Origin of the sequence: Chromohalobacter canadensis (assembly GCF_029544075.1) — a bacterium.
Classification (GTDB): Bacteria; Pseudomonadota; Gammaproteobacteria; order Pseudomonadales; family Halomonadaceae; genus Chromohalobacter; species Chromohalobacter canadensis_A.
The window spans coordinates 1-56,675 of the sequence record NZ_JAJQJH010000006.1; the positions used below are offsets into that span (position 1 = coordinate 1).

Annotated in this window: 54 protein-coding genes and 7 tRNA genes (1 of these 61 running past the window's edge); 38 read left to right on the forward strand and 23 right to left on the reverse strand. The window is 60.6% G+C overall.

The features are described 5' to 3' along the window. The 4 genes from LUN51_RS09375 to LUN51_RS09390 all read left to right on the forward strand — a co-directional run bounded on the left by LUN51_RS09375 (position 1) and on the right by LUN51_RS09390 (position 453). Positions 1-77: transfer RNA gene (locus LUN51_RS09375), tRNA-Asp, on the forward strand. Between the two features lie 47 nt (positions 78-124). After that, positions 125-201 (forward strand) — tRNA-Asp (locus LUN51_RS09380). Between the two features lie 74 nt (positions 202-275). After that, positions 276-352: transfer RNA gene (locus LUN51_RS09385), tRNA-Val, on the forward strand. A gap of 24 nt (positions 353-376) precedes the next feature. Beyond that, positions 377-453 (forward strand) — tRNA-Asp (locus LUN51_RS09390). Positions 454-545: 92 nt separating this feature from the next. Here the strand turns inward: LUN51_RS09390 and LUN51_RS09395 are convergent. Then, positions 546-1,478 (reverse strand): alpha/beta fold hydrolase, encoded by a 933-nt coding sequence (locus LUN51_RS09395; protein ID WP_277811053.1) that lies wholly within the window; start codon positions 1,476-1,478, stop codon positions 546-548. 145 nt (positions 1,479-1,623) lie between these two features. Between LUN51_RS09395 and LUN51_RS09400 the strand changes: the two genes are divergently transcribed. The 7 genes from LUN51_RS09400 to LUN51_RS09430 all read left to right on the forward strand — a co-directional run bounded on the left by LUN51_RS09400 (position 1,624) and on the right by LUN51_RS09430 (position 11,283). Further along, a complete protein-coding gene (locus LUN51_RS09400; RefSeq protein WP_277811054.1) occupies positions 1,624-3,636 on the forward strand; it encodes an NADPH-dependent 2,4-dienoyl-CoA reductase in 2,013 nt (670 codons plus the stop codon). Positions 3,637-3,807: 171 nt separating this feature from the next. After that, a complete protein-coding gene (locus tag LUN51_RS09405) occupies positions 3,808-4,857 on the forward strand; it encodes a threonine aldolase family protein (protein WP_277811055.1) in 1,050 nt (349 codons plus the stop codon). A gap of 221 nt (positions 4,858-5,078) precedes the next feature. Further along, positions 5,079-7,001: a PrkA family serine protein kinase gene (locus LUN51_RS09410; protein ID WP_277811056.1), complete on the forward strand. Its 1,923-nt coding sequence runs from the start codon at positions 5,079-5,081 to the stop codon at positions 6,999-7,001. A gap of 77 nt (positions 7,002-7,078) precedes the next feature. Continuing rightward, the gene (locus LUN51_RS09415; protein ID WP_277811057.1) at positions 7,079-8,359 is read left to right on the forward strand and encodes a YeaH/YhbH family protein; all 1,281 of its coding nucleotides are present in this window, start codon (positions 7,079-7,081) and stop codon (positions 8,357-8,359) included. A gap of 22 nt (positions 8,360-8,381) precedes the next feature. Then, positions 8,382-9,941, forward strand: coding sequence for a SpoVR family protein (locus LUN51_RS09420; RefSeq protein WP_277811058.1), 1,560 nt, complete (start codon positions 8,382-8,384; stop codon positions 9,939-9,941). 141 nt (positions 9,942-10,082) lie between these two features. Beyond that, entirely contained in the window at positions 10,083-10,358 is a 276-nt protein-coding gene (locus LUN51_RS09425; RefSeq protein WP_277811059.1) for an Lrp/AsnC family transcriptional regulator, read from the forward strand. A gap of 73 nt (positions 10,359-10,431) precedes the next feature. Continuing rightward, positions 10,432-11,283, forward strand: a complete 852-nt coding sequence (locus tag LUN51_RS09430) for a DNA/RNA non-specific endonuclease (protein ID WP_277811060.1) — start codon at positions 10,432-10,434, stop codon at positions 11,281-11,283. Between the two features lie 61 nt (positions 11,284-11,344). Here the strand turns inward: LUN51_RS09430 and LUN51_RS09435 are convergent. The 3 genes from LUN51_RS09435 to LUN51_RS09445 all read right to left on the reverse strand — a co-directional run bounded on the left by LUN51_RS09435 (position 11,345) and on the right by LUN51_RS09445 (position 11,682). Beyond that, positions 11,345-11,431 (reverse strand) — tRNA-Leu (locus LUN51_RS09435). Between the two features lie 46 nt (positions 11,432-11,477). Next, positions 11,478-11,564, reverse strand: a tRNA-Leu gene (locus LUN51_RS09440). A 31-nt stretch (positions 11,565-11,595) separates the two neighbouring features. Then, positions 11,596-11,682: transfer RNA gene (locus LUN51_RS09445), tRNA-Leu, on the reverse strand. A 203-nt stretch (positions 11,683-11,885) separates the two neighbouring features. Between LUN51_RS09445 and rnr the strand changes: the two genes are divergently transcribed. The 11 genes from rnr to hemH all read left to right on the forward strand — a co-directional run bounded on the left by rnr (position 11,886) and on the right by hemH (position 22,903). Further along, positions 11,886-14,297 (forward strand): ribonuclease R, encoded by a 2,412-nt coding sequence (rnr, locus tag LUN51_RS09450; RefSeq protein ID WP_277811061.1) that lies wholly within the window; start codon positions 11,886-11,888, stop codon positions 14,295-14,297. Between the two features lie 31 nt (positions 14,298-14,328). Next, complete coding sequence (rlmB, locus tag LUN51_RS09455; protein WP_277811062.1) at positions 14,329-15,114, forward strand: 23S rRNA (guanosine(2251)-2'-O)-methyltransferase RlmB; 786 nt, start codon at positions 14,329-14,331, stop codon at positions 15,112-15,114. Between the two features lie 191 nt (positions 15,115-15,305). Then, positions 15,306-15,722, forward strand: coding sequence for a 30S ribosomal protein S6 (gene rpsF / locus LUN51_RS09460; protein ID WP_277811063.1), 417 nt, complete (start codon positions 15,306-15,308; stop codon positions 15,720-15,722). A 23-nt stretch (positions 15,723-15,745) separates the two neighbouring features. Then, complete coding sequence (gene rpsR, locus LUN51_RS09465) at positions 15,746-15,973, forward strand: 30S ribosomal protein S18 (RefSeq protein ID WP_040244525.1); 228 nt, start codon at positions 15,746-15,748, stop codon at positions 15,971-15,973. An 18-nt stretch (positions 15,974-15,991) separates the two neighbouring features. Beyond that, positions 15,992-16,846: a hypothetical protein gene (locus LUN51_RS09470; protein ID WP_277811064.1), complete on the forward strand. Its 855-nt coding sequence runs from the start codon at positions 15,992-15,994 to the stop codon at positions 16,844-16,846. A gap of 12 nt (positions 16,847-16,858) precedes the next feature. Further along, a complete protein-coding gene (gene rplI / locus LUN51_RS09475; RefSeq protein WP_040244521.1) occupies positions 16,859-17,305 on the forward strand; it encodes a 50S ribosomal protein L9 in 447 nt (148 codons plus the stop codon). 204 nt (positions 17,306-17,509) lie between these two features. Further along, positions 17,510-18,898: a replicative DNA helicase gene (gene dnaB / locus LUN51_RS09480; RefSeq protein ID WP_178997719.1), complete on the forward strand. Its 1,389-nt coding sequence runs from the start codon at positions 17,510-17,512 to the stop codon at positions 18,896-18,898. Positions 18,899-18,963: 65 nt separating this feature from the next. Further along, entirely contained in the window at positions 18,964-19,263 is a 300-nt protein-coding gene (locus LUN51_RS09485) for a hypothetical protein (protein ID WP_040244516.1), read from the forward strand. A 62-nt stretch (positions 19,264-19,325) separates the two neighbouring features. Continuing rightward, positions 19,326-21,125, forward strand: a complete 1,800-nt coding sequence (locus LUN51_RS09490; RefSeq protein WP_277811065.1) for a bifunctional diguanylate cyclase/phosphodiesterase — start codon at positions 19,326-19,328, stop codon at positions 21,123-21,125. A 173-nt stretch (positions 21,126-21,298) separates the two neighbouring features. Continuing rightward, positions 21,299-21,601, forward strand: a complete 303-nt coding sequence (locus tag LUN51_RS09495; RefSeq protein WP_277811066.1) for a DUF6482 family protein — start codon at positions 21,299-21,301, stop codon at positions 21,599-21,601. A gap of 315 nt (positions 21,602-21,916) precedes the next feature. After that, the gene (hemH, locus tag LUN51_RS09500) at positions 21,917-22,903 is read left to right on the forward strand and encodes a ferrochelatase (RefSeq protein ID WP_277811067.1); all 987 of its coding nucleotides are present in this window, start codon (positions 21,917-21,919) and stop codon (positions 22,901-22,903) included. Between the two features lie 89 nt (positions 22,904-22,992). Here the strand turns inward: hemH and LUN51_RS09505 are convergent, their stop codons facing one another. The 7 genes from LUN51_RS09505 to LUN51_RS09535 all read right to left on the reverse strand — a co-directional run bounded on the left by LUN51_RS09505 (position 22,993) and on the right by LUN51_RS09535 (position 29,089). Next, entirely contained in the window at positions 22,993-23,394 is a 402-nt protein-coding gene (locus LUN51_RS09505; RefSeq protein WP_277811068.1) for a Na+/H+ antiporter subunit G, read from the reverse strand. A gap of 10 nt (positions 23,395-23,404) precedes the next feature. Next, the gene (locus LUN51_RS09510) at positions 23,405-23,674 is read right to left on the reverse strand and encodes a K+/H+ antiporter subunit F (RefSeq protein ID WP_040244506.1); all 270 of its coding nucleotides are present in this window, start codon (positions 23,672-23,674) and stop codon (positions 23,405-23,407) included. After that, entirely contained in the window at positions 23,668-24,165 is a 498-nt protein-coding gene (locus tag LUN51_RS09515; RefSeq protein WP_246894332.1) for a Na+/H+ antiporter subunit E, read from the reverse strand. Before LUN51_RS09515 ends, LUN51_RS09510 begins: the two co-directional genes overlap by 7 nt. Further along, positions 24,162-25,676 carry a monovalent cation/H+ antiporter subunit D gene (locus LUN51_RS09520; protein ID WP_246894349.1) on the reverse strand — a complete coding sequence of 505 codons (1,515 nt, stop codon included), beginning with the start codon at positions 25,674-25,676 and terminating at the stop codon, positions 24,162-24,164. The genes LUN51_RS09515 and LUN51_RS09520 overlap by 4 nt, the downstream gene beginning before the upstream one ends. After that, entirely contained in the window at positions 25,673-26,023 is a 351-nt protein-coding gene (locus LUN51_RS09525; protein ID WP_246894331.1) for a Na+/H+ antiporter subunit C, read from the reverse strand. Before LUN51_RS09525 ends, LUN51_RS09520 begins: the two co-directional genes overlap by 4 nt. After that, positions 26,023-28,821: a monovalent cation/H+ antiporter subunit A gene (locus LUN51_RS09530; RefSeq protein ID WP_277811069.1), complete on the reverse strand. Its 2,799-nt coding sequence runs from the start codon at positions 28,819-28,821 to the stop codon at positions 26,023-26,025. The genes LUN51_RS09525 and LUN51_RS09530 overlap by 1 nt, the downstream gene beginning before the upstream one ends. A 91-nt stretch (positions 28,822-28,912) precedes the next feature. Continuing rightward, complete coding sequence (locus LUN51_RS09535; protein WP_175575915.1) at positions 28,913-29,089, reverse strand: hypothetical protein; 177 nt, start codon at positions 29,087-29,089, stop codon at positions 28,913-28,915. A gap of 287 nt (positions 29,090-29,376) precedes the next feature. Between LUN51_RS09535 and LUN51_RS09540 the strand changes: the two genes are divergently transcribed. Beyond that, on the forward strand, positions 29,377-30,678 hold the full coding sequence (locus LUN51_RS09540) for a lytic murein transglycosylase (RefSeq protein ID WP_277811070.1): 1,302 nt from the start codon (positions 29,377-29,379) through the stop codon (positions 30,676-30,678). An 82-nt stretch (positions 30,679-30,760) separates the two neighbouring features. On the opposite strand, the gene LUN51_RS09545 is transcribed toward LUN51_RS09540, so the two are convergent. Next, positions 30,761-32,095: a methyl-accepting chemotaxis protein gene (locus LUN51_RS09545; RefSeq protein ID WP_277811071.1), complete on the reverse strand. Its 1,335-nt coding sequence runs from the start codon at positions 32,093-32,095 to the stop codon at positions 30,761-30,763. 186 nt (positions 32,096-32,281) lie between these two features. Continuing rightward, positions 32,282-32,992: a 16S rRNA (uracil(1498)-N(3))-methyltransferase gene (locus LUN51_RS09550; protein ID WP_246894328.1), complete on the reverse strand. Its 711-nt coding sequence runs from the start codon at positions 32,990-32,992 to the stop codon at positions 32,282-32,284. Between the two features lie 117 nt (positions 32,993-33,109). On the opposite strand from LUN51_RS09550, the gene phaR reads away from it, so the two are divergent. From phaR to coq7, 5 genes are all read left to right on the forward strand, one after another. After that, on the forward strand, positions 33,110-33,568 hold the full coding sequence (gene phaR, locus LUN51_RS09555; protein WP_246894327.1) for a polyhydroxyalkanoate synthesis repressor PhaR: 459 nt from the start codon (positions 33,110-33,112) through the stop codon (positions 33,566-33,568). Positions 33,569-33,647: 79 nt separating this feature from the next. Then, a complete protein-coding gene (gene purD, locus LUN51_RS09560; RefSeq protein WP_277811072.1) occupies positions 33,648-34,949 on the forward strand; it encodes a phosphoribosylamine--glycine ligase in 1,302 nt (433 codons plus the stop codon). 138 nt (positions 34,950-35,087) lie between these two features. After that, the gene (locus tag LUN51_RS09565; protein WP_040244488.1) at positions 35,088-35,960 is read left to right on the forward strand and encodes a phosphoribulokinase; all 873 of its coding nucleotides are present in this window, start codon (positions 35,088-35,090) and stop codon (positions 35,958-35,960) included. 36 nt (positions 35,961-35,996) lie between these two features. Then, on the forward strand, positions 35,997-36,338 hold the full coding sequence (locus LUN51_RS09570) for a histidine triad nucleotide-binding protein (RefSeq protein ID WP_277811073.1): 342 nt from the start codon (positions 35,997-35,999) through the stop codon (positions 36,336-36,338). A 137-nt stretch (positions 36,339-36,475) separates the two neighbouring features. Further along, positions 36,476-37,117, forward strand: a complete 642-nt coding sequence (gene coq7, locus LUN51_RS09575) for a 2-polyprenyl-3-methyl-6-methoxy-1,4-benzoquinone monooxygenase (RefSeq protein WP_277811074.1) — start codon at positions 36,476-36,478, stop codon at positions 37,115-37,117. 122 nt (positions 37,118-37,239) lie between these two features. Here the strand turns inward: coq7 and speD are convergent, their stop codons facing one another. The 4 genes from speD to LUN51_RS09595 all read right to left on the reverse strand — a co-directional run bounded on the left by speD (position 37,240) and on the right by LUN51_RS09595 (position 40,493). After that, a complete protein-coding gene (gene speD / locus LUN51_RS09580) occupies positions 37,240-38,034 on the reverse strand; it encodes an adenosylmethionine decarboxylase (RefSeq protein ID WP_040244482.1) in 795 nt (264 codons plus the stop codon). Between the two features lie 184 nt (positions 38,035-38,218). Continuing rightward, positions 38,219-38,644, reverse strand: coding sequence for an OsmC family protein (locus LUN51_RS09585; protein ID WP_097022742.1), 426 nt, complete (start codon positions 38,642-38,644; stop codon positions 38,219-38,221). 152 nt (positions 38,645-38,796) lie between these two features. Beyond that, positions 38,797-39,465, reverse strand: coding sequence for an N-acetylmuramate alpha-1-phosphate uridylyltransferase MurU (murU, locus tag LUN51_RS09590; RefSeq protein WP_277811075.1), 669 nt, complete (start codon positions 39,463-39,465; stop codon positions 38,797-38,799). Then, positions 39,462-40,493, reverse strand: coding sequence for an aminoglycoside phosphotransferase family protein (locus LUN51_RS09595; protein WP_277811076.1), 1,032 nt, complete (start codon positions 40,491-40,493; stop codon positions 39,462-39,464). The genes murU and LUN51_RS09595 overlap by 4 nt, the downstream gene beginning before the upstream one ends. A gap of 214 nt (positions 40,494-40,707) precedes the next feature. Between LUN51_RS09595 and LUN51_RS09600 the strand changes: the two genes are divergently transcribed. The 8 genes from LUN51_RS09600 (at position 40,708) to LUN51_RS09635 (ending at position 49,135) form a co-directional block, all read left to right on the forward strand. Then, positions 40,708-43,173 (forward strand): LPS-assembly protein LptD, encoded by a 2,466-nt coding sequence (locus LUN51_RS09600; protein ID WP_277811077.1) that lies wholly within the window; start codon positions 40,708-40,710, stop codon positions 43,171-43,173. 72 nt (positions 43,174-43,245) lie between these two features. After that, the gene (locus LUN51_RS09605; protein WP_246939695.1) at positions 43,246-44,553 is read left to right on the forward strand and encodes a peptidylprolyl isomerase; all 1,308 of its coding nucleotides are present in this window, start codon (positions 43,246-43,248) and stop codon (positions 44,551-44,553) included. Then, the gene (pdxA, locus tag LUN51_RS09610; protein WP_277811078.1) at positions 44,553-45,575 is read left to right on the forward strand and encodes a 4-hydroxythreonine-4-phosphate dehydrogenase PdxA; all 1,023 of its coding nucleotides are present in this window, start codon (positions 44,553-44,555) and stop codon (positions 45,573-45,575) included. The genes LUN51_RS09605 and pdxA overlap by 1 nt, the downstream gene beginning before the upstream one ends. Before the next feature lie 33 nt (positions 45,576-45,608). Continuing rightward, a complete protein-coding gene (gene rsmA, locus LUN51_RS09615; RefSeq protein WP_277811079.1) occupies positions 45,609-46,424 on the forward strand; it encodes a 16S rRNA (adenine(1518)-N(6)/adenine(1519)-N(6))-dimethyltransferase RsmA in 816 nt (271 codons plus the stop codon). Beyond that, positions 46,421-46,804, forward strand: coding sequence for a Co2+/Mg2+ efflux protein ApaG (gene apaG / locus LUN51_RS09620; RefSeq protein ID WP_277811080.1), 384 nt, complete (start codon positions 46,421-46,423; stop codon positions 46,802-46,804). Before rsmA ends, apaG begins: the two co-directional genes overlap by 4 nt. Positions 46,805-46,822: 18 nt before the next feature. Further along, positions 46,823-47,641, forward strand: coding sequence for a symmetrical bis(5'-nucleosyl)-tetraphosphatase (locus tag LUN51_RS09625; RefSeq protein ID WP_277811081.1), 819 nt, complete (start codon positions 46,823-46,825; stop codon positions 47,639-47,641). Positions 47,642-47,667: 26 nt separating this feature from the next. Further along, on the forward strand, positions 47,668-48,000 hold the full coding sequence (gene glpE, locus LUN51_RS09630; protein WP_246894318.1) for a thiosulfate sulfurtransferase GlpE: 333 nt from the start codon (positions 47,668-47,670) through the stop codon (positions 47,998-48,000). Between the two features lie 4 nt (positions 48,001-48,004). Next, complete coding sequence (locus LUN51_RS09635; protein ID WP_277811082.1) at positions 48,005-49,135, forward strand: polynucleotide adenylyltransferase; 1,131 nt, start codon at positions 48,005-48,007, stop codon at positions 49,133-49,135. 110 nt (positions 49,136-49,245) lie between these two features. On the opposite strand, the gene LUN51_RS09640 is transcribed toward LUN51_RS09635, so the two are convergent. Further along, positions 49,246-50,592, reverse strand: a complete 1,347-nt coding sequence (locus LUN51_RS09640) for a gluconate:H+ symporter (protein WP_277811083.1) — start codon at positions 50,590-50,592, stop codon at positions 49,246-49,248. Between the two features lie 160 nt (positions 50,593-50,752). Between LUN51_RS09640 and LUN51_RS09645 the strand changes: the two genes are divergently transcribed. Continuing rightward, on the forward strand, positions 50,753-51,292 hold the full coding sequence (locus LUN51_RS09645; RefSeq protein ID WP_246894316.1) for a gluconokinase: 540 nt from the start codon (positions 50,753-50,755) through the stop codon (positions 51,290-51,292). Between the two features lie 50 nt (positions 51,293-51,342). Here LUN51_RS09645 and LUN51_RS09650 read toward each other — a convergent pair whose 3' ends face one another. From LUN51_RS09650 to LUN51_RS09660, 3 genes are all read right to left on the reverse strand, one after another. Beyond that, the gene (locus tag LUN51_RS09650) at positions 51,343-52,350 is read right to left on the reverse strand and encodes a LacI family DNA-binding transcriptional regulator (protein ID WP_277811084.1); all 1,008 of its coding nucleotides are present in this window, start codon (positions 52,348-52,350) and stop codon (positions 51,343-51,345) included. A 108-nt stretch (positions 52,351-52,458) separates the two neighbouring features. Then, complete coding sequence (locus LUN51_RS09655) at positions 52,459-53,385, reverse strand: lysine exporter LysO family protein (RefSeq protein ID WP_277811085.1); 927 nt, start codon at positions 53,383-53,385, stop codon at positions 52,459-52,461. A gap of 88 nt (positions 53,386-53,473) precedes the next feature. After that, on the reverse strand, positions 53,474-54,157 hold the full coding sequence (locus tag LUN51_RS09660; protein ID WP_277811086.1) for a hypothetical protein: 684 nt from the start codon (positions 54,155-54,157) through the stop codon (positions 53,474-53,476). A 120-nt stretch (positions 54,158-54,277) separates the two neighbouring features. Here LUN51_RS09660 and LUN51_RS09665 point away from each other — a divergent pair, with 120 nt between their 5' ends. After that, entirely contained in the window at positions 54,278-54,835 is a 558-nt protein-coding gene (locus LUN51_RS09665) for a DJ-1/PfpI family protein (RefSeq protein ID WP_277811087.1), read from the forward strand. Positions 54,836-54,862: 27 nt separating this feature from the next. Here the strand turns inward: LUN51_RS09665 and LUN51_RS09670 are convergent, their stop codons facing one another. Both LUN51_RS09670 and pgi read right to left on the reverse strand, forming a co-directional pair. After that, positions 54,863-55,834 carry a carbohydrate kinase family protein gene (locus LUN51_RS09670; RefSeq protein WP_277811088.1) on the reverse strand — a complete coding sequence of 324 codons (972 nt, stop codon included), beginning with the start codon at positions 55,832-55,834 and terminating at the stop codon, positions 54,863-54,865. Then, positions 55,831-56,675: the 3' portion of a glucose-6-phosphate isomerase gene (gene pgi, locus LUN51_RS09675; protein ID WP_277811089.1), read on the reverse strand. The gene runs 802 nt beyond the window's last position; the window shows 845 of its 1,647 coding nt (coding positions 803-1,647); the start codon falls outside the window, past its right edge — the gene reads right to left on this strand; the stop codon is at positions 55,831-55,833. Before pgi ends, LUN51_RS09670 begins: the two co-directional genes overlap by 4 nt.

Genomic DNA, 56,675 nt, shown 5'->3' on the forward strand with positions numbered 1-56,675 from the left:
GGACCGGTAGTTCAGTTGGTTAGAATGCCGGCCTGTCACGCCGGAGGTCGCGGGTTCGAGTCCCGTCCGGTCCGCCAGTTCTTCATCGGAAATCCGACAATGTGTGGTTAGCGTTGTATTCAGCGGACCGGTAGTTCAGTTGGTTAGAATGCCGGCCTGTCACGCCGGAGGTCGCGGGTTCGAGTCCCGTCCGGTCCGCCACGATTTCCTCGCCAAAGCGTCATTGACGATGATGCATGTAACAGCAACATGCAGCACCAAGTAGTATGCGATCCGGGTGGTTAGCTCAGCTGGTTAGAGCACCAGCCTCACATGCTGGGGGTCACAGGTTCGAGTCCTGTACCACCCACCAATCCGAGTTACATCGGAACAATGCGGACCGGTAGTTCAGCTGGTTAGAATGCCGGCCTGTCACGCCGGAGGTCGCGGGTTCGAGTCCCGTCCGGTCCGCCACGATCGCCATCGGCCAACCCTGAGTCATTGACTTGGGGTTTTGTCGTTTGGGCCTTCTTTTTTATGCGCGGACACCCGAGTCGCGCTGTTTCCTAAGTGTCTTCCTCGACCGAGGCCATGTCGTCCTGATGTGCCTGACACCAGGCGAGGGCCTGCGGATAGACGTCTTTCACGGCGTCGGGGTGCGTCAGCATGTCCAGATGACCGTAATCTCGCCCCTGACCGTTCTCGCGTCCCAATACACGTAATGCATGCCGATGCGGCCCGCATTCTTCTACGAAGCGTGCTACATCTCGGGGGTGGCCCAGCGCCCGGTCGCGATGGCCGGCTAGATGCAGCGTGGGTGGCAATCCGCCCTGGGCCAGAGCGGCGACATGATCGAAGCCATCCTCGGGGTCCCGCCACGTTGCCTCGCGCACCCAGGCGACGCTGTCCGCGTGGCTGGCGGCGTATTCGTCGTCACTGCCCCAGCGTAGCGAGCGTGCCGGCAGATAACCGCACAGACAGCGTGCCAGCGGTGCGAGCCCTTTCCAAATCAGGTCGATATAGAGCCATTTGCTGAGATTTTGGACCCGCACCTGACGTTTGGTGCCGAAATAGACCTGGCTGGCGATACGCTCGCGACTGGCGGGGACGCGCGCCAGGTGCGCGGCAATCAAGACACCACCCCAGGAATGTGCCATGACATGGCAGTGCGATCGCCCGCTCAGGTTTAGGCAGGCGGCCAGTGCGGCGTCGACTTCATCGGTGATGACCTCGCGCTGCGAGAACGATACACCGCGTGCCGGACGTGGCGCGGCGCTTCCGCGACCGCGTTGATCGATCACCATGACCTCGTGGCCCTGCTGGGCGAGCCAGGGTGCCAGCCCCTTGCCGCTACGGCTGTGGAAGATGCGCCCCGACTCGATGGCGCCATGCCAGCACAGTATGGGCAGGCCGTGGATGCGTTCGGGCTGGAAGCGGGTAATATTCAACGCGCCGCCGGTGGCGATGGGAATGCGGTGTTGGGAGGTCTGATAATCCATGCGGGTCTCGCTTGTCTCGCGTGAGAAGGCAGTAATGCCTGCGCCCTTGGTCGGGATTGCCTCCCGTGACGCCTTCGCTACACTGTTCATACAGTTGTTTGAAAATGTATTGTGGTTTAAAACCGAGTGCAAGCGAGGACGCGCCGTGACTCAGTATCCGCATCTCTTCCGCCCGCTGACTGTGGGGCCCGTGACGCTCGATAACCGCATCTTGATGGGCTCTATGCACACCAATCTGGAGGAATCTCCCGATGGCTTCGCGCGTCTGGCGGCGTTCTATGCCGAGCGAACACGAGCGGGTGTCTCATTGATCGTGACCGGGGGCATCGCGCCGACTCCCGAGGGTGCGGTGTTCGAAGGCGCTGCTAAATTGACCGAGCCAGAGGAAGTCGAGGCGCATCGGCAGGTGACCCAGACGGTGCACGCTGAGGGTGGCCATATTTGCCTGCAGATCCTGCACGCCGGGCGTTATGCCTATTCGCCCGCCTTGGTAGCGCCCTCGGCGCTCAAGGCGCCGATCAACCCTTTCACGCCCCGTGCGTTGAATGGCGACGAGGTGACGGAGCAGATCGAGGCCTACGTCAATTGCGCCAAACTGGCGCGCGAAGCGGGTTACGACGGCGTCGAGGTCATGGGGTCGGAAGGCTATCTGATCAATCAGTTCCTGTGTCGGCGCACCAATCACCGTGACGACGAGTGGGGTGGGGCGTTTGAGAACCGCATGCGCGTTGCGGTGGAGATTGTGCAGCGCATTCGCCGGACGCTGGGCGATGACTTTTTGATCATCTTTCGTCTCTCGATGATCGACCTGGTCGAGGACGGTAGCAGCCACGACGAGGTCGTGGCCCTGGGGCGGGCGATCGAGGCGGCGGGTGCCAACCTGATCAATACCGGCATCGGCTGGCACGAGGCGCGGGTGCCGACCATCGTCACCAGCGTGCCTCGGGCGGCGTTCACGGAGGTGACGCGACGGCTGCGCGAGGTCCTCACGGTGCCGCTCATTGCCACCAATCGCATCAGTATGCCCGAGGTCGCCGAGCGCGTGCTGGCCGAGGGTCATGCCGACATGGTCTCGATGGCTCGCCCCTTTCTCGCCGATCCTGAATGGGTGACCAAGGCACGCGAGGGGCGCGAGGCGTTCATTAATACCTGTATTGCCTGCAACCAGGCCTGCTTGGATCATACTTTTCAGGGCAAGTTGACCTCGTGTCTGGTCAATCCACGCGCCTGTCACGAGACCGAATTGACGCTCGCGCCCGTGGCGACGCCGCGTGACATTGCGGTGGTCGGCGCTGGGCCGGCAGGGCTGGCGACTGCCGTGTCGGCGGCGCAGCGCGGTCATCGCGTCACGCTTTTCGAACGTGAGGCCGAGATCGGCGGTCAATTTCGCTATGCGCAGCGTATTCCCGGCAAGGAAGAATTCCACGAGACACTGCGCTATTACCGCAGCATGCTTGAGGCGCTGGATGTGACGGTGTGCCTGAATACATCGGCCGAGGCGCAACGCCTGCTGGCCTTCGATGTCGTGGTGTTGGCGTCGGGGGTTGCGCCTCGGGCGCTGTCGCTGCCCGGTAGCGACGATCCGCGCGTCGTGGACTACCCCACAGCGATTCTCCATCCCGAGCGTGTCGGGGCGCGCGTGGCGATTATCGGCGCCGGTGGAATCGGCTTCGATGTCGCGGAGCTCTTGACCCATGCCGAGCATCCCGCGTTGGACCGCGAGACGTGGTGTGCCGAGTGGGGCGTCGATCTGTCGTTGGCAGCGCGGGGCGGTCTCGTTACACCGCAAGCGCCGAAGGTGCCCCGCGAGGTAACGCTGCTTCAGCGCAAGACCAGCAAGCCCGGCAAGGGGCTGGGTACGACCACCGGCTGGGTGCACCGTGCCGCGCTGCGCCAGCGTGGGGTGCACATGCGCAGCGGCTGCGAGTATCTCAACATCGACGATGCAGGACTGCATATTGTGCGTGACGGACAACAAGAATGCCTCGATGTAGAGACGGTCGTGGTGTGTGCCGGCCAGGTATCGGTGACAGATCTCGAGGCGCCGCTGTCGGCGGCCGGCTGCGAGGTGCATGTCATTGGCGGGGCGCAGGAGGCGGCGGAGCTCGATGCCAAGCGGGCCATCGATCAGGGAACTCGCTTGGCAGCACGCCTATAAAAAGTGCATGTGTAAGAAGGTGCGCTCTGGCGGGCTTCCGATGAGAGGCGGCGATGAGTAGACTGGATCGAGACGCAATTTTTTGCAGGATAACGGCAGGCGTTGGCACCCGGCGCCTGGCGTTGCGTTTCAAGCGTCTTTACTTCTCGCCACCTATGAGGACAACAAGGCATGGAATCCGACTGTACGCCGCGTTTTCTGGCCAGCGACAATACCTCCGGCATCTGCCCCGAGGCGCTTGACTACCTGTTGCGCGCCAACGCCAGCGATGATCTCGCCTATGGCAACGATTCCTGGACCCAGAAAGCCGCCGACCGCTTTCGTCGTTTCTTCGACTATGACTGCGACGTGTTTTTCGTCTTCAACGGCACCGCCGCCAACTCGTTGACGCTCGCCTCGATGGGGCAGAGTTATCACAGTGTCATTTGCCACGAACTGGCGCATATTGAAACCGACGAGTGCGGTGGCCCGGAGTTCTTTTCCAATGGTGCCAAGCTGCTGACGTGCTCCGGTGCGAATGGCAAGCTGACGCCCGAGGGGATCGAGTCGCTGGTCACGCGTCGCAGCGACATCCACTATCCAAAGCCGCGCACGATCTCGCTGACCCAGGCCACCGAGGTGGGTACCGTGTATACCCGCGATGAGCTGATGGCGATTCGTGCCATGGCGGATAAACATGGTCTGCACGTGCATATGGATGGGGCGCGCTTCGCCAATGCCTGTGCCTCGCTCGAGGCCACGCCAGCGGAGCTCACTTGGCAGGTTGGCGTCGATGCGTTGTGCTTTTCGGGGACCAAGAACGGCTTGCCGATGGGCGAGGCGGTGGTCTTTTTCAATAGTGCCCTGGCGGAAGACTTCGACTACCGCTGCAAGCAGGCAGGACAGTTGGCCTCCAAGATGCGCTTCATTACCGCGCCTTGGCTGGGGCTGTTGGAAAGCGGTGCCTGGTTACGCAATGCCGAACATGCCAATGGAATGGCGCGTTATCTCGCGGAGGGCTTTGCTGCTTTGCCGGGTGCTGATCTAATGTACCCCGCCCAGGCCAACAGTGTCTTTGTGACGTTGCCCGTCGCGGTTCTCGAAACACTGCGCCAGCGCGGCTGGACGTTCTACACCTTCATCGGCGCGGGCGGTGCACGCTTCGTCTGTGCCTGGAACACCACTCAAGCACTGCTTGATCGCCTGCTCGACAATGCGCGCGACGCATTGTCGGCCGCCTAATCGAGACGCTAGGCGAGGGCATTGATGTGCTCTCGCCTTTCCCGCCTTTTTCGGATTTCAACGAACCAATGGCTGTTTATGGGCTCTCATAAATAGGGCCATGCCGCTGCGTTGAAAGGAAATGCGTTTCGCACCGCCCCTTTCTTCTCCATCCGTCTACGCTGATACATAGACAGTCCAGAATCCGATGAGCGACCCCGGGTCGTGAAAGGAGGCGTTTGATGAGTATCTTCGATCATGTTCAGAACCGTTACGAGCGCGTTCAGCAAGAGGAGATGAGTCTTCAGGAGTATCTGGAACTCTGCCGTCGGGAGCCCAGTGCCTATGCGAGCGCGCCGGAGCGCATGCTTGAGGCGATCGGCGAGCCGGAGGTCATCGACACCGCCAAGGATTCGCGGTTGTCACGTATCTTCAGTAACAAGGTCATTCGTCGTTATCCGGCGTTTTCCGAATTTTACGGCATGGAAGAGGCCATCGAGCAGATCGTGGCGTATTTCCGACACGCCGCGCAGGGGCTGGAAGAAAAGAAACAGATTCTGTATCTGCTGGGGCCGGTAGGCGGCGGCAAATCATCGCTTGCCGAACGGCTCAAGCTGTTGATGGAGCATGTGCCGTTCTATGCCATCAAGGGCTCGCCGGTCTTCGAGTCGCCGCTGGGGCTGTTCTCACCGGAGGAGGACGGCGAATTGCTGGAGAAGGAATATGGCATTGCACGGCGCCACTTGCGGGCGGTGATGTCGCCATGGGCCGCCAAGCGCTTGCAGGAATACGGCGGTGACATTTCCCAGTTTCGCGTCGTGCGGCTCTATCCGTCGCGCCTCAACCAGATTGCCGTTTCCAAGACCGAGCCTGGCGACGAGAATAACCAGGATATTTCCTCGCTGGTGGGCAAGGTCGATATTCGTCAGCTCGAGCTCTATTCCCAGGACGACCCGGATGCCTACAGTTTCTCCGGTGGCTTGTGCAAGGCCAACCAGGGGCTGATGGAATTCGTCGAAATGTTCAAGGCGCCGATCAAGGTCTTGCATCCGTTGCTTACGGCGACGCAGGAGGGTAACTACAATCCCACCGAGGGCATGGGCGCGATTCCCTTCGACGGCATCGTTCTGGCGCATTCCAACGAGAGCGAGTGGCAGACGTTCCGCAACAACCGCAACAATGAGGCCTTCCTGGATCGCGTCTACATCGTCAAGGTGCCGTATTGCCTGCGCGTCTCCGAGGAAATCAACATTTATAAGAAGCTGCTCGAGCATTCGTCGCTGAATGCCGCGCCCTGCGCGCCGGATACGCTGCGCATGCTGGCGCAGTTCTCGGTACTTTCGCGCCTCAAGGAGCCTGAGAATTCGAGCATCTATTCCAAGATGCGGGTCTATGATGGCGCGAACTTGAAGGACACCGATCCCAAGGCCAAGTCGCTACAGGAGTATCGCGACGCGGCCGGCGTCGACGAGGGAATGGAAGGCCTATCGACACGTTTCGCCTTCAAGATTCTCTCCAAGGTCTTCAATTTCGATACCCACGAAGTCGCTGCCAATCCGGTGCATTTGTTGTATGTGCTGGAGCAGCGACTCGAACAGGAACAATTACCCAAGGAAACCTTCGAGCGCTATCTGCGTTTCATCAAAGAGTACCTGGCGCCGCGTTATGTCGATTTCATCGGCAAGGAAATCCAGACCGCCTACCTCGAGTCGTACAGTGAGTATGGGCAGAACATCTTCGATCGCTACGTGACCTACGCCGACTTCTGGATTCAGGACCAGGAATATCGCGACCCCGAGACCGGTGAATTGTTCGATCGACAGGCGCTCAACGAAGATCTGGAGAAGATCGAGAAGCCGGCCGGTATCTCCAATCCCAAGGATTTTCGCCACGAGGTGGTCAACTTCGTATTACGCGCACGTGCCCAGAACAACGGCATGAATCCCAGTTGGCAGTCCTATGAGAAGCTCAAGGGTGTGATCGAGAAGAAGATGTTTGCCAACACCGAGGAGCTATTGCCGGTGATCTCCTTCAATGCCAAGGCCTCGACCTCGGATCAGAAAAAACATGAGGACTTCGTGGCGCGCATGGTCGATAGGGGATATACCGAGAAGCAGGTACGCTTGCTGTCGGAGTGGTATTTGCGGGTCCGTAAGTCGCATTAATCGCCCGGATGTGATGGGCATTCACTGGCGGCGGCCCGGTTTTGCCATCGCCGGCGATTGGACAAGAGGAGGTCGCCATGACCTACTTCATTGATCGACGCGCCAATGCCAAGCACAAGAGTGCCGTGAACCGGCAGCGTTTTCTGCAGCGCTACCGCAGCCATATCAAGCGCTCGGTGGAGGAGGCGGTCAACCGGCGCTCGATTACCGACATGGAGCGCGGCGAGAAGGTTTCGATCCCTGCCAAGGACATTTCCGAGCCAGTGTTTCAACATGGTCCTGGTGGTTCACGCACGATTGTCAGCCCTGGTAACAAGGAATTCGTCGAGGGGGATCGGCTGCGGCGTCCGGGCGGCGAGAGTGAGGGCGGCGCGGGGGAGGGCGGCGCTTCCAATCAAGGCGAGGGTGTGGACGAATTCGCGTTTTCCTTGAGTCGAGAGGAATTCCTCGATTTCGTCTTTGATGGTCTGGCGCTGCCGCATCTGGAGCGCAAACAACTGCGGGATCTCGACGAGGTGCGTCCGGTGCGCGCCGGAGTGACGCGTGACGGTGTGCCGTCGCGGATCAACATCGTGCGGTCGATGCGCGAGGCGCAGGCCCGGCGTATCGGCATGCGGGCGCCTATCAAGCGTGCCTTGCGTGAAGCCGAGGAGGCGCTTCAAGAAGAGGAACGCAAGGACCCGGTACTACGCAATCCGACGCGCATTCACGAGCTCAAAGCCGAAATCGAGCGTCTTGAAAAGCGCTTGGAGGCGGTGCCGTTCATCGATACCTACGACTTGCGCTACAACAACCTCGTCGACCAGCCCCAGCCCTCCAACAAGGCGGTGATGTTCTGTGTCATGGATGTCTCCGGCTCCATGACACAAGGCCACAAAGACATCGCCAAGCGTTTCTTTTTGCTGCTGTATCTCTTTCTGGAGCGCAACTACGAGAAGGTCGAACTGGTGTTCATTCGTCATCACACCGCGGCTAAGGAAGTCGACGAGGAGGAATTCTTCTATTCCCGGGAAACCGGGGGGACTATCGTCTCCAGTGCGTTGACCCTCGTCGACGAGATCATCACCCAACGTTATTCACCCGCGCAGTGGAATCTATACGTTGCCCAGGCCTCCGACGGCGACAATTGGGACGATGACTCGACGACCTGTCGCGACCTGCTCATGTCGTCGTTGATGGCCAAGCTGCAGTATTACACCTATGTGGAAATCACGCCGCATTCGCACCAGGCGCTGTGGGAAGAATATGAGCGCGTGCAGGCGCGTCATCCTGAGCGCTTCGCGATGCAGCAGATCGTCGAGTCGGGCGACATCTACCCGGTCTTTCGCAAGCTGTTCCGCAAGCGTATAGCACAATGAGGCACCGCTCCGAGGAGGTGACATGAGTACCGTATCGACCCCCATCGCCACCGGTTCGGATTGGAATTTCGAGATTCTGACGGCCTATGAACGTGAAATCGCTCGGTTCGCCCAGGAATACCGCCTGGATATTTACCCCAATCAGATCGAGATCATTACCTCCGAGCAGATGATGGATGCCTACGCCAGCGTGGGCATGCCGGTGGGTTACCATCACTGGTCCTTCGGCAAGCAGTTCCTGTCCGTCGAGCAGGCTTATCGGCGCGGTCAGATGGGGTTGGCCTACGAGCTGGTCATCAACTCCGACCCTTGTATCGCCTATCTCATGGAAGAGAATACCTTGATGATGCAGATCCTGGTCATGGCGCATGCGTGCTATGGCCACAACTCGTTCTTCAAGGGCAATTATCTGTTTCGCACCTGGACCGATGCCTCGGCGATCGTCGATTACCTGGTATTCGCCCGCAAGTACATCGCCGAATGCGAACAGCGTCACGGCGTCACGGCGGTGGAACAGCTCCTGGATGCCTGTCATGCGCTCCAGAACTATGGGGTCGATCGTTACAAGCGTCCCTCGCCGATCTCCTCGGAGGAAGAGGCGCGCCGCCAGCAGGAACGTGAAGCCTATCTTCAGGCGCAGGTGAACGCCTTGTGGCGCACGATTCCGGGAAAAGCGCCACGCGACGAGTCGAAGGCGTTCGCGGAGGATGGCGACGATCCGCTGGGGCTCCACCAGTACGAGCGTTATCCCCCCGAGCCGCAGGAAAATCTGCTGTATTTCCTGGAGAAGAACGCGCCGCTTCTCGAGCCGTGGCAGCGGGAAATCGTACGCATTGTACGTAAGCTGGCACAGTATTTTTATCCCCAGCGCCAGACTCAGGTGATGAACGAGGGATGGGCGACGTTCTGGCACTATACGTTGATGAACCGGCTCTACGATGAGGGACTGATCGACGAGGGTACGATCCTTGAGTTTCTGCATTCACATACCGCCGTCGTGCAGCAACCGGGGTTCGACAGCCCGCATTTCAATGGTATCAACCCCTATGCCCTGGGGTTTGCGATGTTTTCGGACATCCGTCGGATCTGCGAGACACCCGACGAGGAGGACCGCGAGTGGTTCCCTGAGATCGCCGGCAGTGACTGGCTGGAGACGGTGCATTTCGCGATGCGCAACTTCAAGGACGAGTCGTTCATTCAACAGTTCCTGTCGCCTAGGGTGATTCGTGACCTCAAGCTGTTCAGTCTCGTCGATGACGATCGCGATGAGATGCTCACCATCAGTGCCATTCACGATGAGCGCGGGTATCGGCGCGTACGTGAGGCGCTTGCCGCGCAATATGCGTTATCGCTACGCGAACCCAATATTCAGGTCTGGGAGGCCGATATTCGTGGCGATCGCTCGCTGACCTTGCGTCACGTCCAGGATGCGCGCCGACCATTGGGCAAGACCCTGTATCCGGTGTTGCGCCACCTGCATCAGTTGTGGGGGTTTGCGGTCAAGCTGGAGTCGGTAGAGGAGGACGAGGTCGTGCGCCGCTATCAGTGGCCACTTCCCGGTGACGCGCGAGACAGTGGCTGAAACACATCGCTAGCCGCGACGCGCAGGGCTGATATACTGGCTCGCGCGCCGTCGGCGAAGTGTCGTGCCGGTGCGTCTTGAGCGTGCCGACCGCAGGCCGGCGCGACGCCCCGAGTGCAGTAGGCAGTGTAGGAGAGTGTCATGCAAAGCGCGGTGATTCTGATCGACGTGGAAAAGGGCCAGATCAATGCAGTCGCCCAACGGTTGGCCGAGCTGGAGGGGGTCAGTGAGGTGTTTTCCACCTGTGGTCGCTATGACTTGGTCGCTATTGCGCGCACGCGTGATTTCGAGTCATTGGCGCAACTGGTGACCGAGCGTCTGATGCAGGTCGAGGGCATTCACGACACCGAGACTCTCAACGCCATGCAGGTGCATTCGCGTCACGATCTCGAGACCATGTTCTCATTGGGTTGGTAGCGGGTCCGTATCGCCTAGGGTGTGATCGCCCACTTCACGTTTCGTTTTCGCAGGACAAGGACACGTCGCTGGCATGATCGCCGTTATTTCTTATCAGTGTCGGCGCTTAGTGCGTGGCGCGGGCATTTCCCTGGTTTTCGCCGTGGTGGGGTCCGGTCTATGGTATTGGCAGGAGCGCGAGGTTCGCGACAGACTTAGCTGGATGGGCGTGCCCGAGTGGCAAACCACCAGTTGGCAGGGGTTCAACCGGGTTCTGCGCAGTGATGCCTTCCTGGTGGGGTGGTCGGATATCCGGGTTAGTCCCCTATGGGTAAGTTATTCGCTCAATGAAACGCCTGATGCGCCGATCGGTGATCGCCCGCACGGCTTTGCGCGGGACTGGCGCTCGTTGTGGCCGGTCATCTCGGACCAGTATACGCACAGCGGCTACGATCGCGGCCACCTGGCCCCCAACTATGCCATCGCACGCGTACATGGTCGTGCGGCGCAGCTCGATACCTTCCAGATGACCAATATCACGCCGCAACGCCCCGATTTGAACCGGCGCGTGTGGCAACGTCTCGAAGAGGTCGTGATGGACGACTTCCTGCCGCGCTTCGAGCAACTTCGCGTGGTTACCGGTCCGGTCTTCGATGAGCGCTTCATGCATCGAGTGGGGTTCACCCAGGTGCCGTCGGCATTTTACAAGATCATCGTGGTGCCTGGAGAGCACCCGCGAGCGCTGGCGTTTCTAATTCCGCAGACGGTGAGTGGCGATGAACCGCTTGACCGTTTTCTGGTCAGTATCGATGAACTCGAAGCGAGAACGCGGCTCGATTTCTTCCCGCGCCTGCCGGAAGGCGTTGAAACGCCCTTGGAAGCGAATATCGAAACAAAGGGATGGGCATTGCAACGTGTCGCGCGGCGACCCGGGCGTTACCAATAGATAATGGGAGGTGTTACAGAAAGAGGGGGAGGTCGAAACTTTCGAAAGTAGCATGCACGAATGGTGCCCAGGAGAGGACTTGAACCTCCACGTCCATACGGACACTAGCACCTGAAGCTAGCGCGTCTACCAATTCCGCCACCTGGGCGCGTCATGCACTTTACGGATATTTCTGACTTTACATATGTTCCTGATGGTGCCCGGAAGAGGACTTGAACCTCCACGTCCATACGGACACTAGCACCTGAAGCTAGCGCGTCTACCAATTCCGCCATCCGGGCGTTGCCTTGCATCGAACTGGCGGGAGATCGATGGTGCCCAGGAGAGGACTTGAACCTCCACGTCCATACGGACACTAGCACCTGAAGCTAGCGCGTCTACCAATTCCGCCACCTGGGCAAGGCGCGATGTATATTACCCATTTTGAGCGTGAATGCAAGCAGCGAAGCCATGCTTCATGTCTTGTTTCGTGAAAGGGAGGTAGCCGCCATGGTTGGGTCGACTGGCTGTGCCCGCTATACTGGCGGCATGATTGAATTTCATAACAACGCCATCGGCGCACGACGTTTACTTGCCACCTCGCCTGTAAGGAAGTCATTACCATGAATCATTGGAAGCTCAGTGACGATCCGCATGCGGAACGTGAAGCGAGTAAATACGATAATCCGGTCCCCAGCCGCGAATACTTGTTCGCCCGACTGGAAGAATACGGGAAGCCCATTACACCCGAAGACCTTAGTCGCATGCTGGCGGTGGACGACGAAGAACGTCTGGAAGGCGTGCGTCGGCGGCTTGCCGCAATGGAGCGCGAAGGCCAGATACTACGCAATCGACGCGGGGCCTTCGCTCTGATCGATAAGCTCGATCTCATAAAAGGGCGGGTACAGGGCCACCGTGACGGCATGGGCTTCTTGATCCGAGAAGATGGCAAGAAGCCCGACCTGGTGATGCCGCCACGTCAAATGCGGCGTGTCTTCGACGGCGATCAGGTGCTGGTGCGTGTCAGTGGCCGCGACCGGCGCGGGCGCGATGAAGCGACCATCGTCGAGGTCATCGCCCGCAACACGCAGTCGCTGGTGGGTATCTACCGCCAGAATACCGCCGAATTCGGCGTGCTGATTCCTGAGAAATCGCGCATCGCCCAGGAAGTTATCATTCCGCATAGCGCCAGCGGTGGCGCACGTGACGGACAGATCGTCTCGGCGCGTATCACCCAGCAGCCGGCGACGCGCGTACAGCCAGTGGGCGAGGTCACGGAAGTTCTCGGCGAACGCATGGATCCCGGGATGGAAATCGACATTGCCATCCGTAGTTACGAGATCCCCGCCGAGTTCCCGCCCGAAGTGCATGCACAAATCGCGGATATGTCGACGTCCGTGGATGAAGCCGACAAGCAGAACCGCATCGACTTGCGCGACGTGCCGTTGGTGACCATCGACGACGAGTCCGCCAAGGACTTCGACGATGCCGTCTGTGCCTGGAAGACCAAGTCCGGGAGCTGGAAGCTGCTGGTGGCGATCGCCGACGTGTCGCACTATGTCCGCCCGGGCAGTGCGCTGGACCAGGAAGCGATCACGCGTGGCACCTCGGTTTATTTCCCCGGTCAGGTCGTGCCGATGCTGCCGGAGTTACTTTCGAACGGGCTGTGCTCGCTCAATCCCGAGGTCGACCGCCTGGCGCTGGTCTGCGAGATGAACATTTCGCCGAACGGCGCGATCAGCCGCTATCGTTTCTACGAGGCAGTCTTTCAGTCCCATGCGCGCCTGACCTACAACAAGGTGTCCGCGATCCTCGATGACGAAGGCTCCGAGGGCGATGCATTGCGCGAGCAGTATCGCGAACTCGTGCCGTCGCTCAAGAACCTCAAGAGCCTCTACACGATCTTGAGAGAAGCCCGCGAAGCACGTGGCGCCATCGACTTCGAGACCACCGAGACGGAGATCGTCTTCAACGACGCGCGCAAGATTGAGAAGATCGTGCCGCGTTCGCGCAACGACGCACACAAGATCATTGAAGAATGCATGCTGGCCGCCAACGTGGCGACGGCGCGCTTTCTCGACAAGCATGATTTGCCGGCGCTGTACCGCATTCACGAGAAGCCCTCGCCGGAGCGCCTGGACAAGTTGCGCCTGTTCCTCAACGAGCTGGGGCTATCTCTGGGCGGGGGCGACGATCCCACGCCTCAGGACTATCGTGACCTCGCCGAGACGATCAAGGGCCGTCCCGACGCCGACGTTATCCAGACCGTGATGTTGCGTTCGATGAGTCGCGCGGTCTACTCACCGCAGAACGATGGCCACTTCGGCCTAGCGTATCCCGCCTATGCGCATTTCACTTCGCCGATTCGGCGCTATCCGGACCTACTCGTGCATCGCGCCATTCGCTCGGTGATTCGCGGACCGCGGCAGACCAATACGGTGCTGCGTGCCGAAGGCGCGCCGGTAGAGCCGCCCAGCAAATGGGCACCGTATAGCTTCGAGCAAATGCTTGAACTCGGTGAGCATTGCTCGATGACCGAGCGTCGTGCCGACGATGCCACGCGTGATGTGGAGGATTGGCTGAAGTGTGAGTTCATGTCGGACAAGCTCGGTGAGATCTTCGAGGGCACCATCGCCTCGGTGACGCAGTTCGGCATTTTCGTGCGTCTTGATGATGTCTATGTCGAGGGCCTGGTCCACGTGACCTCGTTGCCTTCCGATTACTACCACTACGAGGCCGAGAAACACCGTCTCAAGGGTGAGCGTAGCGGCATGTCCTATCGGCTGGGCGATGGCGTCACCGTGCAGGTGGCACGTGTCGATCTGGATGATCGCAAGATCGACTTTGAACTGGCCGACGAGAAGCCACGTCCGCAGAACCCGGCTCGGCGCAAGAAATCTGCTACCGAGGCCGCATCGTCACGCGGTAAGCAGGGCGCAGGGCAAGCCGGCAACGCGGGGAAGAAAGAACGTGACGGCAAGCCGCGTCGGCGTTCGCGAGGCGGTAAGGGCGGCGGTAAGGGTGACAAGCGTTGAATAGGCGCCATGGAACGGGCATTGGAGCATCATGAAAGCTAAACCTTCCCGGGCGCGTATCGCGACGCCTGAAGGCCTGGACGCCGTGTATGGCGTGCACGCCGTGCATGCATTGTTCGAGCGGGGGCAGCCGCCACGCGAGCTCTGGTTACAGGAAGGGCGTGCCGAGGCACGCCTAGATACTCTGCAAGAGAGCGCACGTCAGGCTGGCGTCAAGTGCGTCGGTGTCGCCCGCGAAACGCTTGATGGCGTGGCAAAAGGCGCCGTGCACCAAGGCGTGATCGCCTTCGCGCCACCGCTGCAGGCCGAGAGCGAGGAGGCGCTGTGGTTTCGTCTCGGCGCTTGGCAGCAGCCGTCTCCGCCGTTGCTGTTGGTTCTCGATGGGGTAACCGATCCGCATAACTTCGGTGCTTGCCTGCGCAGCGCCGATGCGGCCGGTGCGCACGGTGTCATCGTGCCCAAGGACAAGGCCGCGCCCCTCAACGCCACGGTGCGTAAGGTTGCCTGCGGTGCTGCCGATGCTATGCCCGTTTATCAGGTCACCAACTTGTCACGGGCGATGGCGCGTCTCAAGACGCATGGGGTATGGATCGTCGGTACGGCGGGTGAGTCGATGCAAAGCCTTTACGAGGTCGACTTGATGGGGCCCGTGGCCATTGTCATGGGCGCCGAGGGCAAAGGCATGCGCCGGTTGACGCGAGAGAGCTGTGATCTACTCGCCAAATTGCCCATGACGGGTAGTGTGTCTAGCCTCAATGTGTCGGTTGCCACGGGCGTGTGTCTGTTCGAAGTTGTGCGTCAACGCCATGTCTCTTGATGCCTGGTCGGGCGAGACAAGTTGCAAGCACGCGGGGTGATCACTACAATTGGTCGGCTTTCCGGGCATCGTTTCGCGTGTCCGGAAACATCGAGACTTTCTCTCCTTGCTTCTCGCGGCCCTGTAGCCCTTGTACTTGGTACTTGTGAATGACAGGCCTCGTGGAAGCTGTCAAACCGTAAGGAGCTATCATGCGTCATTACGAAATCGTGTTCATGGTCCACCCGGATCAGAGCGAGCAGGTGCCGGCCATGGTCGAGCGCTATACTGGGCTCGTTACCGAAAACGGCGGCACTGTGCATCGTCTGGAAGATTGGGGGCGTCGTCACTTGGCCTACCCGATCAACAAGATCCACAAGGCCCACTATGTACTGATGAACATCGAGTGCAGCGGTGAAACTCTCGACGAAATCGAGAATATCTTCCGCTTCAACGATGCCATCATCCGTAGCTTGGTGGTGCGTTGTAAAGAGGCGGTCACCGAAGCGTCTCCGATGATGAAGCCGGCCGAAGAAAAGCCGCGTCGTCGTGAAGAGAAAAGCGAGCGTCCGAACGCTGAGCGTTCCGAAACGAGCGCTGATGCCGACGCCGAAGCTGAAGCCAACTGATTCGTACCTCTGGAGGATAAACCATGGCACGCTTTTTCCGTCGCCGTAAGTTCTGCCGCTTCACCGCCGAAGGCGTGAAGTACATTGATTACAAGGACCTTGATACTCTCAAGTCCTATATCACTGAAACCGGTAAGATCGTACCCAGCCGCATTACTGGCACCAAGGCTCGTTATCAGCGTCAGCTGTCCACGGCCATCAAGCGCGCTCGTTATCTGGCGCTGCTGCCCTATACCGACAGCCACCAGTAAAACAAGGCGACTGGCGTAATGCAGGCACTGGCCCGTTGGGTAATGCGCGGTACGCCGCAGGCGGCGATGGTCGCTTTGATTGCGGCGTTGATTCCCTGGTTGTTCTGGCTGAGTGCCGCCGTTGCTGCGTTGGTAACGTTACGTCGCGGCTTGGGCCCTGGTCTGCCTGTTGTGATTGCCGCTGCGCTGCCAGCTGGCTGGTGGTGGGTCCAAGGGGATGCCGTTCCGCTTGCCAGTGTTTTGTTGGTAACGCTGATGGCGACCATACTGCGCGCCCGGATGCGTTGGGGGGAGACCCTGATTGCCGGCATGCTGGTCTGTGTGGTGCTGGTGCAGTCCGGCATTTTCCTGCCTCCGGGCGGGGCGGGTCCGCTGCTCGAACAGGTACGCCAGAATTCGGCAGATGTCGATGCCATGCTCACCGAGTTGAGTGCCCAGGGTGTCTCCAGCGAACAGCTGGCAGGCATGTTGATCGGCGGCGTTACAGGACTAGTGGTACTGCTTGCGGCAGTCGCTTGTTTGGCACTAGCGCGTAGTTGGCAAGCCGGGTTGTATAATCCCGGTGGCTTTCGCGACGAGTTCCATGCGCTGCGTTTGAGCACCAAGGAGCTTTTGCTGCTGGTGGGCGTTGGTGTAGTGGGCGTGCTGGTATCCATGCCGATGGCGACGATGCTGGCGTGGATACCCTTGCTCGTGGCGGGCATTGCGCTGGTGCATGGTTGGATTGGATTGAAGGGGATGAGCGGGTTCTGGTTGGTCGGCTTTTACGTATTGTTGCTGACGACCTGGCCCACGATTCTGGTTGTGCTGTTGCTGGCCGTTGTCGATACTTTCGCGGATTTCCGCGCACGCTTGGCCGGCAACCACCGATGAGAGGTTAACGAGATGGACGTCATTCTGCTCGATAAGATTGGCAAGCTGGGTAACTTGGGTGACCAAGTCGCTGTCAAGGCCGGTTACGGTCGCAACTACTTGGTGCCTTACGGTTTGGCCGTGCCGGCTACCAAGGAAAACGTTGCCGCTTTTGAGGCGCAACGTGCCGAGCTCGAAGCACAAGCCGCAGAGCGTAAGTCTGAAGCCGAAGCGCGTGCTGAACAGCTGGCTGAAATCGAGCTGTCGTTGGTCGCCAAGGCGGGTGATGAAGGCAAGCTGTTCGGCTCTATCGGCCCGCGCGATCTGGCCGATGCACTGACGCAGGCGGGGCTTGATGTAGTCAAGAGCGAAGTGCGCATGCCGGAAGGTCCGATTCGCCGGACCGGTGAGTATGACATTACGCTGCAACTGCACGCGGAAGTCGCTACCAGCGTTCGCATCGTGATCGTGGCCGAGTAAGCGATTACCGCCAGGTGACATGCCGGCATGGGGCGCGAAGGGTAACCTTCGCGCCCTTTTTGTGCCATGAGCCAAGGTGTTGGGGTACGTGAGACAGGGGCCCTGAGGTGCAACGGTATGGCTACCACGGCATCATAGGGGTGGCCGACACGGTGAACGTGTGCACTTCGCCGACCTTCGATATCGACCGGTCAGGAAACGAGCATGAGCGAATACGTCGAGCACGACCAGGAAACCGCGGCCCTCAAAGTGCCACCGCACTCGTTGGAAGCCGAGCAATCAGTGCTCGGCGGGCTGATGCTGGACAATAGCGCCTGGGATACGGTCTCGGAGCGTCTGACTGCCGACGATTTCTATCGCTACGAACATCGTCTGACCTTCAATGCGATGGCGCAGCTCGCCGAAGCAGGGCATCCGCTCGATGTGGTCACGCTGTCGGAGACGCTGGAAAACCGCGATCAGTTGGAAGGTGTGGGCGGACTGGCTTACTTGGCCGAGCTGGCGCGCAACACGCCATCGGCGAGTAACATTCGCGCTTATACCGATATCGTGCGTGAACGAGCGACCTTGCGCAAATTGATCCAGGCAGCCAATCAGATCGCCGAAGGCGCCTTCGCTCCGCAGGGGCGACCCTCCGACGAGCTGGTCAACGAGGCCGAGCGCCTGGTATTTCAGATCAGCGAGGACCGCCCCAAGACCGGTGGGGCGATCGGCATGAGCGACCTGCTCAGCAAGGCCGTCGATCGTATCGACGAGCTTTTCAACATGCAGGGTGAGATGACGGGGCTTTCCTCCGGTTTTCGAGACCTGGACGAGATGACGTCGGGGCTGCAACCGTCGGACCTGGTGATCATTGCCGGGCGTCCTTCCATGGGTAAGACGACATTCGCCATGAATGTGGTCGAACATGCGGTCATCTCTAGCGACAAGCCGGTCGTGGTGTTTTCCATGGAGATGCCCGCCGATGCCTTGATGCTGCGCATGCTGTCCTCGTTGGGGCGTATCGACCAAACGCGCGTGCGGACCGGGCAGTTGGAAGACGAAGACTGGCCGCGCTTGACCTCGGCGGTCAATTTGCTCAAGGACAAGCAGCTCTTCATCGACGATACGGCAGGGCTTTCACCCAACGAGATGCGTTCACGTACTCGGCGTTTGGCGCGCGAGCACGGGAACATCGGCATGATCATGATCGACTATCTGCAGCTCATGCAGATCCCTGGCTTTTCCGAGAACCGTACCGGTGAGATTTCCGAAATCTCGCGCTCGCTCAAGGCCTTGGCCAAGGAGTTCAACTGTCCGGTCGTCGCGTTGTCGCAGCTCAACCGCTCGCTCGAGCAGCGACCCAACAAGCGCCCGGTGATGTCGGATCTTCGCGAGTCGGGGGCTATCGAGCAGGATGCCGACGTCATCGCCTTTGTCTATCGCGATGAAGTCTATAATCCTGACAATCCCGACAATCATGGCTTGGCCGAATTGATCATCGGCAAGCAGCGTAACGGGCCGATTGGGACCGTTCATATGGCCTTCATCGGCAAGTACACACGCTTTGAGGACCTCGCTCCCGACAGCTATGGTCAGCACATGGGCGAGTGATGATGGCAAGGCAAACATGCCGGTGTTGCCTTATAATGCCGGCTCGCAAGTGAACAGGAGGGGAGATGGCGAGCGGATTTCAACGTGGCAAGAAACGTACCCCCAAGCTCGAGGGGCGCGGCCAACTGGAAAGCGTCGAGCGTGAAGGGCCGTTCAAGGAATGGCTGGGGATGCCCGATCTCTACCGCTATTCCCTGGTCGTCGATGGTGAAACCTACAGCTATCAGACTGAGGATGCCGAACTGCCCGTTTCGGTCGGTGATCGTGTAGTGTTTCGCTACAAGGAAACCCGTGCGGGTAACTGGGTCGACCGTAATTCGCTCGGAGTGGCGATCGATCCCTCCACGTATCAGCGCGATTCTTGATGCGTTAGTCTCGGTGGGCCAATGTCACATGAACGTCATGTGGCGTTGGCCTAATGAGACCCATGACCGATACTCTTGCTCCCGTTTCCAGTGGTCAGCCGGCTGCACCGGCGCTATCCGACATTGTGCGTGAAGAACGTATCGATGTTCATTTCCAGCCTATTGTGGCTATCCGCTCCGGGGGCGTATTCGCTTATGAAGCGCTGTCGCGCGGCCCCGGCGAAAGTATTTATGCCCACCCTCTGACGATGTTCGAAGCGGCCAGAAAGCAATCGTTGCTAGCGCCGCTGGAAGCCGTCTGCCGACAGCGTGCCATTACCGCTTGGGCGGCGGAAGGGCTCGACGAGCTGTTGTTCATCAATGTCTCTCCCGAGGTACTGCTAGATCCCCAGCATCGCAATGGTGAAACCCTGCGTTTGCTCACACGGCTGGGTATCCCGACGCATCGCCTAGTCATAGAGCTTACTGAACAGTCGCCGGGCATCGACCCCTATCTCATGGCGGAAGCCGTACGTCACTATCAATCGATGGGATTCACGATTGCGCTGGATGATCTGGGCGAGGGTTATGCAAGCTTGCGGCTCTGGTCACAAATTCGCCCCGACTTCGTCAAGCTTGATCGGCATTTCGTAAGTGAACTGGATCGTGACTATGTCAAGCGGCGGTTCGTGCGGGCATTTCTGGACGTTGCTCATGGGATGGGATCACGCGTGATCGCGGAGGGCGTCGAACGTGAAGAAGAGCTCGATTACTTGCACGAGCTGGGTGTGGACTACTACCAAGGCTGGCTGTTCGCGCGGCCATCACCGACGCCGAAAGCCGAGCGTGCGGCGCTGAACGAGCATCTTGCACACTTGGTCGTGCGCCAGAAAAGCCCCTCGCAGACATGTATGGGGCGACATATTTGCAAGGTGCTTCCTTCGCTTGCCATAACGGTAACGGTGGCCGAGGCGAGTGAGCGCTTCAGTTCCATGCCGGATGTAGGGGCGATGGCCGTGGTCGATGATCAGGCCATTCCCATTGGTGTTCTCACGCGTGAGGCAGTGATGGCGCTGGTGGGGAAACGCTTCGGCTTCGATTTGTATGGCCGAGAATCAGTGACCAAGGCGATGCATGTAGCGCCGTTGTGTGTCGAAGTCACGGAGCCGCTCGATCAAGTATCGCGCAAGGTGACGGGGCGAGGAATCGAACAACGCGACGAGCCATTCGTGGTTACCCAGCAGGGGCGCTATGTGGGCATGGGGCAGTTAGTGGCATTGCTGCAGCAAATCACTGAGCAGAGGGTGGCAATCGCAAGCCAGGCCAACCCGCTGACCCAACTGCCAGGCAATGCGCCAATCCGGGCGGCGCTCGATGACTTCGTCGGCGAGTGCGAGCCATTTGTCGCCTGTTACTTGGACCTCGATTACTTCAAGCCATTCAATGATCGTTTCGGTTATGTCATGGGCGACCAGGTGCTGCTGGATGTTGCCGTCACGCTGGATACCATGAAAGGTCAGCACGATTTTCTGGGACATCTGGGAGGGGACGACTTCGTATTGCTGCTTGAGTCTCGAGAAGACTTGCATGGCTTCCTCGCGGCCTTGCAGCAAGCGTTCGTAGCGCGTTTTACGCCCCGTCTGCCTGCCGAGGTGGTCCGGGACAACGGCTTCATGGCGCAAGATCGGTTTGGGCAGGAGCGTTTTTTTGCGTTGCCACGCCTGTCGGTGGCGGCATTGTGTGTGCCCGCCGGTCAGGCTCCGCATAGCTTTGGTGATTATTGGAGCTCTCTCAAGCAAAGCGCCAAACGCGCTGTCAATGGGCGGCTTGTCGTAAGGTTCAAGGAAGAAACGTTAGCGTCGAAAAGCGGTCTAATTTTTTAGTTGCGCACTGGCATCAATGTTGGAGTCATTAATGCGGCGTGCAACGCGACATGCACCCCTTGCCTCTACCAGACTTATTGCAACATGCCTGTCATCTGAACAAGGCAAGCTGGGCGTACGCTGTGGTAGGTAGCGTATGTCGTGTCGAATTTTATTTTCTCAAGGAGAACGCTATGGAAATCAACGAACTCAAACACTTCGTAGATGCGGAGCATAACTTCGAGATTCGCGTTATCAGCCACGCGGGCAGTCGTCTGTACCGCGTTGAGGTGGAGGACATCGAAGGTCAGCGCTACCCGCTGATGCGACGTGGCAAACCGATGCTGTTTCGTGCCCTTGACGATGTCTATGCAGAGCTCAAACGGGCAGGAATCCATCGTGCCTATCTCGTACAGTGGGTCGCCCATGACGAGGTGATCGGCCGTGACACGCAATATCAGTCCCCGTTGACTTCGCGCATGCCGTTGGTGTTTTGATCTCCCAAGCATGACTCACACAATGCGCGTTAAGCGCTCCATTCACCCACCGCAATGCTGAATTGATAGCCCGGCGAGCAGCCGGGGCCTGGGTGCGAAGGCACCGGGCATCCCTCCTTCTTCACGACGTTATCCTCTATTATTGCCGCGCGTTTGTTCAGGGCATGCCATGTAGGCAGCTCAATGCCGTGCTAAAGCTTAGACGCATCTTATGCAGGTATTGTACAAATCGTCTCCATAGTATAACGCGATAAGCGCAACGTGCCCGTGGCTTGTTACACTGGTTGACCACGGTCTTTTACAGGAGAGGTTTCAATGGGGTCAGCTCCCTTCGGCGTCATGCTCGTCAATCTTGGCACGCCCGAGGCCCCGACGGCGTCAGCGGTGCGTCGCTATCTGGCGGAATTTCTCGGCGACCGGCGTGTGATCGACCTACCGCGCGCTAAGTGGCTGCCGATTCTGCATGGCATCATCCTGCGCATTCGGCCACCGCGTGTCGCCAAAGCCTATGCCTCCGTGTGGCGGGAGGATGGTTCGCCGCTGCTCGCCATCGGGCGCCGCCAGCAACGCGCGCTGAAGGAACGACTGGCGACGCGTATGGACACCGAAATCCCCGTCGAGTTGGCAATGACCTATGGCAAGCCCAGTATGGAGGAAGCCGGCCTGGCGTTGCGTGACGCCGGGGCCGAACGTATCTTGGTGCTGCCCCTGTACCCGCAGTTTTCCGCCACGACGACGGGGGCGGTATTCGACCGCTTGGCGCGCGCACTGGCGCCGTGTCCGCATTTGCCGGAGTTGCGTTTCGTGCGTGACTACCATAACCATCCGGCCTATATCGGGGCGCTGGCAGAAAGCGTTCGCGAGCATTGGGCGGCGCATGGCCGGCAATCGCGATTGCTGTTTTCCTATCACGGTATCCCCAAGCGCTACGCCGATGCCGGCGATCCTTATCCACGGCATTGCGAAGAGACCAGCCGTCTGGTGGCTGAGGCGTTGGGGCTCGAGGCGAATGAATGGCGCCAGACTTACCAGTCGCGCTTTGGGCGCGAAGAATGGCTCAAGCCGTATACCGACGAGACCTTGAAGGCATGGGGCGCCGAAGGTCTCCAGGGCGTCGACGTGATCAGCCCCGCCTTTGCCGCCGATTGTCTGGAAACGCTGGAAGAGCTTGAGGTCGAGAATCGCGGCTATTTCGAGGAGGCGGGCGGCGGTGCCTACCAGTACATCCCCGCGCTCAACGATCGTCAGGATCATATCGACCTGCTGGCCTCGCTCGTCGAGCAGCACACTCAGGGTTGGTAACAGACCGCTCGCTTTGCTGTCTTCCTCAATACGCAAGACGCCGATGGCGAAAGGCCATCGGCGTCGCGACGTGGATTAGAAACAGGCAGTCAGGGCAGCTTGGAGCTCCCTTGGGGGGCTTCCTCGAGAGTCGTTTCGTCGTCATCTTCCTGAAGTTCTTCGGGATTGCCGCGCGTCCGGGGATCGCGCGGAAGCTTCTGGTGCAATGCGCTCTTGCTAAGCAGATGCGCCGAAACCGGAGCGGTGATGAACAAAAAGATGGTGATCAGCAGCTCCTGCAGGCTGGGGCCGCCGTTGAGCAAGCTGAAATAGGCAATCGAGGCTAGTAGTACACAGCCTACGCCGAGCGTAGAAATCTTCGAGGGGCCATGTAGGCGCATGTAGAAATCCTTCATGCGTGCCAGCCCCAGCGAGCCGATCAAGGCGAAGATGCTACCAGCGATCAGAAAAAAGGCGATGACGCCTTCCATCAGGGTATATAACGCGATCATGATCCCTCCGCTATTCGATGATATCGCCGCGCAGCAAGTACTTGCATACCGCCACGGTGCTCACGAAGCCGAGCATGGCGATGAGCAGCGCTGCCTCGAAATAGGTGCGATGTCCTAGCCAGATCCCGAACAGCACGATCAAGGCGATGGAATTCACGTACATGGTATCTAACGCCAGGATGCGATCGGGTAAGCTAGGGCCCACCGCAACCCGGTATAGGTTGAGCACGATTGCGATTGCGAAAAGCGCCACGCTGATCTTGAGGGCAAAATCTAGCATTCGAAGATCTCCTTGAGCGGGCGCTCATAGCGCTCATGGATATGACGTTTCATGTCGCCGATATCATCCACATCCAAGACGTGGATCAACAGGGTCGTGCCATCCATACGCAGATGCGCCGAGACCGTCCCCGGTGTCAGGGTGATGGTGCTGGCCAGCATGGTGATCGCGAAATTCTCCTGTAGCTCGAGCGGATATTCGACGAAGGCAGGACGTGCTCGCCCTAGCGGGTCGAGTATGACCTTAGAGGCTTCCAGATTGGCGACCACGATATCGAGCAGGACCCGGAAGAAATAGCGCACCATGAGCCAAGGCTTCTTGATCCGGGGCTGTGCCTCCCAGAAAGGCTTGGTGATCAACGGGATGACGATGGCTAGAAAGCCGCCGAGCAGCCAGTGCCCCAAGGCGACGCCATTCATCAACAGCAGCCACACGATCAGTAGCAAGACGGACAACAGCGGCATCGGCAGCCACTTGCGAGGACGAATCATGCATCACCTCCAGTGTCGCCGCGAGCGATGATGGATTCTACATACGCATCGCGGTCGAGCAATTGGGCGGCAGTCGCCTGGGTGAACGCCGTAATGGGGCCGGCGAAGGCCACCATGAGTGGCGCACAGCTGATCAGCATGAGCGTGCCGGTGACGCGCAGTGGGCCGAGCGTGACACCGGTTTTCTCGCCCGACGCCCGCCAGAAGATGGTGGAGCCGGTGCGCGATAGCGCTATCAAGGAAGCGAGCCCGCTACCCAGAAGAATCGGCCACAGCCAATGCTGCTGGGCTGTCGTTGCTGACTGAAGCAGCATGGCCTTGCCGAAGGCGCCGGACAAAGGTGGCAAACCGGCCATGGCGATGGCGCCAGCGAAGAACATCAAGCCCAGTATGGCGGGCTGCGCCAGCGTGCGGGACTGGACGATGCGCGCCCCTGCCTTGCCGCGCTGCTGTGCAATGGCATCGACCAGCAGGAACAAGCCGCCACTGACCAGGGTAGTGTGAATCAAGTAATATAGCAGTGCGCCCAGCGCGGCTTCGCTGTGCATGCCGATACCCGCCAGCAGGGTGCCCACCGAGACCAGAATCAGATATGCCACCTGGGTGCGCATGTCGCGTGCGGATAGCACGCCTATGGCACCGAGCGCGAGCGTGGCCAAGCCTAGCCACCATACCCACGGCTGGGCGAGATTGGCCAAGGGGCCGGCCTGTTCGCCGAAGATCAACGTGTAAACACGGATGATTGAATAGATCCCGACCTTGGTCATGATCGCAAAAAGGGCTGCTATCGGCGCCGGCGCGGCGGCGTAGGCGCGCGGCAACCAGAAATATAGCGGCAACATGGCTGCCTTGAGCCCGAACACGATCAACAGCAACAGCGCGCCGGCCTTGACCAGTCCCAGGTCGGCGGTATCCAGCGTGGTCACGACCGCTGACATGTCGGCCATGTTGAGCGTCCCCATAGTGCCATAGAGGATGCCCAGCGCGATCAAAAACAACATCGACCCTAGCAAGTTGAGCGCCACGTAATGAAAGCCGGCATGCGTGCGTGCCTTGCCGCCGCCGTGCATCAACAGCGCATAGGAGGCGATGAGCAGTACTTCGAAGAAGACAAACAGGTTGAAGAGATCGCCGGTCAGAAAAGCGCCGTTGATGCCCATCAGTTGCAACTGGAACAGCCCGTGAAAGTTGGAGCCTTGCTCATCGTCACCGGCGCAGGCATAGAGCAAGCTGCCCAATGCCAGTACCGACGTAAGCATCACCATCAGGGCAGACAGACGGTCGAGTACTAAAATGATGCCGAATGGCGGTTGCCAGTCGCCCACAGCGTAATAGCGGATGGCGTCGTCGGTGCTTTCGGCAACCAGTAAGACCCCTACCACTACCAGCGCGATCGTGGAGAGTACGTTAGCGGTGCGGCGTAAGGTTAGCGCGCCGCCACGATGGATCAGCAATGCCACCCCAGTGAGCAGCGGCAGCAGGACCGGCAGAATGATCAAATGCTGCATCAGGACTTATCCTCCCGCGGCTCGTCGACACGGTTGCCGTTGACGTGGTCGCTGCCCACATCACCGCGCACGCGCATAGCGAGGATCACTGAGAAGGCGGTCATGGCGAAGCCAATGACGATGGCGGTAAGCACCAATGCCTGCGGAAGCGGATCAGCGTACTTGCTGGCGTCATCGCTGATCACGGCCGCACCGTCGGTGGTTAGCCCCCCGGTTGAGAACAAGAACAGGTTGACGGCATAGGACAACAACGTCAGGCCGACGACCACGGGGAACGTGCGCCCGCGTAGCGCCAGGTACAATCCGCTGGCGGCCAGGATCCCCGTGGTGGTCGCGAATAGCGCTTCCATCACGCTTTCTCCTTCTGCTTGGAGGGGCGGTGCGATGTGGTCACCTTGCCCAGGTTGGCAAGAATCATCAGCGTGGCACCGACCACGGTAAGGTAGACACCGAGATCGAACAGCATGGCCGTGGCCAGCTCCACGTCACCGATCAACGGGATGTGGAAGTGGCCGAAGGCCGAGGTCAAGAACGGATACCCGAAGGCCCAGCTGCCGACCCCGGTCAGCGTGGCGATGGCGACGCCAGAGACGGCGATCGGCTGATACTGAAACGACAAGCGTTGCTGGGCCCATTCGACCCCATGGGCGATGTACATCAAGATCAGCGCCACCGCTGTCACCAGCCCTGCGATGAAGCCGCCACCCGGGGCGTTGTGGCCGCGCAGGAAGATGAAGACCGAGACCAGCAGAGCCATAGGCAGCAGCGATTGGGAAACCGATGCCAGGATCATGGGGTAGCGGTCCGGCGACCAGGGCCGCCCTTCGCTGTCGCTGGAGGGCATGAACAGGCGCAAGCGATTGAGCAGCTTGTAGATGCCGATCCCTGCGATGCATAGCACCGTGATCTCGCCAAGAGTATCGAAGCCACGGAAATCGACCAGAATCACATTGACCACGTTATGCCCGCCGCCGCCGGACACACTGTGCTCGAGGAAGTAGTCTGAAATCGAGTTCAAAGGACGCGTCAGCAGCGCATAGTTGAGGCTTGCCACCACACCGCCGAAGCCCGCCGCGAGCAGGACATCGCGCACGATGCGCGATGCACTCGACTCTTTGGGCGTCTTCTGCGGCAGGAAGAACAGTGCCAGCATCAGTAGGATCACGGTAACCACCTCGACCGCCAACTGGGTCAATGCCAGGTCAGGCGCCGAGAAGCGTGCGAAGGCCAGCGACGCCATCAAGCCGACTACTGAGAGCATGATCAGTGAAATCAGGCGGCGGCGATGCAGGAAGGCCGTCGCCAAACCGGCGAAACAGGTGATCGCGGCACCGACGATGAGCAATGGATCAGCCTTCTGAACGGCCAGCTCGCCTTTCAAGGTTTCGATTCCCATCAAGCTCATGCCAGACACGGCCAGGGCGCTGATGACCACCCACAGCATGTAGCGTTGCAGCGAACCGTTTTCGAGGGTATCGATGCCCCATTGAGTGAAGCGCACCAGGCGTTGAACGGCGCCCTCGAAGATTGCCAGCGAGTTGCGCGATGGGAATTGGCGGTGGAAGGTGAACAGGTGCTGGCGTAGCACGTACACCATGAAGCCACCGATCAACGCGATCGCGCTCATCAGCAAGGGCAGATTGAAACCGTGCCAGATGCTTAGGTGAAGCTCTGGAGCAGGCATCGTCAAGGCGGCATCGGCGGCCGTCGTCAGTATCCCTGTGGCGCTGAAGGCGGGGAAAAGCCCGATAATGATACAAACGATCGCCAGCACCAGGACTGGCAGGCGCATAGGAAAAGATGCCTCGTGTGGCGTTTTTTCCAGCTCGCGCGGTTTACCGTCGAAGAAAGTATTGCGCACGTAGCGTAGCGAGTATGCGGCGGCCAGGATGCTCCCGATGGTGGCTAAAACGGGGATTAGCCACGCCAAGCCGCCGAGAAGCGGTGTCTCAAGTGTCTCGGCGAGCATCATCTCCTTGGAGAGAAAGCCATTGAGCAAGGGAAACCCGGCCATCGAAGCCGCCGTGATCGCCGCCAGTGCGGTGGTCATCGGCATGTAGCGCCACAGGCCCTTGAGCTTGCGAATATCCCGTGTGCCGCACTCGTGGTCGACGATGCCCGCCGTCATGAACAGCGCCGCCTTGAAGGTCGCGTGGTTGAGAATATGGAAAAGGCCGGCAACTACAGCCATCTGGCTGTTGAGGCCGAACAGCATGGTGATCAGCCCCAGATGGCTGACGGTCGAATAGGCGAGAATCGTCTTGAGGTCGAGCTTGATGAGCGCGAAATAGGCGCCGTAGAGCATCGTCACCAGGCCGGTCAGGCTGACCAGGTACAGCCACTCTTGCGATCCGGCCAGCGCCGGGTGCAGGCGCGCCAGCAGAAAGACGCCGGCCTTGACCATGGTGGCCGAGTGCAGGAACGCCGATACCGGCGTCGGTGCCGCCATGGCCTGGGGCAGCCAGAACTGGAACGGAAACTGGGCCGACTTGGTGAACGCGCCGAGAAGGATCAAGAGCAATGCCGGCAAATAGCGCGGATCCGCAAGGATGACATCGCGGCTATCGAGCACCGTCTGCATGTCGAAGGTACCGACGATCTGGCCGATCAAGATCAAGCCAGCGAGCAGTGCCAGCCCGCCCATTCCGGTGACGGCCAGCGCCATGCGAGCGCCTTTGCGAGCGGCTGATTGATGGCTCCAGAAGCCGATCAGCAAAAATGACGACAGGCTGGTCAGTTCCCAGAACATCCATAGCAGGATGAGGTTGTCGGCCATCACGATGCCCAGCATCGAGGTCATGAAGAGCATCAAGTACGCATAGAAACGCGGCATGTTGTCCGCTTCGGACAGGTAGTGACGCGCATAGAGAATGATCAGCAGCCCGATTCCCAGGATCAGCAGCACGAACAATAGCGAGAGCCCATCGAGGCGCAAGGCGAGATCCAGGCCCAAGGCTGGCACCCACGAGAACGCCAAGCGCGGAACCTCGCCGGCGATCACGCCGGGCGTCTCGCGTAATGTGACCAGCAGTGCGATGAGTGGCATCGCGGCGGTCAACAGCGCGCATTGATGGCGTCGCTGGTTAGAACTCAGCGATGGCAAAAGACTGCCGAGCAGCGGCAACAGCACGATCAGTAGCAATGACATGCAACTTGCTCTTGTCGTTTAACGTTTGAGGGTACCCGCGACCGTCCGGGCGGAGGTTCGGATACGAGTATGGACGGCGGCAGCGCGAACGTCAGTCGCGAACGACGGGAGGGTCCGTCAGATAAGGGCGTCTGATGCCTCGAGGTGCCAGCATCCAGGCAGGGGTGCGGTCGGTTGCATCGCCGGCTGGCATGAGTGACAGACGATGGGCACCGTAATGGCAGGGCATGCGCAGCGGCAGGCAGCCGGGCAGGGAGTGTCCTGTCATGGTGTCTCTCCTCCTTCGGAACGCTTCGGCGCAAAGCTGTGCGTACAGCGGCTTGTATTGATTGATGATTTGTTGCGTCGGGCGCCAAAACGGGATGGTTGACCGAATGTACCATGTCCCTTCCTGGCCTCGCCATAGCCTGGATGGCGAAAGATGCAGCGGTGCATGTTTTTCAGGACATAAGGGCTCTCTGGTGGCAGCGTCTTCGCCTAGGTAGCATGGCTCCTGCGCGGCAACCGTGCCTGCCTGATTTGGCCTTATCGTCGTCATTGACAAAGGATCGACATATGAAACGACCCATTTGCAGCCTCGCATTGGGATTTTTCCTGGCGGGATGCCAAGGCATGGCGACCAGCGATACCGTGGTGTCCTCGGCCCAGAACGATAGCGCGCCGGCGAAGGTCTCGAATACCGGCACCAGCGACACTACGGATGGAGACACTACGGATAAAGAGGTGCGCCAGGATTTCGCTGCCTGGGTGGAGGACTACCGAGAGCATGCGGCGGCGGAAGGCATTGATGCCATGACACTGGCAGCTGCCTTCGACGATGTTAGCTTTCAACCGCGCATCGTTGAGCTTGACCGCTCGCAACCGGAATTTTCCCGGCCGGTGTGGGCGTATCTGGACACGGCGGTCTCCGACCAGCGCGTCCGTCAGGGGCGTGCAAAGCTCGACGCCCACCGCGATGCCGCGATGCGTGCGGAGAATCGCTACGCGGTGCCGGCCGAGATATTGACGGCGATTTGGGGGGTGGAAAGCAACTACGGCAGCTACTTTGGCCACTTTTCGACCATCGATGCGCTAGCCACGCTGGGATTCGAGGGGCGGCGCCAGGATTTCGCCCGTCGCGAACTGCTCGCGGCCTTGAAGATTCTGCAGAGCGGCGACATCGACCGCGAGCACATGCGTGGCTCGTGGGCGGGCGCCATGGGGCATACACAATTCTTGCCGTCCAGCTTCCTCGCCTATGCGGTCGATGCCGACGGTGACGGCCGCCGTGATATCTGGGGCAGCGTGGACGATGTGATGGCCTCGACGGCCTATTATCTTGAGGAGGCCGGCTGGCAAGCAGGCCAACCCTGGGGCGTGGAAGTCACTTTGCCCGACGATTTTGATTATGCGCAAACCGAGCTGTCGGTGCGTCACTCCAGCGATGAATGGCGGGCCCAGGGCGTGACCGCTCGCGAAGGAGCCTTGCCGACGTTCGACAAAGCCTCGGTGATTGCCCCGGCTGGCGCACGCGGTCCTGCGTTCATGGTGGGCCCTAACTTTCGGGTCATCATGCGCTATAACGCCTCCACCAGCTACGCCCTGGCCGTCGCGACACTGGCCGAGCGCATCGTAGGGGGAGATGGGGTTCAAGGCGCCTGGCCGCGTAATCTCGAGCCGCTTTCGCGCACCCAGGTCAAGGAGATGCAGCGCCGTCTCAACGCCTTGGGTTTTACCACCGGCGGGCCGCCGGATGGGGTCGTGGGGCCCAATACCCGCGGGGGACTACGCGCATTCCAGCGTAGCCAGGACATGACAGCGGATGGCTTCCCTACGCGCGCCCTGCTCGAAAGGCTGCGCGATGCAGGAGAGCCGTGAATGCGTCATCAGGCCGGGGGCTGCTCACCGTTGCTTGACGGCAAGCAGGAGAGAAGAGGTGGCTGAGCTAGATCCAGCGGCGTCAGGAATAGACCTTTTCCACGACACGCGAGGGTGTGGCGGAATCGTTGTCGGTTTCGAGCTGCGGGAGAGACGAGGCGACGTGTTGGATCGCGCTGACCACATCATTGGCGCCGGAGCGAATCTTGTCGATGGCATGCCCGGCTTCCCCCGCCATGCGAACGCCATTCTCCACGCTGCCCAGGCAGGCTTGCATGCCACCGTTCACTTCTTGCGTAAGGTCGCGCAGGCTGGCGATGGTGGCGGTGATATCGCGGGTGGCTTGCGAGGTACGTATCGATAACTGACGAACTTCATGGGATACCACCGAGAAGCCACGGCCATGTTCGCCGGCGCGGGCAGCTTCGATGGCAGCGTTGAGCGCCAGCAGGTTGGTCTGCTCGGCTATCTCGTGAATGCTTTCGATCACCGTGGTGATGTCGTCTGAGCGTTGTTCCAACGTGGCGAGCTGTTGCGAGGTACTGGCGACCTGATCGGCGATACGGCGGATTTCGGTGACGGTGTCGTTGATGATGCGCGAGCCGTCGTTCGCCGACGCTTCGGTTGTCGAGGAGATGCGATAGGCCATTTGAGCGCTTTCGTTCTCGCGCGTCACACGGTCGGTAATGTCGGTGGCGAACTTGACCACCTTGTAAAGATGGCCATCGGGATCGAAAACCGGGTTGTAACTCGCTTCGAGCCATAGAGGGCGGCCCTGCTTGTCGACACGCTTGAACTGCCCCGACATGAATTCACCGGCATTCAGGTGGCGCCAAAAGTCGCGATATTCCTGACCTTCGACGTAGTCGCGCTCGCAAAAAATACGATGGTGAGTGCCCTCGAGTTCCCTGAAGGTGTAGCCCACGGTATCGAGAAAGTTCTGGTTGGCGGTCACGATATGGCCGTCGGGCGTGAACTCGATGATGGCCATGGCGCGGTCGAGGGCGTTGAGGCGACTTTTCATGTCCTGTTCGCGGCGAATGCGCTCACTGATGTCGGTCGCTGTCTTGACCACGCGGACGACCTTGCCGTGACGGTCGCAGATCGGATTGTACGAGGCTTCCAGCCAGAAAGGGTGGCCATCGTGTGCCACGCGCTTGAAACGACCAGCAATGAATTCTCCTTGACGAAGACGTTCCCAGAAAGCGGCGTACTCTTGGCTTGCGGCCAATTCGCGTTCGCATAGCAGGCGGTGGTGCTGACCGACCAATGCGTCGGCCTGATAGCCGGTTGCGGCGAGAAAATTGGTATTGGCCGAGAGGATGATGCCCTCGGGCGAGAACTCGATAACCGCCATGGCGCGGTGAATGGCATCGAACAGTGCTGCATGGTTTGGCGGTGAACGAAATAGGGCCATTCCTGCATTCCTCTTATTATATCCTTGGCGCGGCGTCGTCGTGATTTACCACTGCATATCGACAGTATTGGCCGTAGGTTAAGGTCCCGGCCAATCGCATGCGCGAATAAGCAAACCGAAGAGAGTTAGCGACTGGGCCGTCTGGCATGGCGCGGCGGTGTGGCGACCGCGTCACCAGGAAACGTTTTAGAACAGTCGTGCGAGCAGGGCGGTCACGGCGGTTTCGACGCGTAGGATACGCTCGCCCAGATGTACACCTTCGAAGCCGAGGGCCGAGAAGCGTTCGACTTCGTAAGGCACGAAGCCACCTTCGGGGCCGACAGCCAACGTGACGGGTTCGTCGAGGCCGCGCGGGCAGGTTTCGGCCATGCCGGGATGAGCGATCAGCGCGCGCCGTCCACTCAACTGCGCGGGTAAGCGATCTTCGATGAAGGGTTTGAAACGCGGCTCGAATGTCACGCATGGCAGGTGCGTGTCGCGTGCCTGCTCGAGCCCGAGGATTAGGTGATGGTGGATCTTTTCGGAAGTAAGTTCCGGCGACTGCCAGTAGCTTTTTTCGACGCGCCGGGTATGCAGCAGGGTAAGCTGTTTCACCCCCAGCGCGGTGACGTGCTCAAGCGTGCGAGCCAGCATGCGTGGACGCGGCAGCGCCAACAGTAGGTGGACCGGTAGCGGTGCAGGGGGTTCGCGATCCAAAGTGACCGTGAAGATCGCGCCCGTGTCATCCAGTGATTGTAGCCTTCCGCGCCCCAGCGCGCCGCCGACCAGCCCCACGCTCAGTTCGTCGCCAGGCACGGCGCGGTGTATGTCGCGCAGGTGGCGTAGGCGTACGGGGTCGCGCAGATGCATGCGCTGGGTATCGAGGCGGTCGTTGTCGTCGAAGAGGATGAGGTTCATGAAAGCTCCGCGAATGGCGCGCGTAGTCTACTATCGTGCCTTTGTGATGTCGTGGGTAGCTTGCGCTGCTCGAATGTCGGTGCACAATGCAATGAAAGCCTCAGTAAGGACTGCGCCGTGCGCGTGATACGCAAATATGCCAATCGTCGTCTCTACGATACTCAGCAGAGCCATTATGTGACGCTGGAGGATTTACGGTGCTTGGTGCTTGATGAAGTTCCGTTTCGTGTAGAGGATGCCAAGAGCGGTGAAGACCTGACCCGACCGATCCTGCTGTCGATCATCACCGAGCAGGAGCAGCGCAACGACAACGATGCCGATGTCTTCTCCAATGCCTTGCTCGAACAATTGATTCGCATTTACGCCATGGGGCAGTCTTTACCGCTGGCCCGTTATCTCGAACAAGGCACGCAACTGATGCTTGAGCAGCAACGCCATATGCAGGATCAGTGGCAACAGGCGATGCGTCACTCGCCGGTGGAAACCATGCAGGAACTGGCCGAGGAAAATCTGCGTTTCTGGCAGCGCATGATGCGTCAGCATCAGACGCCCGACGATGATATGCCAGAACGCTGACGCCTCGCTCTGTCGTGGCGCATGCTTTCTGCCATAATGGTCCGATCTTTTCGTCATAGCTCCATAAGGTCTTATCCAGATGAAGGTTTTGATCATCGGCGGCGGTGGCCGCGAGCACGCACTCGCCTGGAAGGCGGCCCAATCCCCACGTGTCGACGCCGTTTTCGTGGCGCCGGGCAACGCCGGCACGGCGCGCGAGTCAAAACTCACCAACGTGGATATCGCCGCCACGGACATTGCCGGCCTGGAGGCGTTCGCGCGTGACAATGGCGTGGAGCTGACCATTGTCGGTCCCGAGGCACCGCTGGTCGAAGGCGTGGTTGATCGTTTCCGGGCGGCGGAGCTGGCGATCTTCGGTCCGACCCAGGCCGCTGCCCAATTGGAAGGTTCCAAGGCCTTTGCCAAGGATTTTCTCGCCCGCCATGCGATCCCCACCGCGGACTACGCCACTTTCAGCGAGGTTGAACCGGCGCTGGCCTATGTGCGCGAGCAGGGCGCCCCGATCGTCATCAAGGCCGACGGGCTTGCCGCCGGCAAGGGAGTGATCGTGGCCATGACGCTGGAGGAAGCCGACGCGGCGGTGCGTGACATTCTAGCCGGTAATGCCTTCGGCGATGCCGGCGCGCGGGTAGTGATCGAAGAATTTCTAGAAGGCGAGGAGGCTAGCTTCATCGTCATGGTGGATGGTGAACATGTGCTCCCCATGGCCACCAGTCAGGACCACAAGCGTGCCGGCGATGGCGATACTGGCCCCAATACCGGCGGCATGGGCGCCTATTCGCCGGCGCCTGTCGTCACTCCGGCGGTCGAGCAGCGCATCATGGATGAGGTCATCCTGCCAACCGTACGTGGCATGGCGGCCGAAGGACGGCCCTACACCGGTTTTCTGTATGCCGGGCTGATGATTTCGCCACAAGGCGCGCCCAAGGTGATCGAGTACAACTGCCGGTTCGGCGACCCGGAAACCCAGCCCATTCTGTTGCGCTTGAAGTCGGACCTGGTGGCGCTGTGCCTGGCAGCGACCCAAGGGCAGCTCGCGGCCCAGCAATGCGATTGGGACACTCGCGCGGCAGTAGGCGTGGTCATGGCGGCTGGTGGCTATCCCGGCGACTATCGCAAGGGCGATGTCATAGAAGGCTTGGACGGGGCCGAGGCCGTAGGCTGCAAGGTGTTCCACGCCGGTACTGCCATGCGCGACGATGGGCGGGTCGTGACCAGTGGTGGCCGCGTACTATGTGTCACGGCCTTGGGAGCACGCGTCACGGTGGCGCGCGAGCATGCCTACGAAGGGGTGGCGGCGATCGACTGGCAAGAGGCATTGTACCGCCGTGACATCGCCCATCGCGCGGTGGCCCGTGAGCGCGATGACGCCAACGCATGAGGCGTTCGGTATGCCGCTCTACCAACGATAAGCGACGAGCAGGGTAATACGACATGGAAGCTGTACGATCGAGCAGTGCCGAGCGCGCGGCCAGCATGCGCCGAATGTCGAGAGCTTCGCGAATCGGAGAGATGCGCCATGTCGCGTGAGTACCCGATCATCGCGGTAACCGGTTCCTCCGGAGCCGGCACCACGACCGTCAAGCGCACATTCGAGCGGATGTTCGCGCGCGAGGACATTCATGCGGCGTTTGTCGACGGCGATGCCTTTCATCGTTATACACGCGATGAGCTGGCGCGCATCTTCGAGGAGGAGCCTAGCCGCAAGTCCGAACTCTCGCATTTTGCGGTGGAAGCCAACCTGCTCGATCGTCTTGAGGGCTTGTTTCAGGAATACGGCGACCTAGGCATGGGCATGCATCGTCATTATATTCATGCCGAGGACAAGCGGCATATCGAGGCCGGGTATCAGGTGGGCACGTTCACCGAGTGGGAGCCGGTGCCCGGCGGCACCGACCTGCTATTTTACGAAGGTCTGCATGGTGGGCTGGTGACGCATGAATACGATATCGCCAAGCATGTCGATCTACTGGTCGGCGTAGCGCCGACGATGAATCTCGAGTGGATCCAGAAGATTCACCGTGACACCAATCTGCGTGGTCATTCCCAGGAGTCGGTGATCGATACCATTCTGGGGCGCATGCACGACTATGTGCGCTATATTCAGCCGCAGTTCTCGCGTAGCCACATCAACTTTCAGCGTGTGCCGACGGTGGATACGTCTAACCCTTTTGAGGTGCAGGACATTCCCACCGATGCCGAGTCCATGGTGGTTATTCGCTTTCGCGACCCGCATTCGGTGGATTTTCCGTATCTACTGACCATGATTCGCGACTCCTTCATGACGCGCCCACATACCTTGGTCGTACCAGGCGCGCGCATGTCGCTGGCCATGGATTTGATTCTGGCGCCGCTGGTGACGCAGTTGTTGGATCAGCGCCGCTTCCGCTAGGGAGCTGTGTCTACATCGATACGAAGAGGAAGGCTCATGGATTGTCTGTTCTGCAAAATGGTCGACCGCGATATCGAGCCGGATATCGCCTACGAGGATGATCACGTATTGGCGTTTCACGACGTCAATCCTCAGGCACCCACGCATATTCTGATCATCCCCAAGAAGCACATCGCCACGCTCAACGATATCGAAGAGGGCGATCTGGCGTTGGTCGGGCGGTTACAGCATACCGCCGCACGCTTGGCGCGGGATCTCGGTTTTGCCGAGGACGGTTATCGCGTGGTGATGAATTGCAATGACCATGGCGGCCAGTCGGTCTATCATGTGCATATGCATTTGATGGGCGGTCGTCGCTTCACTTGGCCAGCGGGCTGACCGTAACGCGCCAGCATCTTGCGCGTTTCTTCCCAGCGATGGACGCATCGATGCTACCGGGCCGCTCGCACCTCGAGTGGCCCGGTTCACGATGGGCGCGCTTTCCACACTCCGCTTCGTTGCATGGAGACTCCTACATGTCCCGTCAGCTATCCCGCACCGATAACTTGATCCAGCAGTTCGATACCATCCTGCGCACGCTGGTGCCGCACGCCGCCAGCGCTTCACGTGCCAACCCCGCCGTGGGCACGCAGGATGCCGACATGACCGACGCCGAGCGTCGCCATGCTGCGGGGCTGATGCGCATCAATCATACCGGTGAGGTGTGCGCTCAGGCGCTCTATCAGGGCCAGGGGGCAACCGCCAAGCTGCATGAGACGCGCGAGCAAATGGAGCGGGCGGCGGCCGAGGAAATCGATCATCTTGCCTGGTGCGATGAACGCCTGCGCGAGCTCAATGACCGGACCAGCTATCTCAACCCGGCGTTCTACGCGGCGTCTTTCGGCATGGGCGCGTTGGCCGGCAAGCTGGGTGACAACATCAGCCTGGGATTCGTCGCTGCCACCGAAGAACAAGTCGGCCGTCATCTCGATGATCACATGCACAAGCTGCCGGTGGGCGATCGCCGCTCGCGAGCGATACTCGAGCAGGTGCGCACCGACGAGGCGCACCACGAACGCTGGGCGCTGGAGGCGGGTGGCTCGCGCTTTCCTGCTCCTCTCAAGTTCGGCATGCGGATGATGTCGCAGGTGATGACCCGATCAGTTTATAAGCTATAAGCTCAACGCCGGAAGCTAGAAGACGTCCCAAAAAGAGCCCCCATCCGGGTCAGGCCAAGGTGGGGGCGCTTTTTATTGCAGCTTCAAACTGACGGCTCAGGGCTTAGCCGCGAAACGGTAGGTCAGTCGAGGTTGCGGGAATAGAAGATTTCCAGCATTTCCTTACGTAGCCGATCCTCGATATTGCGGGCTTCTTCGAAGGTGAGGTCGCGGCGCGTGCTGCCGAACAGATAGTTGTCGAGTTCGAAGTCTTTCAGCAACATCTTGGTGTGGAACATGTTCTCCTGATAGACGTTGACGTCGACCATCTGATACGCGCGCTTGGTGTCTTCCGCCAGGTAGTCCTGGATGGAGGTGATGTCATGATCGATGAACAGTTTGCGGCCGTCGACGTCGCGCGTGAAGCCGCGCACGCGATAATCCGTGGTCACGATGTCGGAATCGAAACTATGGATGAGATAGTTCAGCGCCTTGAGCGGGCTGATCATGCCGCAGGTGGACACATCGATGTCCAGTCGAAAGGTGCTGATGCCGTTGTCCGGATGCGACTCCGGATAGGTATGCACCGTGACGTGACTCTTGTCGAGATGCCCGAGTACGGTTTCGGGTAACGGCCCCGGGCCCGGCTCGATATGCTCGGGATCGTGCTCATCGAGTTCGTGCTCGGCGATGAGGATGGTCACGCTGGCACCGTGTGGCTCGTAATCCTGGCGCGAGATGTTGAGCACGTGCGCACCGATGATATTGGTGACGTCCTTGAGTATCTGTGTCAGGCGTTCGGCGTTGTAAAGCTCGTCGATGTAATCGATGTAAGCCTTGCGCTGCTCTTCCGTCTTGGCATAGCAGATATCATAGATATTGAAGCTCAGCGAGCTGGTCAGGTTGTTGAACCCGTGGAGTCGGAGATTATCGGTCACGTCCGAGCCTCCCAGTTGGCAGGTTGGTACTGAACCCGACGAACAGGCGCCGGAACCCGAGCAGATGCGTATGAAGGAAGGCGCGTATTATGCACATCCGCCGTGACCGGCGCATCTGTCGATTGCAAAATCTTCCACGCCGCCATGCTCACCACTTCGCCATGCACGAGCTGCACCGGGCATTTCATGCCTCAACGTCGGCGATCTCGTAGGAGTGCGTCATCTCGACGCCGCCGCGCGCGAGCATGATGGACGCGCTGCAATACTTATCGGCGGAGAGTTCCACCGCGCGTTTGACCTGGGCTTCCTTGAGGCCGTGCCCCGTCACTTTGAAATGCACATGGATTTTGGTGAACACAGAGGGCGTGCCCTCGGCGCGTTCGGCCTCGACGCTCGCCACGCAGTCGGTCACGGAGGCACGCGCCTTTTCGAGAATCTGCATGACGTCGAACGAGGTGCAGCCGCCCAGGCCCATGAGCATCATTTCCATGGGGCGTGCACCGGTGTTGCGACCGCCGTGCTCGGGGTTGCCATCGATAACCACACTATGGCCACTGCCGGCCTCGGCGATGAACTGACGGCCATCGGTCCACTTGATGCTGGCTTTCATGGGCTGGAATTCCTCATCTGTCTGCGTGTGCCACGCGCCTGGAGCGTGGCCTGAAAACGTTGCATGGTAACGGGATTGGTGTGTCTGTGTCGCCTCTCGCCGCGAGCGCAGCGATGGTCATTCACTCAATGTGGGGATGCCTGCGGCCGATCTCAAATGCCGCGCAGATGGGCGTCCAGCGCCTCGAGGCGCTCGGGGGTGCCAACATCAACCCAGCCACCGCGATGATGAGTGCCGCCGGTACGCCCTGCCGTGATCGCCTCACGGAGCAGGGGCGCCAGCTTGGCGGGCGAGTCGTCAGGCAGTGAGGCGACGAGCGCGGGGTCGAGTATCGCCAGCCCCGCGTAGGTCAGCCGGGGCGTGCTTTCGAGCCGCACGCGTCCCGCATCGTCGAGGGCAAAGTCGCCCTCGGCGTGATGGTCGGGATTGTCGACCAGTATCAGATGTGCGAGGTCGCCCTTTAGCTCGGGAAGCGTTTCTAGAGCGACATCGCACCAGACGTCGCCGTTGATGAGGAGAAAGGGCGCGTCGCCCAACAGGGGCAGTGCGTGGCGAATGCCGCCTGCCGTCTCGAGGGGCGTCGCTTCGTGGCTGAAGGCGAGCGATACACCGAAGCGTTGGCCGTCGCCGAGCGCCTCGACGATCTGCTCGGCGCGGTAGCTGACGTTGATCACGACGTCGGTGATGCCCGCTGCCGCCAGACGCTCAAGATGGTGCACGATCAACGGCTTGTCGGCGACCGGCAGCAGCGGTTTGGGACAATGATCGGTGAGGGGACGCATTCGCGTACCTAGGCCAGCGGCGAGGATCATGGCCTTCATGAAATACGCTCCTCCAGGGGATGGTCGATGCCTCGGTGGTCAAGTTCGCGGCACAGCGCGGGGGTGAAGGTGGTGTCTATCCAGGTGAGAAATTCGCCGTACGCGGGTACTGCCGCGAGCCCTTGCCGCAGATGCGTCAGGAAGTGCGGCAGACGCTCCAGATAGCGCGGCTTGGCGTCGCGCAACGTCAGGCGACAGAAAATCCCCAGCACCTTGAGCGAGCGCTGCACACCCATGGCCTCGACCTGGCGATAAAAGATGGCGGCGTCGATGGGTGGCAGTCGCCCATCCTCCTGTGCGCGTCGGCGGAAATTCTCGATGAAGTCGGCCATGCGCTCTTGTGGCCACAAGCGATAGCGTCCGCGGAGCAGCGATACCAGGTCGTAGCTGATCGGTCCGTTGACCGCATCCTGGAAGTCAATGAGCCACAGTGTGTCCTCGTGCAGCATCAGGTTCATGGCATCGAAGTCGCGGTGAACGGCGACCCGGGGTTGAACGAGGGCGCTGTCGATGAGTGACTCGCGCAGAGCGGGCCAACTGGGCGGTGCGGGAAGGTCGAGAAGCTTCGTGAGACACCACTCGGGGAACAGGTCCAGTTCACGCGCTAGCAGGGCATGGTCATACTCGGGCAGGCCGCTGCAGGGTGCTTGGCGCTGCAGGCATTGCAGTAGATGTAGGGCACGTTCAAACCAGGTGAGGGCATCGGTATCGCTCCCCAAGTGACGATGCATGACGTCGTCGCCCAAATCCTCAAGCTCGACGAAGCCGGCCTCGAGATCGATGGCATACAGGGCAGGAACCGGTAGCCGGGCCGCACGCCAGGCGCGGGCGATATCCACGAACGCTTGGCTGTTCTCGTGCTCGGGTGGGGCATCCATCAGTACGCGCTGGGTCCCGTCGGGCAGACGGAAACGGTAGTAATGGCGGAAGCTGGCATCGCCGGCGACGTCTTCCAGCGGGCAGGCGTCGACGGGCAGGGCGTGTTGCCGGGCGATCCAGCGTTGCAGGGTTTCCGAGCGCTCGTTCATGCAGGCTCCTCGTGGGTTGCGTGTTGACGGGCCTGGTTCGCCGCCGCATGCTGGGCGTCGATTCCCTGGCGCGTCCTTCACTCGTCGCGCATCGCCGACGCTCATGGCGCCGCGTGATACGTCTGCGCGCCGCACTTGGTGTGTCTTCGCAAGGCAGACGCACGCGACAGGGGCTGTATAATACCGATTCCACTCGGCAAGGACACAGAGGACCATGGGCAAGCGATTCTTCTGGACTGCCCTCTCAGGCTTGATGACCGCCGCTGCCCACGCGGCGCCTCCCGCTCCCCTGCCCGCGCAGCAGCTGGACTGGCAGCCTTGGGGCGATAGCGCGCCGCAAGGCGCATTGTGTAGCGGACGCTACGTCGAGCCGGGCTATCAGTTGCCCGCTGGCGATACGCCTCAGCAGATCCGCACGGATTCGGCTGAAGCGGCCTATGGTGACGATGGCGGTACCATGCTGTCCGGTGAGGTAGCACTGCGGCGTGGCGAGACGCAACTCGAATCGCCGCGCGTGCGTGTCAACGCCGCGCGCGATCGCGCCTTCGCCGAGGGTCCGACGGCAGTTCGCAATCCAGGGCTGCTGGTGCGCGGCGGCGATGCCAGCATGGCGCTGGATAGCGACGCCGCCCAAATCGACAATGCACATTACGTTATCCACGATCAGCGCTTGCGTGGCGACGCCATTGAACTTCAACGCCTGGCCGACGGCCGCTATCGCCTCGACGATGCCAGCTTCACCACCTGTGAACCGGGTAATCGCCTGTGGCGCATGGTGGGCAGCGACGTGACTCTGGATCGTGAAGAGGGCTTCGGTACCGCGACCAATGCACGCTTGGAGATGGGTGACGTGCCGGTATTCTACTGGCCATGGGTGCGCTTCCCCATCGACGACCGTCGGCAGAGCGGTTTTCTATGGCCGACGCTGGGCTTTTCGGGCGATGGACTCGACTACACCCAGCCCTACTATCTCAACTTGGCGCCCAATTACGATGCCACTTTATCACCGCGCTGGATGAGCGAGCATGGTGCCATGCTGGGCGGTGAGTTTCGTTACTTGTTCGGTAACGATCAAGGGACGGTCGAAGGCGCCTATTTGGCCAGCGACCGGGGCGGCGCAAGCGACAACCCCAACGATCCCGATGACGCCTTCGAGGACGAGGCGCGCTGGTACATCGATTATCAACATGCGGGACGCTTCTCGTCGCAGTTGGATTATCAACTGGCCTATGGTGCGGCGAGCGACGGGCGCTACTTCGATGATTTCGGCCGCAATTTCGCCGAGCAGGATACCGACCACCTGGCGCGTCTGGCGCGCATGACGTATCGCGGCGATACCTGGCGCCTCGATGCGCGTGCCCAAGGTTATCAAAAGCTCGACTACCCGCTCGATGAGGATGACAAGCCATTCTATCGGCTGCCCAGCCTGAGCGCGGATGCCCGCTGGAGCCAGGACAGCGGCTTCTACCAGGAGTGGAATTCCAACGCGACCTACTTCTGGCGCGATCTCCATGGTGTCGACAGCCAGGGGGTCTGGACGGATGAGGAAACCGGTAACCGGCGTAGAATTCCGCTGCGTGAGGCCGCCAATGGCTCACGCGTGCACTTGACGCCGGCGCTGGGGTGGCGCGCCGATCCCAGTTGGGGGTTTTTCGAGCCCCGCGCGCAGCTTTGGCAGTCGAGCTATCAACTCGATTACGGTAATCGGCAAACCGACCGCGACGAGGATCCTTCCTTGGTGGCACCGGTGTTGTCGATGGATTCAGGGCTGATCTTCGAGCGCGATGCCTCACTGTTCGGCACCGATTGGCGCCAGACCCTGGAGCCGCGACTCTATTACGCCTATGTGCCTGAACGTGACCAGAGCGACCTCCCCGACTTCGACACCAGCGAGCGTGCCGTCTCCTGGGGGCAACTGTGGTCGCCTTACCGCTTTTCCGGCGCCGACCGCCTGGGCGATGTCAACAAACTGTCCTATGGCGCGTCCACTCGCTTTTTGGAAGACGACACCGGACGCGAACGCCTGTCGCTTTCGGTGGGGCAGAGCAGTTACTTCTCCGATCGCAACATCGACATGAACGGCGACCCCGACACATTGCCGGACCGCGAGCGCAATTATCAGGACTGGTACAACGCCACGCGGGACCGTTCGCCGGTAATCACGGAGTTGGAGTGGCAGATGACCGAACGCTGGCGTAGCCGCTATTCCTGGTTCTACGATCCCGATCGGAGCATGACCGAGAAAGCCTCGGCGTATCTGCAGTATAAGGATCCCGCCGGCCACGTATTGAACCTTGGCTACAATTGGCAACTCGAAGGGTTCCAGCCGCAGGACGATGCCGAGGATCGTCTGGGCTACAATCGCGAGGATTACGATGTGTCCTTCGCGTACCAAGCGACGCCGAGTCTGGATTTGATAGGTCGTTTCTTGTATGACAACACCAACGACCGCGCCCTGGAGCAATTGGCGGGTGTCCAGTTCAACGACTGTTGCTCCGCGGTACAACTCGTCTGGCGCGAGTGGGTCGAAGACAATGACACTGCCAATACCATCGATGACGACTACACGGATCGCGGACTGTTCCTGCGCTTCGTGTTCAAGGGCTTGGGTGGCGTTGGCCAGGAAGCCGATAGTTACTTCGAGGAAGCCATCCCCGGTTATCGGGCGACTACCTTCTAAGCCACACTGGCATCTATTCACCGCCGGTTCAGGCATGCACCGGCGACAAGACAGTAACGTAGAGAGGACTTCATGCGCTTGAGATCGTTCGCCTCCCTGGGCTTCATGCTACTGATGGTGTTGACGCCACTGGTGGCGCTGGCACAGCCCCAGCCGCTGGATCGCATCGTGGCGGTCGTCAACAAGGATGCGATCATGCAGAGCCAGCTCGAGGATCGCGTTGCCCAGGTAAGTCAGCAGATGGCCAGCCGCAATGTGCCCGTGCCGGACAAGGAAGACCTGCGCCGCCAGGTGCTCGACCGCATGATTGTCGAGCAGATCCAGCTGCAGATGGCTGATCGCGCCAATGTGAGCATCGACGATACGCAGCTCAATGCCGCCGTGCGCGATATTGCCGAGAATAATGACATGTCACTGGATGAGTTCGCCGACTCGCTTGAGGCAGACGGCATGTCATTGGCGGCGGTACGCGAACAAGTACGCCGCGAAATGCTGCTGCGCCAAGTGCAGCAGAGCCAGGTGGCCAGCCGCGTCAACGTTACCGATCGTGAAGTGGATCGCTACCTCGAGCAGCAAGGTGAATCTTCCAATACGGCTTATCATCTGGCGCACATTCTCGTCTCGCTACCCGAGTCGCCCACGCCTGAGCAGGTCGAGCAGGCGCAGGCCGAGGCCCGCGATCTGTATCGCCGGCTACAAGATGGCGCCGACTTCCAGCAACTCGCCACGGCGGATTCCGATGGCGAACAGGCGCTTTCCGGTGGTGATCTGGGTTGGCGCCGTGGTGACCAGTTGCCAACGATCTTTGCCGATGTGGTGCCCCAACTCGCCGACGGCGAAGTCAGCGAGCCGGTACGTAGCCCTAGCGGTTTCCACTTGGTCAAGCGCATCGAGACGCGTGGTGGCCAGGGCGAACAAAAGACGGTGATTACCGAGAACCAAGTGCGTCATATTCTGATTGGCACCAACCCGAATCGTAACGACGAACAGGCCGAGGCACTGGCCGAGGACATTCGTCAACGGATCGCGGGGGGCGAGAGCTTTGCCGAGCTGGCGCAGCAGTACAGCGACGACGATGGTAGCGCCCTCGATGGCGGTGAGTTGGGCTGGGTGCGTCCCGGGCAAATGGTGCCGGCGTTCGAGGATGCCGTAAGCGACATGGACGTCGGCGAGCTGTCTCAGCCGGTGCGTTCGCGCTTTGGTTATCATGTGATCGAGCTCGAAGATCGTCGTCAGAAGGACGTGACGCGTGACGCCCAGCGTGAGCAAGTCCGTCAGACCCTGTTCCAGCGCAAGGTGAACGACGAACTCGAAGCCTGGACGCAAGAAATCCGTTCCGGCGCGTATATCGATAACCGCCTGGAAGACGGCCAGCAGTGATGACGTCTTCTCCGGTGCTAGCATTGACCACCGGTGAGCCGGCGGGGATCGGTCCGGATTTGACGCTGGCGCTGGCGGAGGTCTGGCAGGATTACGAGACGCGCCTCGTTGCCATCGGCGATCCCGATTTGTTGGCTGAGCGCGCCGCGCACTTGGCGTTGGCGGTGCGTATCGTCCCGCTGGCCGACGGAGCGCCGGTACCTGCGCCGCGTGATGGTGTTTTGCCGGTGTGGCCGGTGCGGCTGCGAGCCCCCTGCGAGGCTGGCCAACTCGATCCCGCCAACGCCGCCTATGTACTCGAAACGCTGGATGTCGCTATTGCAGCATGCCGCGATGGTCATGCCGATGCCATGGTCACCGCGCCCTTACACAAGGGCGCGATCATCGAGGGTGGTTATCCGGGCTTTACCGGCCACACTGAATACCTGCGCGATGCCTGTGGCGTCGAAGCGGTAGTGATGATGCTGTCCACTGAGCGCACCGAGCCACCCTTGCGCGTGGCGCTGGCGACGACGCATCTCCCCCTGCGGGCGGTGGCCGATGCCATCGATGCCGATAGTTTGCGCCGCGTGACAACGATTCTGGACGCGGATCTACGTCGCTACTTCGGCATCGCGCGGCCGCGTATCCTGGTTTGCGGTCTCAATCCGCATGCCGGCGAGGAGGGGCATCTGGGTGTCGAAGAGCGTGATATCATCGCGCCGGCGCTGGCCGAGCTACGCCGTGATGGACTGGATCTCGTCGGTCCCTTGCCCGCCGATACGTTGTTCACGCCGCATCACCTGAACAACGCCGATGCCGTGCTCGCCATGTATCACGATCAGGGCTTGCCGGTACTGAAATATGCCGGTTTTGGCGAAGCCGCCAACGTGACGCTGGGGCTGCCGTTGATTCGCACCTCAGTCGATCACGGTACGGCGCTCGACTTGGCCGCGAGTGGCCAGGCAGACGCCGGTAGCTTGCGGGTGGCGCTCGACGTCGCCGCCAAGATGGCCCGCAGCGGCCATGTCGCACCTGAATGAATGCCCGATTGCCCCAAGGAATACGCCACGTCCATGTCCAATCACCCCCCGGTCCACCAGGCCCGTAAACGCTTCGGCCAGAACTTCTTGCGTGATCCCGGCGTTATCGCGCGCATCGTGCATGCCATCGCGCCGAGGTCCGATCAGCGCTTGATTGAAATCGGCCCAGGGCAAGGCGCGTTGACGGAACCCTTGTTGGATGCCGCTGGCGCGCTGGAGGTTATCGAGCTGGATCGTGACTTGATTCCGGGGCTGCGCGTGCAGTTCTTCAATTATCCGGCGTTCGCCATCCACGAAGGGGATGCGCTCAAGTTTGATTTCGCCGCGCTCGCTGCGGAAGGGGAAACGCCCGGCAAGCCGCTACGAGTCATCGGCAACCTGCCTTACAACATCTCCACACCGCTGATCTTCCATCTGTTGACGGCGCGCGACGTTATCGCTGACATGCATTTCATGCTGCAAAGGGAGGTCGTCGAACGTCTGGCGGCGACACCGGGCAGCTCGGCATGGGGACGCCTGTCGGTGATGGCGCAGTATTATTGCCAGGTGGACAATTTGTTCGTGGTGCCACCGGAAGCCTTTACGCCGCGTCCCAAGGTCGAATCGGCGATCGTGCGCCTGGTACCACACGCCGAGCCGCCGCATGTCGCGCATGACGAAGCATTGTTTGGCGAGATCGTGCGCGAAGCCTTTGGCCAACGTCGCAAGACGCTGCGTAACAACTTCAAGGGGCGCCTCGATGACGCGGCCTGGGACGTGTTGGAGATAGATGCGGGGCGCCGCCCGCAGACACTGCACGTCGGAGAATTGGTGCGTATTGCCAACCATGTCGCGGGAGCGACGCCATGAGTGAAGTGGCCGCCGATATACAGGTGGAGGTCGAGCCTGCCTATCAGGCAAGTGAGTCCGTCCCCGCCGAGCAGCGTTATGTGTTCAGTTATACGATTACCGTGCATAACCGCTCGATGCGCTCGATCCAACTGCTGGCACGCCATTGGCAGATCACTCAGAGCAGCGGCCAGGTGCAGGAGGTGCGCGGCAAGGGGGTTATCGGGCAGCAGCCATTGATTGGCCCCGGTCAGCGTTTTCGCTATACCAGCCGTGCAGTGCTCGATGGTCCGGTGGGCGTCATGGAAGGGAGTTACACCTGCCTGGACACGACTGAGCAGCGTGCCTTCGAGGTCCCCATCGCGGCCTTCCGTCTTGCGGGGCCTAACCAGATACACTGAGTATGGTTGGGAGAGGATATGTCGACATATGCTATCGGTGACTTGCAGGGTTGCTATGCGGAGTTCGCGGCGTTGCTCGAGCGGATCGCCTTCGACCCACGGCGCGACCGCCTGTGGCTAGTGGGCGACCTGGTCAACCGCGGGCCAGGATCGCTCGATTGCCTACGCGCCGTGAAGGCGCTGGGTGACAGCGCCCGGGTCGTGCTGGGCAACCACGACTTGCATTTGCTGGCAGCGGCCTGGGCCGATGCGCCTCTCAAGCGTTCCGATACGCTGCAGCCGATTCTCGAGGCCGATGACCGCGACGAGCTGCTCGATTGGCTGCGTCGCCAGCCGCTGCTGGTGCATGATGCCGCGCTCGACGCGGTCATGGTGCATGCCGGATTGCCGCCACATTGGTCGCTGAAGCAGGCGCGCGACTACGCTGCCGAGGTCGAGGCGGTGTTGCGTGGCGATGCGGTGGGCGGTTTCCTGGCATCGATGTACGGCAATTCGCCAGCGCGTTGGACGGACGACCTTGAGGGAATCGAGCGCCTACGGGTGATCGTTAATACCTTCACGCGCATGCGTTTCATCGCCGCCGACGGCACGCTCGACTTCGACGCCAAGGAAGGCTTGGATAGTGCACCAGAGGGTTTCGCGCCCTGGTTCACCTATACGCGTAATGATGATCCACGTATCGTCTTCGGTCACTGGGCGGCGCTTCAGGGCAAGACCCCCGACGCGCGTGTGCGTGCCCTGGCGCTGGACACCGGCTGCGTGTGGGGTGGCGAGCTGACTGCGGTCGATCTGGAAAACGGCGAGCGCTACGTCGAGCCGGCCCATCCGCGGCGTTGATCCCAACTCTGCCAAGGAGCATTTCCATGTCCCACGATAGAAGCTTTACTCATCTTGCCCCGACCACGTTGGCCCAATGGCTCGAGAGTGCCCATGAGCTGACGCTGGTCGATATCCGCGACCCGTTGAGTTATTCACAAGGGCATATTCCCGGCAGCCATCACCTCGATAACGCCAGCGTGGCGGAATTGTTCGAGCGCGCACCGCGTGAACGCCCCATGGTGGTTGTCTGCTATCACGGCCATTCCAGCCAGCAGGCGGCTACCTGGCTGGCAGCCCAGGGCTTTAGCGATGTCTATAGTCTGGACGGTGGCTTCACCGACTGGGCGGCGCGTCATCCCGAGCAGGTCGAGAGCTGAGCCGATGAACGCGCCTCGCGATGTGCTCGAAGGCTTCGTCGTCTACCGAGTAGGCGGGGCGGTGCGCGATGCGCGTCTGGGTTGGCCAGTCACCGATGAAGACTGGGTGGTGGTCGGCGCCACGCCGAAAGAACTCACTGCGCGGGGATTCATTCCGGTGGGGCGCGACTTTCCGGTCTTCCTGCACCCGGTGACCCATGAGGAGTACGCCCTGGCGCGTACCGAGCGCAAACAGGGCCACGGCTATACTGGGTTCGTGGTTCACGCCAGCCCCGAGGTGACCCTCGAGGAAGATCTGGCGCGCCGTGACCTGACCATCAACGCCATGGCGGAAGACTCTGAGGGACATCTGGTCGATCCTTTCCAGGGTGCGCGGGATCTCGACGCGCGCGTGCTGCGTCATGTCTCCGAAGCGTTCGTCGAAGACCCCTTGCGTGTGCTGCGCACGGCGCGCTTTTGGGCGCGCTACCGGGATCTGGGCTTCGTTATCGCCGATGACACGAAGCGCCTGATGCGTCGACTATGCGACAGCGGCGAAATCGGTCACCTCGTCGCCGAGCGTGTCTGGCAGGAGACCGTCAAAGCGCTGGCTGAGCCGCGTCCCATCGCCTACTTCCGGGCACTGCAAGAGTGCGGGGCCCTGGCCGTATGGATGCCGGAACTGAATGCCGACGCTGCTCTCGACCTTGGCGAACAAGCCATGGCGACACTGCCTGCCAGCGATGATCCTGCGATGTGGCGTTGGGCACGGTTGCTCGAAGCACTGGCCGACGATGTGCGTGAGGCCTTGTGCGAGCGTCTGCGCGTGCCCAATGCGTGGCGCGACCTGGCCCGTCAGGTAGCACGTACCCGGGCGTTGCGGCAGAAGTACGATGATGCCGGGCTGACGGGTGCTGACGTGATGGCCTGGTTCGATGCCATCGATGCCTGGCGGCGGTCCGAACGCATCGCGACGCTGCAACGTTATCTGGCGCTGGAAGCCCCGGACTTGGGCAGGCTCGTCGAGGTTGCCTGGGGGGTAGCGAGCGAGATCGAACCGCGCACGTTGCTCGAGGAAGGTTATCGCGGCAAGGCGTTAGGCGAAGCGCTGGCGCAACGTCGCCTGGACAGTATCGAGAACGCGATCAAGCTGTAGTCCTGGGTACGATCGAGATGCGCGCAACGGGAAGATAAAACCGCGATATGCAAACGCAGAAGGGGCCACCAAGGCCCCTTCTGCGTTTTTATGCGATGCGTGGCGCGAAGTTACACGAACAGCCCGATGATCAGCGCGGCCACCAAACCCACCAGCCCGATCAGGGTTTCCATCACTGTCCAGCTCTTCAGGGTCTGTGCCTCGGTCAGGCCAAAGTAACGGTTGACCAGCCAGAAACCGGAGTCGTTGACGTGACTGAGTACCGTGGCGCCAGAAGCGATGGCGATCACGATCAAGCCAAGCACCGGACCTTCCAGCCCCAGCGTGGAGATCAAGGGCGCCATCAGTCCGGCGGCCGTGATCATTGCCACGGTGGCGGAGCCTTGGACCACACGCACGGCGGTGGAAATCAAGAAGGCGAGCAGAATCGGCGGCAGGGCGCTGTCAGCCATCAACTGCCCCATTACATCGCCGACGCCGGAGTCGATCAGCATCTGCTTGAAGACGCCGCCGGCGCCGGTGACGAGGATGATGATACCGGCCGGTTCGAGCGCCTTGGTGGCGACTTCCATGACGTTCTCGCGACTCATGCCACGGCGTGTACCCAGGAACACGAACGACAGCAGTGTCGCCAGCGTCAGCGCCACGAAGGGATGACCCACGAACGCCAAGGTGGTGACGACCGGATTATCGTCGGCCAGTACCGCACCAGAGACGGTGTTGAGCACGATCAGGACCAGTGGCAGCAGAATGATGGCGAGGATCAGCTTGAAGCTCGGCAACCCAGTGCTGTAGATCTCATCTTTGGGCAGCTCCATGTAGTCAGGAATGCCAGCGTCGATATGCTTGGCGATATAGCGGCCGAAGATCGGCCCCGCGATGATCATGGCCGGCAGCCCCGCCATGGCCCCGAAGAGAATGACATAGCCCAGATCGGCGCCAATCAGTTCCGCCACGGCAATCGGTCCCGGCGTCGGGGGAATGAACGAATGGGTAACTGCAAGCCCGGCGAGAAGCGGGATACCATAGTAAAGCAGGGAGCGCCCAGTGCGGCGGGTCAGGGCATAGACCAGCGGCACCAGAATGATGAAGGCGACATCCAGAAACACCGGAATCGCCACCAGAAAACCGGTGACCCCCATGGCCCATTGCGAGCGGTTTTCCCCGAAGCGATTGAGCAACGTGCTGGCCAGGCGATCGACCCCGCCGGAGACTTCCAGCATTTTGCCGAACATCGCGCCAAGACCGACGACGGTCGCGACGAAGCCGAGTGTGCCCCCCATGCCGTCCTGTACGGATTGAAGAATGGCATCGAGATCCATGCCCGTGGTGAGGCCGACGATCAGGCTGACGGTCAATAGCGCGACGAAGGCATGTAGGCGCAGGCGCATGACCAGATACAACAGCAATATGATGCCGCCCAGCGCGGAAAGGAGCAGGGTGGTGGCGTTATCCATGTGAACGAAACCTCTGTTGGAGGCGCGACCGGCAACAGGAAGGATGCGGCGATGGTCGCGTTGTGCCTTGGCGTCGGATTTAAGAAAATGCATGTTACCGGTAACATTCCATGCGCAACAATGCTCCGAAAGGCGAATAGAGAAACGAGGAAAGATGAATATGGACGAATCGACGAGCAATCCGCAGCGGATCATCGTCATGGGTGTGTCGGGCTGCGGTAAGACCTCGGTCGGTGAGCGCTTGGCCGAAGCGCTCGATGGGCGTTTTATCGACGGTGACACGTATCATTCGGCGACCAGCGTAGCCAAGATGTCTCGCGGGGAACCGCTCAACGACGATGATCGTGCTGGCTGGCTGACGCGTTTGTCCGAGCTGGTGCGGGAAGGGCGCGATAACCAGGAAACCGTGGTGATTGGTTGTTCGGCGCTCAAGCGTGAGTATCGCGACTTGTTGCGTGGCGGCGATGATGCGCTTTGCTTCGTGCATCTAACCGGTACGCGCGACGTGCTGCTGGAGCGCCTGAAGGCGCGTCAGGATCACTTCTTCAAGGGTGAAGCCATGCTCGATAGTCAGCTAGCCACACTCGAGTCCCCGGGAAAAGACGAAGCGGTTACCGTTAACATCGATGCGTCGCTGGACGATGTCGTCGCGCTCAGCGTGCAGGGTGTGTCGCGGCGTGGTACCCAACACGCCTCGTGAGCGAAGCGTGTCGTCAGGTACCCAACACGCCTCGTGAGCGAAGCGTGTCGTCAGGTACTTTGACGCAAAGCGATGTCGAAGCCCATGTCATGGCGAGAAGGATTGCGCGGGGCTCCTTGCAAGCGCTCGACGATCAGGCGCGCGGCCTGTTCGCCAATGGCGCGACGAGGTGTGATGACGGTGGTGAGCGTCGGCCAGGTCGCATCGGTGATGTCGAGGCCGTTGAAGCCCGCCAGGGCTAACTGCCCGGGCACATCGAGACGCCGCCGCTGACATTCGAACAAGGCCCCTGCCGCCAGGTCATCGTTACAACAGAACACGGCATCCATGTCCGGCCAGCGTTCAAGCATGGCGGAAAGCAGTTCTCCGCCAAGGCGATAGGACGAGGGGCGCGGTGTCGTTTGGCAGCGCTGCGTCGAAAGCCCCGCCGCTTTCAAGGCATCTTCCCAGCCGGCCAGCCGCTGCTGCACTCGGTAATCGAGTCGTGCGCCGCAGAATCCGATACGCCGATAGCCGGCAGTGATCAAGGCCTCCCCGATGGCACGCCCCGCCACGCGTTGATCGAGGCCGACGTTGATGTCGAGCGGATTATCGGTCAGCTCCATGGTTTCCACCACCGGTAGATGCGCACGATTCAGAAGGCGCTGAGCATGATCGGTATGCCGGGTGCTGGAGAGCACGAAGCCGTCGACGCCGTAGGCGAGGAACGTATCGATCAGTCGCTCTTCTTCGAGGATCGAGTACCCGGTGTGGCCCATGAGCACCTGATAGCCTGCCTCGCGTAGCCCTTCATCGACGCCACGCTGGACTTCGGAGAACACCGAGTTGGAAATCGACGGTACCAGCAATGCTACGCTCAGGCTGCGTCCGCTGGAGAGCGCCCCGGCTTGGCGATTGGGAATGTAATCCAGCACCTCGATGGCTTCTTCGATGCGCAGTCTGACCGTTTCGGAGACGCGCTGCGGCTCGCGCAGGCAACGCGAGACCGTGACTTTGCTGACGCCGACACGTTCGGCAATATCCTGAAGCGTGACGCGACCCGTTGAACGACGCGGCATGTGTGTCCCCATCTCCTTGTTATGTTATGCCGCAATGTTAGCGGTAACGTTCTCGGAGATTAGCACCCTCGTCTGGACATGACTGTTGGGCCATGGTCGCAAGTGGCGTCAGAAGGATAGCAAGAGCAGGATCAGCGGTGGTGAGAGGAGCGACAGCAAGAAGCCGTTGACGATGGCGATGGGGACGCAGGCCACGCCGCCGTGTTGCTGGATGACGGGCAGGGTGAAGTCCATGGACGTGGCTCCGCCATAACCGATGGCCAGTGGTGTGGCGCGATGGATGACCAGGGGAATGAGCAGGAAGGCGAACAGTTCCCGTGCGAGATCGTTGAAGAAGGCCACGCCGCCAAGCACGGGGCCGAGCTGGTCGCCGATGAGTATGCCGGAGAGTGAATACCAGCCAAAACCGGCGGCCATGGCGAGGCCTTCATTCCAGCGTAGATCGAGCAACGGGGCGGCCAGCAAGCCCCCCAGCAGAGAGCTGAGCGCCACACTGATCGCGATGACCAGACCATGGCGATTGAGCAGGATTTGTTTGAGCGGCATGCCCGAGTTGCGCAATTGGCAGCCGATCAGAGCTAGTAGCAGGTAAAGCGTCCATTCGGCGAGCGGCTCCGCCCAGGCATGTACCGCCCTGGCGTCCCAATGGCTGGCCCCCACGCCGAACATCGTCCCCAGTACGACCACGCCAGCGAGCGACAGCGACCCGAGCAATGCTGAGCCGGTGCTGGTGGGAGCATTGGGGAGATGGGGAGACTGTCCGGCGCGCAGACGGCTATGGCGCGACAGCCAGGCCAGTGCGAGGAGGTTGAGTGGCGTGATGATCGCGAACAAGATCGCGGCCTGGCCGCTCATCCGCGATAGCTGGTCGAGCAAATCCTCGAGCCCCGCCAGGCTGATACCCATCAGGAACAAGATGACGTAAACCGAGCCATTGACGCCACGGTCGATCATGGCAAGCACACTGGTATGACGTACCGGCACCAGGTAGCCCACGATCAGCGGAAGCAGTATCAACAAAAGTCCGGCCAGCATGCCCGCTCCTGGGTAGTGTAAGTCGTCTCGGAAGCGGCCACTCTATGTGAGCCGGGGGGAGCATGCAAAAGCTTTTGCTTATGGGTGGTTAGCGCTTTTCATCCCGGTTCAGTTCGGTCAGTGCCATGTGGCTTGCAAGTTCGCCGTCGCGGTAATATTCCACGGCGATCAGCAGGCCGGGCCATTGGGTGGAAAAGGCCAAGTGCAGGCGTCGGTCGGGCTTCTCTGGGTTCCAGCCCTCAACCCAGCGGGCCTCGAACGCGCCGGCCGGTACATCGAGCGTTCGCGGTTCGCCCACATGATAGGCGAACGCCTCGGGACGACCTTTGTGATCGGCATACGCCAGCCGGCATGGCGGGGCGGTGGCGCGCTGACAAGGGGCCGTGTCCAGCCCCCGGGAAAGGATGAACAAGGCGCTCTGACGGTCGGGCAACGTGGCCAGCTCGCGCGCGGACAGATGATAGTGCTCGCCCAGGCCGAACAGGGTGAAGCCGCTGGCATAGTGCCAGGCTTGCACGCCATCGTCCTGGAGGCGGAATTTGCCGCGCTCGTAACCCTCGGCGGTGAGCACGCTGGCACGCATTTCACTCTGCCAGTCGTTCCCGCCAAGGTGGCTCAAGCGATGCTGGACATCGGCATCCGGCCAGCCGTCGAGGCGAAGGTGGTAGGTAGCGGCAAAGGGCTGAGGGGCAGCATACGCGTAGGAAATAACGCCGAGGCTGGCCCAGCAGGCGACGAGGGCCAGGGCGGCGAAGCGGTGCAATCCGTGCATCTTGGCCTCCATTAGGCCCCGGCGCGGGGCGCCGTTTCCATGTGCAGTGTGGCGTGCCAGGCACTACGCTGAAAGAGCAAAAGCCAATTCTTCCCTTACCTTCCCGCAGGAGCCCGACGCATGGCCAGAATACTCGTGATTGCCGGTGATTTCGTCGAGGACTATGAGATCATGGTGCCCTTCCAGGCACTGCAGGCGATGGGGCATGATGTCGACGCGGTCTGCCCAGACAAGAAAAAGGGCGATAGCGTCAAGACGGCCATTCACGATTTCGAGGGCGATCAGACCTATTCCGAAAAGCCCGGCCACCACTTCATCGTGAATGCCAGCTTCGCCGAGATTGAGGCATCAAGCTACGATGCGCTGGTGGTACCGGGAGGGCGCGCTCCAGAATATCTGCGCCTCGATGAGCGCGTGCTGTCCATCGTGCGTCACTTTTTGGAGGCGGACAAGCCCGTTGCCACGATTTGCCACGGAGCACAGCTGCTAGCCGCTGCGACATCGCTTGCCGGACGGCGTGTCTCGGCATATCCCGCCTGTGCGCCGGAAGTGCGCTTGGCGGGCGGCGAATTCGTCGAGCTCGCGGCGGATCAAGCAGTGACCTGTGGTCGGTTGGTCTCGGCCCCGGCCTGGCCCGCGCACCCCGAATGGCTGAAGCAGTTCAACGCCTTGCTTTGAGCGCCCGAGGTGGGCGCTCGACGTGTTTTAGCGCATGGTGTCGAGGTCGTCGCGGGTGGGCAGCGCCGTGTAAGCGCCGGGGCGCGTCACGGCGAAGGCCCCGCAGCGGCAGGCATGCTGGATGGCATCTCGCAAACGGGTCTCGTCCTGGCACCAGTCGCCGAGCGTGGCGGCGGTGACATCGGCCTCGGCTATTTGCGCCAGCAGGCCGCCGACGAAGGCGTCGCCTCCGGCGGTGGTGTCTATGGCCGTCACTTCGGGCGGTGTGACATGAATGACCTTGCCAAGCCGATGCACGACGACCGGGGCTGGCCCATCGGTGATCACGATCAGGCGCACGCCAGCGGCCAGACGCCACTGCAACCAGGTATCGGCGTCGTGATCGCCGCGCAGCAGATCAAGCTCCTCGCGGGATAGCTTGAGCAGGTGTGCATGGTCGAGCAGGGCGGTGACACGGCCAATATCGACGCGATTATCGGGCCACAGGTTGTGGCGCAGGTTGGCATCGACGCTGATCAAGGCACCGCCGCGCCGAGCGATGTCGGCGATGCTTAGTGTGGTCTCGGCGATTGCGTCATCGGTGAGGCTGTTGCTGCACAGATGCAGGATCGCCGGCTCGGCGAAGATGCCAGCGGGCAAATGCTCGAGACGGTAAAGCAGATCCGCCGCGGGTGGTCGGTAAAAGTCGAAACGCCGCTCGCCCTGGGCATCGCGCGAGACGAACGCTAGGGCCGTGCGCGCCTCGCGCGTGCGGCGAATGTCCTCGACTGACACACCATGACGCGCGAGCTCCTTGACGATAAAGTCGCCGAAGCGATCCTCGCCGAGCATACCCAGGAAACGACTCGACATCCCCAGGCGGGCGCAGGCCACAGCGACATTGGCCGGCGCGCCGCCCGCATAGGGAGTAAAGGTTTCGGGGACGTCGTCGGTGGCACCATCCAGGCGATTGGACAGCATGTCGACGAGTGCCTCACCGAAGGCAATGAGCGGTGTCATGATGTCTTTCCTCGTGATTTCTTGTTGTTGTCCGATGCCTTGCCGTTCGATGCCGATGCAGGAAAGTGCTCGCGAACCAGCGACAGCAGGCCCTGGGTCGAAGCATCGAAGTCCCCGACGTTGGTGTCGATGCGCTCGCTGATCTCGCCGGCGATACGCTTGCCGAGCTGCACGCCCCATTGATCGAAGGAATTGATGTTCCAGATCACGCCCTGGACGAAGACCTTGTGTTCGTACAAGGCGATCAGCGCGCCCAGGTTCTTGGGCGTCAACTCATCGAGCAGCAGTGTGCTCGAGGGGCGGTTGCCAGGGCAGCTGTAGGGATCGAGCTGGCTGCCGTCCTGGCTGCCTTCCATGAAGGCGTTGGCCTGCGCCAGCATGTTGGTGAGCAGGGCGAAGTGGTGATCCTCGAATTCGGGTTCGGGCTTGAGCGAGGCAATGAAGTCGATGGGCACGTAGCGCGTACCCTGGTGCAGCAGTTGGAAGAACGCATGCTGCCCGTTGGACCCCGTCTGCCCCCAGACGATGGGGCCGGTCTTGTAATTTACCGGCTGGCCGAAGATATCCACCGACTTGCCGTTGGATTCCATGTCGAGCTGCTGGAGAAACGACGGTAGCTGATGCAAGGCCTGGTCGTAGGGCACGATGGCATGCGTCTCGGCGCCGATGAAATTGATATACCAGATGCCGATCAACGCCATGAGTACCGGCATGTTCTGCTCGAACGGGGCTTCGATGAAGTGCTGGTCCATCTCGTAGGCACCTTCGAGGAGTTCCATGAATCCTTCGAAGCCGATGGATAACGCGATGGGCAGTCCGATCGACGACCACATTGAGTATC

Coding starts and splice junctions, on each gene's coding strand:
- LUN51_RS09395 (WP_277811053.1), bottom strand. CDS start 1,478: ATGGATTATCAGACCTCCCAACACCGCATTCCCATCGCCACCGGCGGC.
- LUN51_RS09405 (WP_277811055.1), top strand. CDS start 3,808: ATGGAATCCGACTGTACGCCGCGTTTTCTGGCCAGCGACAATACCTCC.
- LUN51_RS09410 (WP_277811056.1), top strand. CDS start 5,079: ATGAGTATCTTCGATCATGTTCAGAACCGTTACGAGCGCGTTCAGCAA.
- LUN51_RS09415 (WP_277811057.1), top strand. CDS start 7,079: ATGACCTACTTCATTGATCGACGCGCCAATGCCAAGCACAAGAGTGCC.
- LUN51_RS09420 (WP_277811058.1), top strand. CDS start 8,382: ATGAGTACCGTATCGACCCCCATCGCCACCGGTTCGGATTGGAATTTC.
- LUN51_RS09425 (WP_277811059.1), top strand. CDS start 10,083: ATGCAAAGCGCGGTGATTCTGATCGACGTGGAAAAGGGCCAGATCAAT.
- LUN51_RS09430 (WP_277811060.1), top strand. CDS start 10,432: ATGATCGCCGTTATTTCTTATCAGTGTCGGCGCTTAGTGCGTGGCGCG.
- rnr (WP_277811061.1), top strand. CDS start 11,886: ATGAATCATTGGAAGCTCAGTGACGATCCGCATGCGGAACGTGAAGCG.
- rlmB (WP_277811062.1), top strand. CDS start 14,329: ATGAAAGCTAAACCTTCCCGGGCGCGTATCGCGACGCCTGAAGGCCTG.
- rpsF (WP_277811063.1), top strand. CDS start 15,306: ATGCGTCATTACGAAATCGTGTTCATGGTCCACCCGGATCAGAGCGAG.
- rpsR (WP_040244525.1), top strand. CDS start 15,746: ATGGCACGCTTTTTCCGTCGCCGTAAGTTCTGCCGCTTCACCGCCGAA.
- LUN51_RS09470 (WP_277811064.1), top strand. CDS start 15,992: ATGCAGGCACTGGCCCGTTGGGTAATGCGCGGTACGCCGCAGGCGGCG.
- rplI (WP_040244521.1), top strand. CDS start 16,859: ATGGACGTCATTCTGCTCGATAAGATTGGCAAGCTGGGTAACTTGGGT.
- dnaB (WP_178997719.1), top strand. CDS start 17,510: ATGAGCGAATACGTCGAGCACGACCAGGAAACCGCGGCCCTCAAAGTG.
- LUN51_RS09485 (WP_040244516.1), top strand. CDS start 18,964: ATGGCGAGCGGATTTCAACGTGGCAAGAAACGTACCCCCAAGCTCGAG.
- LUN51_RS09490 (WP_277811065.1), top strand. CDS start 19,326: ATGACCGATACTCTTGCTCCCGTTTCCAGTGGTCAGCCGGCTGCACCG.
- LUN51_RS09495 (WP_277811066.1), top strand. CDS start 21,299: ATGGAAATCAACGAACTCAAACACTTCGTAGATGCGGAGCATAACTTC.
- hemH (WP_277811067.1), top strand. CDS start 21,917: ATGGGGTCAGCTCCCTTCGGCGTCATGCTCGTCAATCTTGGCACGCCC.
- LUN51_RS09505 (WP_277811068.1), bottom strand. CDS start 23,394: ATGATCGCGTTATATACCCTGATGGAAGGCGTCATCGCCTTTTTTCTG.
- LUN51_RS09510 (WP_040244506.1), bottom strand. CDS start 23,674: ATGCTAGATTTTGCCCTCAAGATCAGCGTGGCGCTTTTCGCAATCGCA.
- LUN51_RS09515 (WP_246894332.1), bottom strand. CDS start 24,165: ATGATTCGTCCTCGCAAGTGGCTGCCGATGCCGCTGTTGTCCGTCTTG.
- LUN51_RS09525 (WP_246894331.1), bottom strand. CDS start 26,023: ATGGAAGCGCTATTCGCGACCACCACGGGGATCCTGGCCGCCAGCGGA.
- LUN51_RS09530 (WP_277811069.1), bottom strand. CDS start 28,821: ATGTCATTGCTACTGATCGTGCTGTTGCCGCTGCTCGGCAGTCTTTTG.
- LUN51_RS09535 (WP_175575915.1), bottom strand. CDS start 29,089: ATGACAGGACACTCCCTGCCCGGCTGCCTGCCGCTGCGCATGCCCTGC.
- LUN51_RS09540 (WP_277811070.1), top strand. CDS start 29,377: ATGAAACGACCCATTTGCAGCCTCGCATTGGGATTTTTCCTGGCGGGA.
- LUN51_RS09545 (WP_277811071.1), bottom strand. CDS start 32,095: ATGGCCCTATTTCGTTCACCGCCAAACCATGCAGCACTGTTCGATGCC.
- LUN51_RS09550 (WP_246894328.1), bottom strand. CDS start 32,992: ATGAACCTCATCCTCTTCGACGACAACGACCGCCTCGATACCCAGCGC.
- purD (WP_277811072.1), top strand. CDS start 33,648: ATGAAGGTTTTGATCATCGGCGGCGGTGGCCGCGAGCACGCACTCGCC.
- LUN51_RS09565 (WP_040244488.1), top strand. CDS start 35,088: ATGTCGCGTGAGTACCCGATCATCGCGGTAACCGGTTCCTCCGGAGCC.
- LUN51_RS09570 (WP_277811073.1), top strand. CDS start 35,997: ATGGATTGTCTGTTCTGCAAAATGGTCGACCGCGATATCGAGCCGGAT.
- coq7 (WP_277811074.1), top strand. CDS start 36,476: ATGTCCCGTCAGCTATCCCGCACCGATAACTTGATCCAGCAGTTCGAT.
- LUN51_RS09585 (WP_097022742.1), bottom strand. CDS start 38,644: ATGAAAGCCAGCATCAAGTGGACCGATGGCCGTCAGTTCATCGCCGAG.
- murU (WP_277811075.1), bottom strand. CDS start 39,465: ATGAAGGCCATGATCCTCGCCGCTGGCCTAGGTACGCGAATGCGTCCC.
- LUN51_RS09595 (WP_277811076.1), bottom strand. CDS start 40,493: ATGAACGAGCGCTCGGAAACCCTGCAACGCTGGATCGCCCGGCAACAC.
- LUN51_RS09600 (WP_277811077.1), top strand. CDS start 40,708: ATGGGCAAGCGATTCTTCTGGACTGCCCTCTCAGGCTTGATGACCGCC.
- LUN51_RS09605 (WP_246939695.1), top strand. CDS start 43,246: ATGCGCTTGAGATCGTTCGCCTCCCTGGGCTTCATGCTACTGATGGTG.
- pdxA (WP_277811078.1), top strand. CDS start 44,553: ATGACGTCTTCTCCGGTGCTAGCATTGACCACCGGTGAGCCGGCGGGG.
- rsmA (WP_277811079.1), top strand. CDS start 45,609: ATGTCCAATCACCCCCCGGTCCACCAGGCCCGTAAACGCTTCGGCCAG.
- apaG (WP_277811080.1), top strand. CDS start 46,421: ATGAGTGAAGTGGCCGCCGATATACAGGTGGAGGTCGAGCCTGCCTAT.
- LUN51_RS09625 (WP_277811081.1), top strand. CDS start 46,823: ATGTCGACATATGCTATCGGTGACTTGCAGGGTTGCTATGCGGAGTTC.
- glpE (WP_246894318.1), top strand. CDS start 47,668: ATGTCCCACGATAGAAGCTTTACTCATCTTGCCCCGACCACGTTGGCC.
- LUN51_RS09635 (WP_277811082.1), top strand. CDS start 48,005: ATGAACGCGCCTCGCGATGTGCTCGAAGGCTTCGTCGTCTACCGAGTA.
- LUN51_RS09640 (WP_277811083.1), bottom strand. CDS start 50,592: ATGGATAACGCCACCACCCTGCTCCTTTCCGCGCTGGGCGGCATCATA.
- LUN51_RS09645 (WP_246894316.1), top strand. CDS start 50,753: ATGGACGAATCGACGAGCAATCCGCAGCGGATCATCGTCATGGGTGTG.
- LUN51_RS09650 (WP_277811084.1), bottom strand. CDS start 52,350: ATGCCGCGTCGTTCAACGGGTCGCGTCACGCTTCAGGATATTGCCGAA.
- LUN51_RS09655 (WP_277811085.1), bottom strand. CDS start 53,385: ATGCTGGCCGGACTTTTGTTGATACTGCTTCCGCTGATCGTGGGCTAC.
- LUN51_RS09660 (WP_277811086.1), bottom strand. CDS start 54,157: ATGCACGGATTGCACCGCTTCGCCGCCCTGGCCCTCGTCGCCTGCTGG.
- LUN51_RS09665 (WP_277811087.1), top strand. CDS start 54,278: ATGGCCAGAATACTCGTGATTGCCGGTGATTTCGTCGAGGACTATGAG.
- LUN51_RS09670 (WP_277811088.1), bottom strand. CDS start 55,834: ATGACACCGCTCATTGCCTTCGGTGAGGCACTCGTCGACATGCTGTCC.